This window comes from Antarctobacter albus (assembly GCF_900101505.1).
GTDB lineage: Bacteria > Pseudomonadota > Alphaproteobacteria > Rhodobacterales > Rhodobacteraceae > Antarctobacter > Antarctobacter albus.
In genome coordinates, this window is sequence record NZ_FMZI01000001.1 from 389808 (window position 1) to 444716 (window position 54909).

Annotated in this window: 54 protein-coding genes and 1 tRNA gene (2 of these 55 running past the window's edge); 27 read left to right on the forward strand and 28 right to left on the reverse strand. The window is 64.8% G+C overall.

Annotated features, from left to right (window positions below; all coding sequences use genetic code 11):
* Positions 1-103, forward strand: partial view of a hypothetical protein gene (locus tag BLQ71_RS26950; RefSeq protein WP_261394632.1) — the 3' portion only. Its footprint begins 20 nt before the window's first position; 103 of the gene's 123 nt are visible here — the last part of the coding sequence; its start codon lies beyond the left edge, outside the window; it ends in the stop codon at positions 101-103.
* Positions 104-298: 195 nt separating this feature from the next.
* Here the strand turns inward: BLQ71_RS26950 and BLQ71_RS01860 are convergent, their stop codons facing one another.
* Entirely contained in the window at positions 299-751 is a 453-nt protein-coding gene (locus tag BLQ71_RS01860) for an iron-sulfur cluster assembly scaffold protein (protein ID WP_074620509.1), read from the reverse strand.
* 48 nt (positions 752-799) lie between these two features.
* Between BLQ71_RS01860 and hisI the strand changes: the two genes are divergently transcribed.
* Positions 800-1180: a phosphoribosyl-AMP cyclohydrolase gene (hisI, locus tag BLQ71_RS01865; protein ID WP_074620510.1), complete on the forward strand. Its 381-nt coding sequence runs from the start codon at positions 800-802 to the stop codon at positions 1178-1180.
* Between the two features lie 4 nt (positions 1181-1184).
* Here hisI and gluQRS read toward each other — a convergent pair whose 3' ends face one another.
* The 4 genes from gluQRS to BLQ71_RS01885 all read right to left on the reverse strand — a co-directional run bounded on the left by gluQRS (position 1185) and on the right by BLQ71_RS01885 (position 4942).
* On the reverse strand, positions 1185-2063 hold the full coding sequence (gene gluQRS / locus BLQ71_RS01870) for a tRNA glutamyl-Q(34) synthetase GluQRS (protein WP_074620511.1): 879 nt from the start codon (positions 2061-2063) through the stop codon (positions 1185-1187).
* Positions 2060-2665: a class I SAM-dependent DNA methyltransferase gene (locus BLQ71_RS01875; RefSeq protein WP_074620512.1), complete on the reverse strand. Its 606-nt coding sequence runs from the start codon at positions 2663-2665 to the stop codon at positions 2060-2062. Before BLQ71_RS01875 ends, gluQRS begins: the two co-directional genes overlap by 4 nt.
* Before the next feature lie 12 nt (positions 2666-2677).
* On the reverse strand, positions 2678-4042 hold the full coding sequence (trmFO, locus tag BLQ71_RS01880) for a methylenetetrahydrofolate--tRNA-(uracil(54)-C(5))-methyltransferase (FADH(2)-oxidizing) TrmFO (protein ID WP_074620677.1): 1365 nt from the start codon (positions 4040-4042) through the stop codon (positions 2678-2680).
* Between the two features lie 111 nt (positions 4043-4153).
* Entirely contained in the window at positions 4154-4942 is a 789-nt protein-coding gene (locus BLQ71_RS01885; RefSeq protein WP_074620513.1) for an enoyl-CoA hydratase, read from the reverse strand.
* Positions 4943-5065: 123 nt separating this feature from the next.
* Here BLQ71_RS01885 and BLQ71_RS01890 point away from each other — a divergent pair, with 123 nt between their 5' ends.
* Entirely contained in the window at positions 5066-5419 is a 354-nt protein-coding gene (locus BLQ71_RS01890; protein ID WP_373286048.1) for a PaaI family thioesterase, read from the forward strand.
* Between the two features lie 104 nt (positions 5420-5523).
* Here BLQ71_RS01890 and speE read toward each other — a convergent pair whose 3' ends face one another.
* The 4 genes from speE to BLQ71_RS01910 form a co-directional block, all read right to left on the reverse strand.
* Positions 5524-6375, reverse strand: a complete 852-nt coding sequence (gene speE / locus BLQ71_RS01895) for a polyamine aminopropyltransferase (protein WP_074620515.1) — start codon at positions 6373-6375, stop codon at positions 5524-5526.
* Positions 6376-6492: 117 nt separating this feature from the next.
* Positions 6493-7014, reverse strand: a complete 522-nt coding sequence (gene speD / locus BLQ71_RS01900; RefSeq protein ID WP_074620516.1) for an adenosylmethionine decarboxylase — start codon at positions 7012-7014, stop codon at positions 6493-6495.
* 201 nt (positions 7015-7215) lie between these two features.
* Positions 7216-8262: a TFIIB-type zinc ribbon-containing protein gene (locus tag BLQ71_RS01905; RefSeq protein ID WP_133065641.1), complete on the reverse strand. Its 1047-nt coding sequence runs from the start codon at positions 8260-8262 to the stop codon at positions 7216-7218.
* A complete protein-coding gene (locus tag BLQ71_RS01910; RefSeq protein WP_074620518.1) occupies positions 8259-8582 on the reverse strand; it encodes a hypothetical protein in 324 nt (107 codons plus the stop codon). The genes BLQ71_RS01905 and BLQ71_RS01910 overlap by 4 nt, the downstream gene beginning before the upstream one ends.
* A 258-nt stretch (positions 8583-8840) precedes the next feature.
* Here BLQ71_RS01910 and rplM point away from each other — a divergent pair, with 258 nt between their 5' ends.
* From rplM to BLQ71_RS01925, 3 genes are all read left to right on the forward strand, one after another.
* Complete coding sequence (rplM, locus tag BLQ71_RS01915; RefSeq protein WP_043139095.1) at positions 8841-9305, forward strand: 50S ribosomal protein L13; 465 nt, start codon at positions 8841-8843, stop codon at positions 9303-9305.
* Positions 9305-9793, forward strand: a complete 489-nt coding sequence (gene rpsI, locus BLQ71_RS01920) for a 30S ribosomal protein S9 (RefSeq protein WP_043139093.1) — start codon at positions 9305-9307, stop codon at positions 9791-9793. Before rplM ends, rpsI begins: the two co-directional genes overlap by 1 nt.
* Before the next feature lie 133 nt (positions 9794-9926).
* Positions 9927-10967 carry a glycosyltransferase family 2 protein gene (locus BLQ71_RS01925; protein ID WP_074620519.1) on the forward strand — a complete coding sequence of 347 codons (1041 nt, stop codon included), beginning with the start codon at positions 9927-9929 and terminating at the stop codon, positions 10965-10967.
* On the opposite strand, the gene BLQ71_RS01930 is transcribed toward BLQ71_RS01925, so the two are convergent.
* From BLQ71_RS01930 to BLQ71_RS01970, 9 genes are all read right to left on the reverse strand, one after another.
* Positions 10954-11817, reverse strand: coding sequence for a hypothetical protein (locus tag BLQ71_RS01930; RefSeq protein ID WP_074620520.1), 864 nt, complete (start codon positions 11815-11817; stop codon positions 10954-10956). The genes BLQ71_RS01925 and BLQ71_RS01930 overlap by 14 nt on opposite strands.
* A gap of 110 nt (positions 11818-11927) precedes the next feature.
* On the reverse strand, positions 11928-12548 hold the full coding sequence (locus tag BLQ71_RS01935) for a TetR/AcrR family transcriptional regulator (RefSeq protein ID WP_074620521.1): 621 nt from the start codon (positions 12546-12548) through the stop codon (positions 11928-11930).
* A 10-nt stretch (positions 12549-12558) separates the two neighbouring features.
* Positions 12559-13428, reverse strand: coding sequence for a polyphosphate kinase 2 (gene ppk2 / locus BLQ71_RS01940; RefSeq protein WP_043139087.1), 870 nt, complete (start codon positions 13426-13428; stop codon positions 12559-12561).
* A 99-nt stretch (positions 13429-13527) separates the two neighbouring features.
* A complete protein-coding gene (locus BLQ71_RS01945) occupies positions 13528-14496 on the reverse strand; it encodes an alpha/beta fold hydrolase (RefSeq protein ID WP_074620522.1) in 969 nt (322 codons plus the stop codon).
* 29 nt (positions 14497-14525) lie between these two features.
* Positions 14526-15461 carry a homoserine O-succinyltransferase gene (locus tag BLQ71_RS01950; protein WP_074620523.1) on the reverse strand — a complete coding sequence of 312 codons (936 nt, stop codon included), beginning with the start codon at positions 15459-15461 and terminating at the stop codon, positions 14526-14528.
* Positions 15462-15869: 408 nt separating this feature from the next.
* On the reverse strand, positions 15870-16730 hold the full coding sequence (locus BLQ71_RS01955) for a hypothetical protein (protein ID WP_043139076.1): 861 nt from the start codon (positions 16728-16730) through the stop codon (positions 15870-15872).
* 58 nt (positions 16731-16788) lie between these two features.
* Positions 16789-17694, reverse strand: coding sequence for a DMT family transporter (locus BLQ71_RS01960; protein ID WP_074620524.1), 906 nt, complete (start codon positions 17692-17694; stop codon positions 16789-16791).
* Positions 17695-17815: 121 nt separating this feature from the next.
* Positions 17816-18985: an OmpP1/FadL family transporter gene (locus BLQ71_RS01965; protein ID WP_043139071.1), complete on the reverse strand. Its 1170-nt coding sequence runs from the start codon at positions 18983-18985 to the stop codon at positions 17816-17818.
* A 166-nt stretch (positions 18986-19151) separates the two neighbouring features.
* Positions 19152-20015 (reverse strand): DMT family transporter, encoded by an 864-nt coding sequence (locus BLQ71_RS01970; protein ID WP_074620525.1) that lies wholly within the window; start codon positions 20013-20015, stop codon positions 19152-19154.
* 174 nt (positions 20016-20189) lie between these two features.
* Between BLQ71_RS01970 and BLQ71_RS01975 the strand changes: the two genes are divergently transcribed.
* Positions 20190-20606 (forward strand): VOC family protein, encoded by a 417-nt coding sequence (locus tag BLQ71_RS01975; protein ID WP_069208362.1) that lies wholly within the window; start codon positions 20190-20192, stop codon positions 20604-20606.
* Positions 20607-20704: 98 nt separating this feature from the next.
* Here the strand turns inward: BLQ71_RS01975 and BLQ71_RS01980 are convergent, their stop codons facing one another.
* Positions 20705-21019 (reverse strand): DUF1476 domain-containing protein, encoded by a 315-nt coding sequence (locus BLQ71_RS01980; protein ID WP_043139064.1) that lies wholly within the window; start codon positions 21017-21019, stop codon positions 20705-20707.
* Positions 21020-21199: 180 nt separating this feature from the next.
* Here BLQ71_RS01980 and purC point away from each other — a divergent pair, with 180 nt between their 5' ends.
* The 13 genes from purC (at position 21200) to BLQ71_RS26255 (ending at position 38605) form a co-directional block, all read left to right on the forward strand.
* Positions 21200-21961 carry a phosphoribosylaminoimidazolesuccinocarboxamide synthase gene (gene purC, locus BLQ71_RS01985; RefSeq protein ID WP_043139061.1) on the forward strand — a complete coding sequence of 254 codons (762 nt, stop codon included), beginning with the start codon at positions 21200-21202 and terminating at the stop codon, positions 21959-21961.
* Positions 21961-22296, forward strand: coding sequence for a hypothetical protein (locus tag BLQ71_RS01990; RefSeq protein WP_074620526.1), 336 nt, complete (start codon positions 21961-21963; stop codon positions 22294-22296). Before purC ends, BLQ71_RS01990 begins: the two co-directional genes overlap by 1 nt.
* 61 nt (positions 22297-22357) lie before the next feature.
* Positions 22358-23224, forward strand: a complete 867-nt coding sequence (locus tag BLQ71_RS01995) for a trypsin-like serine peptidase (protein ID WP_133066104.1) — start codon at positions 22358-22360, stop codon at positions 23222-23224.
* Between the two features lie 89 nt (positions 23225-23313).
* Positions 23314-25560, forward strand: coding sequence for a trypsin-like peptidase domain-containing protein (locus BLQ71_RS02000; RefSeq protein ID WP_074620528.1), 2247 nt, complete (start codon positions 23314-23316; stop codon positions 25558-25560).
* 78 nt (positions 25561-25638) lie between these two features.
* Positions 25639-28224, forward strand: coding sequence for a trypsin-like peptidase domain-containing protein (locus BLQ71_RS02005; protein ID WP_074620529.1), 2586 nt, complete (start codon positions 25639-25641; stop codon positions 28222-28224).
* Positions 28225-28417: 193 nt separating this feature from the next.
* Positions 28418-31699 (forward strand): right-handed parallel beta-helix repeat-containing protein, encoded by a 3282-nt coding sequence (locus BLQ71_RS02010; protein ID WP_083342119.1) that lies wholly within the window; start codon positions 28418-28420, stop codon positions 31697-31699.
* Between the two features lie 114 nt (positions 31700-31813).
* The gene (gene purS, locus BLQ71_RS02015; RefSeq protein WP_043139176.1) at positions 31814-32044 is read left to right on the forward strand and encodes a phosphoribosylformylglycinamidine synthase subunit PurS; all 231 of its coding nucleotides are present in this window, start codon (positions 31814-31816) and stop codon (positions 32042-32044) included.
* Positions 32044-33081: a zinc-binding dehydrogenase gene (locus BLQ71_RS02020; RefSeq protein ID WP_069208357.1), complete on the forward strand. Its 1038-nt coding sequence runs from the start codon at positions 32044-32046 to the stop codon at positions 33079-33081. The genes purS and BLQ71_RS02020 overlap by 1 nt, the downstream gene beginning before the upstream one ends.
* 28 nt (positions 33082-33109) lie before the next feature.
* Entirely contained in the window at positions 33110-33775 is a 666-nt protein-coding gene (gene purQ / locus BLQ71_RS02025; protein ID WP_043139042.1) for a phosphoribosylformylglycinamidine synthase subunit PurQ, read from the forward strand.
* A 37-nt stretch (positions 33776-33812) separates the two neighbouring features.
* Positions 33813-35573, forward strand: coding sequence for a sensor histidine kinase (locus BLQ71_RS02030; RefSeq protein ID WP_052244339.1), 1761 nt, complete (start codon positions 33813-33815; stop codon positions 35571-35573).
* A gap of 7 nt (positions 35574-35580) precedes the next feature.
* The gene (locus BLQ71_RS02035) at positions 35581-36915 is read left to right on the forward strand and encodes a sigma-54-dependent transcriptional regulator (protein WP_043139039.1); all 1335 of its coding nucleotides are present in this window, start codon (positions 35581-35583) and stop codon (positions 36913-36915) included.
* An 8-nt stretch (positions 36916-36923) separates the two neighbouring features.
* Positions 36924-37505, forward strand: a complete 582-nt coding sequence (locus tag BLQ71_RS02040) for a YdeI/OmpD-associated family protein (RefSeq protein ID WP_074620531.1) — start codon at positions 36924-36926, stop codon at positions 37503-37505.
* A gap of 149 nt (positions 37506-37654) precedes the next feature.
* Positions 37655-38605 carry a leishmanolysin-related zinc metalloendopeptidase gene (locus BLQ71_RS26255; protein ID WP_074620532.1) on the forward strand — a complete coding sequence of 317 codons (951 nt, stop codon included), beginning with the start codon at positions 37655-37657 and terminating at the stop codon, positions 38603-38605.
* 105 nt (positions 38606-38710) lie between these two features.
* Here the strand turns inward: BLQ71_RS26255 and gap are convergent, their stop codons facing one another.
* Positions 38711-39715, reverse strand: coding sequence for a type I glyceraldehyde-3-phosphate dehydrogenase (gap, locus tag BLQ71_RS02050; RefSeq protein ID WP_069208355.1), 1005 nt, complete (start codon positions 39713-39715; stop codon positions 38711-38713).
* A 179-nt stretch (positions 39716-39894) separates the two neighbouring features.
* On the opposite strand from gap, the gene BLQ71_RS02055 reads away from it, so the two are divergent.
* A complete protein-coding gene (locus BLQ71_RS02055; protein WP_074620533.1) occupies positions 39895-40272 on the forward strand; it encodes a DoxX family protein in 378 nt (125 codons plus the stop codon).
* 40 nt (positions 40273-40312) lie between these two features.
* Entirely contained in the window at positions 40313-41281 is a 969-nt protein-coding gene (locus BLQ71_RS02060; RefSeq protein WP_074620534.1) for a DUF808 domain-containing protein, read from the forward strand.
* 72 nt (positions 41282-41353) lie between these two features.
* Here the strand turns inward: BLQ71_RS02060 and BLQ71_RS02065 are convergent, their stop codons facing one another.
* Positions 41354-41938: an invasion associated locus B family protein gene (locus BLQ71_RS02065; RefSeq protein ID WP_074620535.1), complete on the reverse strand. Its 585-nt coding sequence runs from the start codon at positions 41936-41938 to the stop codon at positions 41354-41356.
* 461 nt (positions 41939-42399) lie between these two features.
* On the opposite strand from BLQ71_RS02065, the gene BLQ71_RS02070 reads away from it, so the two are divergent.
* Positions 42400-43935 (forward strand): helicase HerA-like domain-containing protein, encoded by a 1536-nt coding sequence (locus BLQ71_RS02070; RefSeq protein WP_074620536.1) that lies wholly within the window; start codon positions 42400-42402, stop codon positions 43933-43935.
* Positions 43936-43941: 6 nt separating this feature from the next.
* Here the strand turns inward: BLQ71_RS02070 and BLQ71_RS02075 are convergent, their stop codons facing one another.
* The 3 genes from BLQ71_RS02075 to BLQ71_RS02085 form a co-directional block, all read right to left on the reverse strand.
* Complete coding sequence (locus BLQ71_RS02075; protein WP_074620537.1) at positions 43942-45405, reverse strand: calcium-binding protein; 1464 nt, start codon at positions 45403-45405, stop codon at positions 43942-43944.
* A 129-nt stretch (positions 45406-45534) separates the two neighbouring features.
* The gene (locus BLQ71_RS02080; protein ID WP_074620538.1) at positions 45535-46932 is read right to left on the reverse strand and encodes a calcium-binding protein; all 1398 of its coding nucleotides are present in this window, start codon (positions 46930-46932) and stop codon (positions 45535-45537) included.
* Positions 46933-47097: 165 nt separating this feature from the next.
* A tRNA-Ile gene (locus tag BLQ71_RS02085) sits at positions 47098-47174 on the reverse strand.
* A 115-nt stretch (positions 47175-47289) separates the two neighbouring features.
* Between BLQ71_RS02085 and purM the strand changes: the two genes are divergently transcribed.
* Both purM and purN read left to right on the forward strand, forming a co-directional pair.
* Positions 47290-48336 carry a phosphoribosylformylglycinamidine cyclo-ligase gene (purM, locus tag BLQ71_RS02090; protein ID WP_043139020.1) on the forward strand — a complete coding sequence of 349 codons (1047 nt, stop codon included), beginning with the start codon at positions 47290-47292 and terminating at the stop codon, positions 48334-48336.
* Positions 48333-48923 carry a phosphoribosylglycinamide formyltransferase gene (gene purN / locus BLQ71_RS02095; RefSeq protein WP_074620539.1) on the forward strand — a complete coding sequence of 197 codons (591 nt, stop codon included), beginning with the start codon at positions 48333-48335 and terminating at the stop codon, positions 48921-48923. Before purM ends, purN begins: the two co-directional genes overlap by 4 nt.
* 6 nt (positions 48924-48929) lie before the next feature.
* Here the strand turns inward: purN and BLQ71_RS02100 are convergent, their stop codons facing one another.
* Positions 48930-49127, reverse strand: a complete 198-nt coding sequence (locus BLQ71_RS02100) for a hypothetical protein (protein ID WP_069208347.1) — start codon at positions 49125-49127, stop codon at positions 48930-48932.
* Between the two features lie 252 nt (positions 49128-49379).
* On the opposite strand from BLQ71_RS02100, the gene rnd reads away from it, so the two are divergent.
* Positions 49380-50537, forward strand: a complete 1158-nt coding sequence (gene rnd, locus BLQ71_RS02105; RefSeq protein ID WP_074620540.1) for a ribonuclease D — start codon at positions 49380-49382, stop codon at positions 50535-50537.
* A 28-nt stretch (positions 50538-50565) separates the two neighbouring features.
* Here the strand turns inward: rnd and BLQ71_RS02110 are convergent, their stop codons facing one another.
* On the reverse strand, positions 50566-51072 hold the full coding sequence (locus tag BLQ71_RS02110) for a hypothetical protein (protein ID WP_043139010.1): 507 nt from the start codon (positions 51070-51072) through the stop codon (positions 50566-50568).
* Positions 51073-51199: 127 nt separating this feature from the next.
* On the opposite strand from BLQ71_RS02110, the gene BLQ71_RS02115 reads away from it, so the two are divergent.
* Complete coding sequence (locus BLQ71_RS02115) at positions 51200-51604, forward strand: SufE family protein (RefSeq protein WP_043139007.1); 405 nt, start codon at positions 51200-51202, stop codon at positions 51602-51604.
* Between the two features lie 276 nt (positions 51605-51880).
* On the opposite strand, the gene trpE is transcribed toward BLQ71_RS02115, so the two are convergent.
* Together trpE and BLQ71_RS02125 are read right to left on the reverse strand one after the other, a co-directional pair.
* Positions 51881-53395 carry an anthranilate synthase component I gene (gene trpE / locus BLQ71_RS02120; RefSeq protein ID WP_074620541.1) on the reverse strand — a complete coding sequence of 505 codons (1515 nt, stop codon included), beginning with the start codon at positions 53393-53395 and terminating at the stop codon, positions 51881-51883.
* A 5-nt stretch (positions 53396-53400) separates the two neighbouring features.
* Positions 53401-54909, reverse strand: partial view of a peptidyl-prolyl cis-trans isomerase gene (locus tag BLQ71_RS02125; protein ID WP_074620542.1) — the 3' portion only. Its footprint extends 336 nt past the window's final position; the window shows 1509 of its 1845 coding nt (coding positions 337-1845); its start codon lies off the right edge, out of view; it ends in the stop codon at positions 53401-53403.

A 54909-nucleotide genomic window follows, 5' to 3' on the forward strand; every position in this document is an offset into this window, starting at 1 on the left:
CGTCCTGACCCGCCAGCACGATACGCTCTGGCAGGATGCGCTCGGCGCCGTTGCGCTGGCGGTGATCTTCATCGGTGCGCTGCACCTTCCGTCCGTTTTCTGAGTTTCTGCCTGCGTGTCTGTAGCCTTGGTCTTTCGCACATCTCCTGTCCCGATGTGCCGCCTGTCCCCAGATCGGTTCGCCTGCCTGTAACCGGTCACGACCACGGGTTCCTATGGATCAACACGCTCCTTGCCGCCGCCTCCTTGTCCCGGAGTGCGGCGGCTTTTTTCGTTCAGGGATAAGGGAATGAGCCGCTCAGGCGGACTGCGAGTCGCGCGCTTCCTCGACCGCCTGGCTGGCCGCGTCCAGCGCCAGCATGATCGAGGCATGGCGGTTCTTGTAGGCCGCGGCAGGGCGCAGGACCTCAAGCCCGTCGAAGGGGGCGGGCGGGGTGGGGCCGTCCTCTTTCAACATGGCGCGCAGGGCATCGCGGGCGGCCTGAATTTCCTCGGGGGTGCGTCCGATTATGGCGCCACCCACGACGGACGCCGCTGCCTGGCCCAGGGCGCAGGCCTTCACGTCCTGGCCAAAGTCGGCAACCTTGCCGTCCTTCATGGTGAGGTCCACCGTCACGGTCGACCCGCACAGAGGCGAGCGTTTCTTGACACTGACCTGCGGATCCTCGAGCCGGGCATTATGCGGAATATCCGCCGCCAGTTCGAGGATGCGACCGGAATAGAGCTTGATCAGGTCGGTTTCGCCGCTCATGGCTTTCTCCTGCTGCAGGTCTCCCATACATAGGCGGCACCGTCCCCGATGCAAAAGGTTTTTCCAATGGGTTTCGACACCTCCACACTAAAGTATGATGAGCGCGGCCTGATCCCCTGTATCGCGCAGGACGCCGAGGGGGGCGAGGTGCTGATGATGGCCTGGATGAATGCCGAGGCCGTGGCCAAAACGCTGGAATCGGGCCGCGTCACCTATTGGTCGCGGTCGCGGCAGTCCTTCTGGATCAAGGGCGAGAGCTCCGGACACGTTCAGGAACTGGTCGACTTGCGGGTGGATTGTGACCGGGATTGCCTGTTGGCGCTGGTGCGACAGACCGGCCCGGCGTGCCACACCAACCGGCGCAGCTGTTTCTACACGGCACTGCGCGATGGCGACGAGGTCGAACTCATGAAGCCGATGACCGAGTAGTGGCTCAGGTCGTCAGGCCCACCATCTCGCGGATGTCCTGTGGGCTGCGGCCTTCGGCGCGATAGGTGGCTATTGCGCGGGCGTCGTCACGTTTGGCCAGGCGTCGGCCGTTTTCATCGCGGATCAGGCGGTGATGCAAGTAGACAGGCGTTTGCAGTCCCAGGAGCGCCTGCAAAAGGACGTGGATCTGCGTGGCATCGAAAAGATCTTCTCCGCGGATCACGTGGGTGATGGCCTGCGCGGCGTCATCCAGTACGACCGAAAGATGGTATGATCCGAGAAAATCTTTCCGGGACAGAACGATATCGCCAACCCCTGATGTCAGGTCAGTGCTAGAGACGGTGATCCTGCGACCGGGTGTGCGACCGTCCGGACCGGTTTCAACGAAACCGGCCAGCGGTGCTGGCAAGGCCGCCTGCGCGGCGGCCATGTCCAGTCGCAGCGCCATTCCTTTGGGTGGCTTGGCCGTGTCGCGTGGATGGCGATGCCGGCAGGTGCCCGGGTAGATCACGCCATCCGGACCATAAGGCACCTCCACGCCCTCCTGCGGGGCGGAAACAGCGGCGGCAATGTCGCGGCGCGTGCAACTGCACCCATAGAGCAGGCCACGAGACCACAGATCCTGAAGCGCCGCGCTGTAGGCCTGCGTGCGGTCGGACTGCCGCATTGGCGGGGCATCCCATGTCACGCCGAGCCACGTCAGGTCCTCGAGGATCTGGCGGTCCCATTCGGGGCGCGAACGGGTATGGTCGATGTCCTCGATCCGCAGCAGGAAACGGCCTGAGGCAGCGCGCGCCAAATCATGTGCCAGAAGCGCCGAATAGGCATGCCCCAGATGCAGAGGGCCGGTTGGCGAAGGCGCAAAGCGCGTTGTGAACGTCACTTTTTTTCAACGACATAAACGGTTGAGGCGATGTTCTTTCCGGGAAGGTGGGGGCCGTGTTCCTGAAAGAGTCGTGTCAGGCTGCCGTCTGCGATACGGCGATCCACTAGCGCTTCGAATTCCGGATCCTCCAGCGTGTGATCGTTGAAGGAAAAGACGCACATCGCGCCTGCGTCCAGCGCGTCGAAGATCCGCTCCAGTGCATTCAAAGGGGCTGCCCCTGCGCCGATCACACCGATGGCCGCGATGGCGGCATAGCCCTCGGGCAACGGATCATCCGTGCCGATCCGGGACAGGTTACGGTATGTCTGGCGCTCTCGCGCCAGCTCCAACATGCCGGGCGACAGGTCGACACCGTCGATGGTCGTGAAGCCTGCCAGGCGCAGAGCCAGCCCCGACAAACCCGTGCCGCAGCCGAAATCGAGGATCGGCGCGGTCGTGTCCGGCATGAAAGCGTGCAGGGCTTCGGCGCAGCGGCGTGGCGTGGCATAGCCCTCGCCTTCGACCGCTGCGTCATAAGTCTTTGCCCAGGCGTCATAAAGATCGCGGGTCTCTTCGTCTGTGCGGGCCTTGTAGACCTTGTCGAAATAGGGATCGCTCATAGGCGCAGGGTTCTACTCCGCGGCTTGGCCGTCAACCCCCTGTTCGGCGAGCCAGGCGCTCCAAACTTCCTTGGCGCGGTCGGTGTAGCCCTTGTAGCGTTCCCGGCGTCCCTTGCGGCCACCGCGCAGCCCTTCGAGCGGGCGGAACAGGCCGAAGTTGACGTTCATCGGCTGGAAGGTCTTGGCTTCGGCGCCGCCGGTGATGTGGTGGATCAGGGCGCCGTGGGCGCTGTCCTGCGGCACGGAAGGCATTGTCTTTCCAAGGATTTCCGAGGCGGCCATGCGTCCGGAGATCAACCCCATTGCCGCGGACTCGACGTAGCCCTCGACCCCTGTGACTTGACCTGCGAAGCGAATATTCGGCTTGGACCGCAGGCGCATTTGATCGTCCAGAAGCGTCGGGCTGTTCAGGAAGGTGTTGCGATGGATGCCGCCAAGGCGCGCGAAACTGGCATTTTCCAGCCCGGGAATCATCTTGAAAACAGAGGTTTGCGCGCCGTACTTCATCTTGGTCTGGAAGCCGACGATATTGTAGAGCGTGCCCAGGGCGTTGTCGCGGCGCAACTGCACCACGGCATAGGCTTTCTCCTCGGGCTTGTGCGCATTGGTCAGGCCGATGGGTTTCATCGGGCCGTGGCGCAGGGTCTCGCGTCCGCGCTCGGCCATGACCTCGATCGGCAGGCAGCCGTCGAAGTAACCTGCTGTTTCGCCTTCGTGAAATTCGGTCTTGTCCGCTGCCAGCAGGGCGTCGATGAAAGCCTCGTACTGCTCCTTGGTCATCGGGCAGTTGAGATAGGCCTTGCGCTCTTCCTCTGTCTCGCCCTTGTCATAGCGAGATTGCCGCCAAGCCACTGACATATCTATGCTTTCCGCGTAGACAATCGGCGCGATCGCATCGAAAAAAGCCAGCCGGTCAGAGCCGGTCTCACGCTGGATCGCCTCGCCCAGGCCGGGGGAGGTCAGCGGGCCGGTGGCAAAGATCCACTGGCCATCGTCCGGGAGTGTGTCGATTTCCTCGTATGAAATCAGGATGTTGGGGTGGGCCTGCAAGGCGTCGGTGACGCTCTGTGCAAAGCCTTCGCGGTCCACGGCCAGGGCTCCGCCCGCGGGCAGACGCCGGTCATAGGCGGTGGCCATGATCAGCCCGCCGGCCTGCAGCATTTCCCAATGCAGCAACCCCACGGCATTCTGTTCGTGATCATCCGACCGGAAAGAGTTGGAGCAAACCATTTCTCCAAGATTTCCAGTCTGATGCGCGAAGGTCTTCACCTTGGGGCGCATTTCGTGAAGCACCACTTTCACGCCCATGTTGGCGGCCTGCCAGGCCGCCTCGGATCCGGCCATTCCGCCGCCGACGATATGCAATTCCTGTGTCATGGCGCGCATCTAGGCCAGGACAGCGCCGCTGCCAAGACCCCTCCGAAGTTTGTACGTTTTGTACGAAACGTACGCCATTTCCGACGTTTTGTACAAACCGCTCAGAAAGCCTTAACCCTTTTGCCAGTCGGGCGGGCGTTTCTCCAAAAAGGCAGAGATCCCCTCGTTGGTATCGCGCCACAGCATGTTCTCGACCATGACCTGCCCGGCGTGGGCATAGGCCGCGTCCAGGTCCATCGTGATCTGTTCGTAGAAGGTGCCCTTGCCGATCTTCACTGCCGCCGTCAGCTTGGCGGCCACGGTTTCGGCCAGGGCGCGCGTCGCATCCTCGAGCTGGTCATGGGGCACGACCTTGTTGACCAGGCCCGCGGCCTCGGCCTCTTCGGCCGAGAGGAAGCGACCGGTGGTCAGCATCTCGAAGGCCTTCTTGCGGTGGATGTTGCGCGTCAGCGCCACCATCGGCGTCGAACAGAACAGACCGATGTTCACACCGTTCACGCCAAAGCGCGTGCCCTCGGCCGCCACGGCCATGTCGCAGGAGGCGACCAGCTGGCAACCGGCGGCGGTGGCGATGCCATGTGCCTGGGCAATCACCGGCTGGGGCAGGCGGGTCAGCCCGCTCATCACGCTGGCGCAGCGGGTGAACAGATCGGCGAAATAGGCGCGGCCGCCGTCCTCGGCCTGGCGGCCGGCCTGCATCTGTTTCAGGTCATGCCCGGCGCAGAATGCCTTGCCCGCGCCCGAGATCACGACGACACGCGTTTCGCGGTCTTTGACCAGGGCGTCGATCTGGTCCTGCAGCGCGGCCAGCATCTCGTCCGAGAGCGCGTTCAGCCGCTCGGGCGCGTTCATGTGCAGATGGGCGATGCCATCCGTGTCGCGACGTTCCAGGATTTGCATCTTGTCCTCCTCGTTTGGGCCAGATTAGCTGCCGCCAGATCGGGAGGAAAGACGGTGACGCTGAAACTGAATGCCGCAGAGGTGAGTGAGTACCTGGAAGAGGTTTTTCCCCAGGTGGATGGCATGTTCGGGATCGACAGGCTGGACGAGGACCTGCTGGTCATGCGGCTTTACAACAATGAGCGGCACCTGCGGCCCGGCGGCACGGTGTCGGGCCCGGCGATGTTCAGCCTGGCGGATGTGGCGGCCTATGTGGCGACGCTGGCGCGAATCGGCAAACAGGCGCTGACGGTCACCACGCATTGCTCGATCGATTTCATGCGCAAACCTGCCGCCGGGGTCGACCTTCTGGCAGAGGCGCGGGTGCTGAAGCTGGGCCGCACGCTGTCGGTGACGGATGTGCTGCTTTACAGCGAGGGCGAGGCCAAGCCGCTGGCCCATGCCTCGCTGACCTATTCGATCCCGCCGCGGGGATAGGGGCGTCCGCGGCTTCTTTGGTTTTGCAAATACCTCGGGGGGAGTCGCCCGCAGGGCGCGGGGGGCAGCGCCCCCCAACGATTTTTCTCAAAAATCGTTTCCCCTCAGGGCATCAGCTTCAGCACATAGCCGGGCAGGGCAAAGGCGGCCTTATGCACCTCGGGCGTGTAGTAGTCGCAGGCGATGCCGGCGCTGGCGAAACGCTCTGTCAGGTCCTTGACCGTCACGCTGCGCGCCGCGCCATCGGTGCCCCAGCCAAAGGCCATCGGTCCGCCCGCGTAGGTGGGCACCGTCGCCATGTAACAGGTGGCATCCGCAAAGAGCGCCTGGAAGGCGCGCATGGTGTTGGTGAGTTCCTCGCCCTGCAGAAAGGGTACGCCATTCTGCGTGACAAGAACTCCGCCCGGGGCCAGTGCGCGTTTCGCATGGCCGTAGAAGGTATCGGTGAAAAGGACTTCTCCGGGACCGATGGGGTCGGTGCTGTCGACGATGATCACGTCATAGCCGCCCTGGGTGACCTTCATGAACTCGGCCCCGTCCGCGATCACCAGGTCCAGCCTTTCATCTTCGAAGGCGCCCTGGGACAGCATCGGCAGGTATTGCTTGGAGAATTCGACCACGCCGGCGTCGATCTCGACCATCGTGACCTGTTCGACGCCGGCGTGTTTCAGCACCTCGCGCGCCATGCCGCCATCGCCGCCGCCGACGATGCAGACCCGTTTCGCCGCGCCGTGGGCGAGGATCGGGACATGTGTCAGCATCTCGTGGTAGATGAAATTGTCGCCCTCGGTGGTCTGCACCACGTCGTCCAGCGTCAGCATCCGGCCAAAGGTGCCGTTCTGAAAGACGCGCAGGCGCTGGTGGTCGGTTTCGCTGTCGTACAGCAGCTCGTCGACGGTAAAGCTCTGGGCGTAGTGGCCGTGCAGCGCTTCGCGCATCCAGGTCTTGTCGGTCATCGGGTCGGTCTCCTTGCGGCATGCGGGCGGCAGGATAGCCGCGCCGCGTGTCATCTCAACGGGGGACATGAAAAAAGGGCGGCCGGGGCCGCCCTCGTTCGGGAACGGGTCCGGCGTTCAGGCCGCGATACCCGCCTCGGCCACCACGCCTTCGCCGCGCTTGAGCTCCTTGACGCGCACGTCGGCGGTCGAGAAGGCGCGGCCCAGAACGTCGACGGCCTTCCACGGTTCGGCATCGCCGCACATGAAGACGTCGAAGGCGCCGTAGCCGATTTCCGGCCAGGTGTGGACCGAGATATGGCTTTCGGCCAGCACCGCCACGCCGCTCACGCCCTGGGGCGAAAACTTGTGCGTGTGGATGTGCAACAGAGTCGCGCCGCAGGTCTCGACGCAGTCGCGAAAGGCCTGCTGGATGCGGGCCTCGTCGTCCAGGCCCTCGCCGTCGACCACCTCGATGATCAGGTGAGTGCCCGCGAAGACGCTGCCGTCGCGGCGGATGAAGTGATCGTCGCGGCTCTCGTCAAAGACGTCGCGCGGCAACACGGATTGATTAGCGGGGGCCAGACCCCGGGTGGTGTCTTCCTCTTGGGCGCCTGTCTCCAGACCGTACCCCAGTTGGAAGAGGTTGATGTCCTTCATGACATGCCTCCTTCAAGCCAGCAGTGCGTTCCAGTCGGTCCCTTAGCGCCCCCCGAAGACACATGAGCCCAGCACGAGGGCTGGGCGTCCGGGTTGGGATCGGGTCCGAAAGTGAGGCCCACCTAAGAGCCTGCCCCGAGTCGTTCAAGAGGAAATTGCTGCAAGCGCGAGAAAAATCGCCATGCGGTCCGGGCAAGGCGGTCAGGGCGCGGCGCCGATCCCCCAGAGCAGGCCGAAGGCGATCACCGCCAGGCTGGCCAGGGCGGCGTATCCCGTCAGCTTCCAGCGGCAGAAGGGGCGTTCGCCGAAGGTGCGCCCGTCGAGGCCGGAGACGACCACCTTCATCGGCGTGTCGTTCCAGCGGTAGTGCAGGATCCAGACCGGCAGCAGGATGCGGCGATAGCGGATGCCCGAGGTGTCGGCGTTGAAGCCGATATTGGACACGCGGCTCTTGTTGATATGGCCCTTGATCCGGTTGCGGATCAGCAGCCTCTTGTCCGCCTCGTTGGCGGACAGGCCCTCGGCCACGCTTTGATGATGGCGTTCGGCGGCGAACCCGGCGAGATACCCGGCGCGGTAGGGGCGCAGGCGGCGCGGGTCGAAATGGTGCAGGATGCCGTCACGGATCAGCGGCGTCACATGCGGGCTGGCGGGCATCAGGAGATCGTCGAAATCCACCGTCATGCGGCCGCTGGTGCGCCGGGTGCGGCGGTTCTTGCCGCTGCCGGTGGTGTAGCTGGCCCAGTAGTCGACCGCCTCGGTGCTGTCGAAGGTCCAGAACGGGGCGTAAAGCCCCGCAACACGGCCTTTTTCAACGGTTGCGGCCAGGCCATTGGGGGCCGCGAGCCGCCCGCGCACCCAGTCCAGCGCATGTTTCTGTGCATCCTTTTCCGGAACCCGAAAGGGGATCAGCGCGGTGGTGCGATAACCCGTGTCGGCCGAGGACAGCACCACGGCGCCGTCGCAATATGGGCAGCGGTCCGACAGGGCGGCCCCGGTGAACACCACCTCGCCGCCGCAGGTTTCGCAGCGATGCGCACGGCTGTCGGGCAGGTCCGGCGGCAGGGTTTCGGGCGTGTCCGCGTGATAGTCCGTCTCGGCGCTGGCGGCCCCGTCCCAGGGCGTTTCCAGCGTCCGGGTGTCGCCGCAACTGGTGCAGGCCAGCGCCTGCGCGGCGGGATCGTAGAGACACTGGCCGCCGCAGTTCGGGCAGCGCAGTTCTGACTGGTCGGTGTCGATCATGTTCATGAATCGGCGTCCGAGAGCGCGCTGGCGATGTGCAGCAAGATTTCAAGACGCAGCCAGGACCGCGCGATGGCCCCGTCGAGATCGCCCGAGGCGCCCCAGTCACCGATGATCGTGGCGAAAAACCAGGTGGCCATTGCCCAGATCGCAATCCAGGACCATCCCGCGATGGTGCGCAGGAAGCCGGCCGATCCCTGTTTCAGCTCGTGCTTGGCCTCGTAGACGTGGACCAGCTTGCGCATGGCCCCGGCGCCGACGGCGGTCGAGACCGCAAGCAGGGCGAGGCCGGAGAGGATTGGACCGAGGAAAGAGAGTGGTTGCATCGGGGGTCATGTCGTTGTTCGGGCGCAGACTGCATGGCGGTCCGGTGCATCGCAAGGCGGTTTTCCCTGACCTTGTGCAGGGTTGGAGTAGCGTCGAAATTTGGGGTATTTTGATACCGTAATTGTAATGGATTGATTTTACTTGTTTATTTTTGCATCGGTGCGCTTGACTGGGAAAATCGCCTGCGTATAACGGCGCAATCGAATTCAGGGCCGGGGCTTTGCCTCGGCTTTCTCACTCGAAACGGACCGATACATATGAAAACCTACTCTGCAACTCCGGCAGACATCGACAAGAAATGGATCGTGATCGACGCCGAAGGCCTCGTTCTGGGCCGTCTCGCCTCGATCGTCGCCATGCGGCTGCGCGGCAAGCACAAGCCTTCCTTCACCCCGCACATGGACTGTGGTGACAATGTCATCATCGTGAACGCGGACAAGGTGCAGCTGACCGGCAAGAAGCGCGAAGAGAACTTCTACTGGCACACCGGCCACCCCGGCGGGATCAAGTCGCGCACCAAGGCGCAGATCCTTGAAGGCGCCCACCCCGAGCGCGTCGTCTTCCAGGCCGTCAAGCGCATGCTGCCGGGCAACCGCCTGTCGCGCAAGGTGCTGACCAACCTGCGCATCTACGCCGGCGCCGAGCATCCGCACGAAGCCCAGAACCCCGAGGTTCTGGACGTGAAATCGAAGAACTCCAAGAACACCCGGGTGACGAAATAATGGCTGATCAGATCAACTCTCTGGAAGAGCTGGGCGCAGCAGCCGGCGTCGAGGACGTCGTCGTCGCCGAGGAAGCCCCGCGTGAGCCGGTCCGTGATGAACTGGGCCGCTCCTATGCTACCGGCAAGCGGAAGGACGCGGTTGCCCGCGTCTGGATCAAGCCGGGCTCCGGCAAAGTCACCGTCAACGGCAAGGAAATGGACAAGTACTTTGCCCGTCCGGTGCTGCAGCTGATCCTGCGCCAGCCGTTCCAGGTGGCCGGTGTCGAAGGCGAATTCGATGTCTATGCCACCGTCAAGGGCGGCGGCCTGACCGGCCAGGCCGGCGCGGTCAAGCACGGTGTCTCGAAGGCGCTGCAGCTTTACGACCCCTCGCTGCGCGGCCCGCTCAAGGCGGCCGGTTTCCTGACCCGCGACAGCCGTGTCGTCGAGCGTAAGAAGTTCGGTAAGCGCAAGGCGCGTCGTTCGTTCCAGTTCTCGAAGCGCTGATCGTATCGATATCGCGATTGCAGGGGCCCTTCGGGGTCCCTTCTTTTTTTTTGGTGGGTGGGGGTTCCACCCCCATGCTTGCCTGTGGCAAGCCCCCCGAGGTATTTGGAAACCAAAGAAGCAGGGTAAGCGCATGGAGACGGTGGGGATCGAGGACGCAGGTCGGCTGGCCCGGGTGGTGTCGGGCGAGGTGGACCCTGCGAAGCTCTCGCTGTTTTCGGTGATGAAGGACGAGATCGGCTTTCTGCCCGCCTGGCTGGCGCATCACCGGGCGATCGGCTACGAGCAGTTCCTGATCTGGGACGATGCCTCGTCCGACGGGTCGTTCGAGTTCCTGTGCGCACAAGGCGACGTCGTCGTGATGCGGTCCGACGGCATGGGCTATGGCAGCCCGATCCGCTACCGCGATCCCGAAGGGGTCGTGCGCGACGAGCGGCTGGGCGTTTATTTCAAGATCGCGCTGCCGGCGCTGTTCTTCGACGGTGCCTACGTTAGCTACCTTGATGCGGATGAGTTCCTGATCCTGCCGCCGGGTGTCGGTTCGATCCGCGAGGTTGCGGACCGGCTGCGGGCGGAGGGCGGGCCTTCGGCGGTGGCCTCGGTGGTGGAGTTCTTTCCGGCCTCTGCATCCGGGCTGTCGGGGCGCTTGCCGGAAAGCTTTGACGGGCTGATGGCGGCCTATCCGCATTTCCAGTGCGAGCAACTGGTGGCCCTTCGGGAGGGGGCCCAGCCCGAGTTGATGGGCAAGTCCAAGACGGCCCGCCTGTTCGAGCGGTACGGGGTCGCGCCGCAGGTGGTGCGGCGGGGGTGGCAGCGGATCTGGATGTCGTCGCGTGCGAAAAAGGCGCAGCAGTTCCAGAAATCGCCCCGGCACAAGACGCCATTGGTGCGGCGCGATTCGCACAGCCGCCTGACCGGCTCGCACTATGGCAACCTGCCGCCCTCGTCCGAGGTGCTGCTGACGGTCGCGCATTTCGTCTTTACGGCGCAATTCGCCGACAAGATCGACCGGGCGACCGCCTGGGGCGCCCATGCCAATGCTGCCGCCAAGTATCGCTATTACGCCCAGTTGCTGGAAAGGATGCGGGGTGTCGAGGATGGGTTCCTCGACGCGGATTCGGTGGCCTACGAGGGGCCCGAGCAACTGCTGCGCTGCGGGCTCATGCGCTGGTAGGCGCCAGCACGAAGCGGGCCGAGGGCCAGGCCTCGGCGACCTGGGGCAGGCGGCGGGCCGCCGCCTCGTAGACGGGGGCATAGTGGCGGGCGATCTCGCCTTCCAGTTCCTCCGAGAGGCCGGACCCCTTGGCCCGGCTGTTGACCGCGCGCATTCCGGCCTGGGCGTCCACGGCCACACCCGCGAAGCGCGACAGGTCGGCGATTCCATTGGCCGTGAACAGCGTCTCGAACGGGGTCAGAAAGACGTCGCCGTCGTCAAAGACAGCCTCGATGGCGGACAGGGTCCGGTCGTAGCGGCTGCGCGCCTCGGCCTCCGGGGTGGCGTAGAAGGCGCGCAGGGGGGCCTCGTTCTCGGGGGCCTCGGGGAGGCGGCCCTTTTCCATCTCCATGCGCAGGTGAGAGCGCAGGCGGTCGACCGGGTCACGCATGGAAAACAGCAGTTTGACGGCGACGCCCCGGCTGGCGAACCCGTCCCGGATGCGCGCCAGAAGTTCGACGGGAAGCGCTGCGTAGGACGGGGTGATGTCGCCGGTGCGGGTGATCCCTTGCTGTGACAGCAGCCCGGCGAAATAGTCGAAATAGGCGTCTTCGTCCCGTTGCAGGCGCCAGCGCAGGTGCGCTGCCGGTTCCAGAGCGCCAAGCGCGACCTTGGCATGGGCGCGCAGCTTGCCCAGGGCAGTGGGTTCCGGCGCGCGGTAACGGGCAAAGACGCCGCCCAGGCGGTGCTCCCAGGCCTGGTATTCGCCCAGGCGGCCGAAATCCGATCCGGGCTGGCGCGCCAGGTAGGCCTGGATCCAGGAGGATCCGCATTTCTGGCCCCCGAGGCCGAGAAAGAAGGTCTTGGTCATCCTGGCTCCCTGGCGGCGGTCACGGCGCGCGCCTCTTGCTTCTTTGTGCCGGAAATACCTCGGGGGACTTGCCCCTGGCAAGCGGGGGCGGTGCCCCCGCCCGGTCCCTTCTACTGGTCCGGCGGCAATAACCCCAGCCCGCGCAGGTAGACGCCGATGCCCGATTCCAGCAGGTCCTCGGGCGGGAAGGGGGCCTGGCTGCCGGGCGAGTTGCGGGCGAACAGCTCGACCACCCCGTGGCTGAGCGCCCAGATATGGGCCGAAAACATCGCCGGAGGCGGACGTTTTTCGGGCGGGATATGCTGTGACAGTTTCTCGGCCGCGGTTTCCAGCACCGCGCGGGCCCGGGCCGAGGCCATCGCCAGTTCCGGCGAGTGGTTGACCGACACCCCGGATTCGAACATCGCGATGTAATGGCCGGGGTACTTGCGGGCGAAGGCCAGGTAGGCGCGGCCCGTTGCCTCGAAGGCGGCCAGCGCCGATGGCTGCCCCTTGTCATAGGCGTATTGCATGACATCGGCGAAAATCTCATAGCCCTGGCGCGCGGCCTCGGCGATCAGGTCCTCGCGCCCGGAAAAATGCCGGTAGACCGCCGCCGGGGTGACACCCGCCTGTTTCGCCGCCTCCGAGAGCGTGAAGCCCGAGGGGCCTTTCTCCTCGATCAGCTTCAGCGCGGCCTCGACCAGCGCCTGGCGCAGGTTGCCGTGATGGTATCCGCGTTTCTTGACCATGTCCGGCCCGTCAGGCCTCCCAGATCTCCGGCCCGCCGAGAATCCTGGAATCCGTCGCGCCGAGGGCTTTCACGTCCTTGCGCGCATAGTCCAGGTGAGTCAGCACATGCCGGATCGCGGCCAGCCGGGCGCGTTTCTTGTCGTCCGAGCGCACCACCGTCCAGGGCGCGGTGGCGGTGTGGCTGCGGGTCAGGGTTTCCTGGATGGCGGCGGAATAGGCGTCCCAGCGGGCCAGCCCCTCGACGTCGATGCGGCTGAGCTTCCACTGTTTCAGGGGGTCGTTCTCGCGTTTCATGAAGCGGCGCAGCTGTTCGGCGCGGCCCACGTTCAGCCAGAACTTGAAAACATGGATGCCCTCGTCCACCAGCATCTTTTCGAAGGCGGGGACCTGGGTGAAGAAGTGCTCGCGCTGTGCGTTGTTGCAGAAGCCGAAGACATGTTCGACCACGCCCCGGTTGTACCAGGACCGGTCGAAGAAGACGATTTCGCCCGCCGCAGGAAGATGGTCGATGTAGCGCTGGAAATACCATTGGGTCTGTTCGCGGTCGGACGGCGTGCCAAGCGCCACGACACGGGCGCCGCGCGGGTTGAGGTTCATCCGGAAGCGTTTGATCGTGCCGCCCTTGCCGGCGGCATCGCGCCCCTCGAAGACCAGCGCAAGGCGGGCACCGGTTTCCTTGGCCCAGGCCTGCATCTTGACCAGCTCGATCTGCAGGCGCTCCATCTCCTTGTCGTAGGCCTTGCGCTTCATCTCCTCGGAATAGGGATAGCCGGTGTCGAGGATGTCGTCCTTGTCGGCGCGGCTGATCGCCTCGCGCACGGGCTTGGGGGCGTCATGCTCGAAGTAGCTGGAAATGGCGCCGTCGAAGGGGAGCGTCATGGAGGGCCTCGCGCGTCTAAGTGACCGGCACTATGGGATGTTAAGAGGATTAACGCAAACCATTGTCGGGCCTGTGACAGGGCGGACGACGACCCGGGGTCAGCGCAGGCCGGCGCGGGCCGTGGCGCGGCGCACGGCCTCGATCACGGCGCCGGGGCGGGCGTGCTGGGGCATGTGGCCGACACCTTCCAAGGGGGTGACGCGGGCATCGGGCAAGAGCTTGTCGGCGGCGACGCTGTGGATTTCATAGCCCACGGTGGTGTCGGCGGTGCCATGCACCAGCTCGACGGGAATCGTCATCTGCGGATAACGTCTGGACATCTCGACAAGGGCGGGGCGCAGGGCGGCGACCTGGCGGCCATTGGCGCGGATCGTCTCTCGCCGCAGGCTGAGGCCGGGTCCGATGTGGTCGAGGTAGCCCTCTGGCACACCCTGGGGCGCAAAAATGCCCGCCACCGCCTGCCGGGCGCGGTCTTCGGAGTAGTAGGCGGTCACGAATTGCGGCACGACGGCGCCCCCCAGCGGGTTTCCCAGCACCTGGTACTGGCTGTCGAGCGATCCGGGCCAAGGCATGATCGCGCCGCCCAGGCTGACGACGGCGGCGGCATCCTGGTCCAGCCCCCAGGCCATCGCCACCGCCCCGCCAAAGGAATGGCCGACCACCACGGGCCGCCTGATCCCCAGCTTTGCCGCCGCCGCCGCCAGCGCGGCAGCCTGGTCCTGCGGGGTTTCCGCGCGGGCATTGAAGGCGCCCTGAAAGCGCGCCTCGCGCGTGGTGTAGCCCAGCCCGGGACGGTCGAAGGCGGTCACGCGATAGTCGCGCGCCAGCCGGTCGACCAGTTGAAAGGTGAAATCGCGCAGGTTGCCGCTGGCGCCATGCAGCAGCACCACGTCCGGGCCGCGGCCTTTCTGGACGTAGTGGACCCGCAGGCCATCGACCTCGACGAACCGGCCCACGGGGGGCCAGCGTGTCTCTGCCTCGCGCTCCATGCGGTCGGCGCGCATCTGCGTGACGGCGCAGCCGCCCAGCAGGGAAAGAAGAAGAACGGCACCCAGGATACGTAACACCTTTTACTCCGTGACGGACCGGACCCCTGTCAGGCTTCGACAGGGGCCTTTCCGATTAAGGATAGGTCGAAAGGCGTCGACTGGTAGATCTGGTTGATCCAGTTTCCGTAAAGAAGATGCGCATGGCTGCGCCAGCGGTTCTGCGGCGGTTTCGACGGATCGTCGTCCGGGTAGTAGTTGGCCGGCACGTTGATCGGGTTCCCCGCCGCGAAATCGCGGTCGTATTCTTCCTTGAGAGTGCCGCTGTCGTATTCGAGATGGTTGAAGATATAGAGCGCCCGGTGGCACGGGTCCTCGACCAGGCAGGGGCCGGTTTCCTCGGAGTCGATCAGGATCGGCAGGCCGGCGGCCGTCACCTCGTCACGGTGAATTTCCGTCCAGCGCGACACCGGGATCACCATGTCGTCGGAGAACCCGCGCAAGTAGGGCGAGGCCGGTTCCAGGTTGCGGTGCCGCACCGCGCCAAAGGCCTTGGCCTCGAGCATGTGTTTCTTCACGCCGTGGAAATGATTGATCATCGCCATCCCGCCCCAGCAGACGCCGAAGGTGGAATGCACATGGGTCTGGGTCCAGTCGAAGACCTGGCGCAGCTCGTCCCAGTAGGTGACCTCGTCGAAGGGCAGATGCTCGATCGGCGCACCGGTGATGATCAGCCCGTCGAACTTCTCGCCGGAGGCGGCCACCTCGGTGAAGGGGCGATAGAAGGTCTCCATGTGCTCGGCGGCGGTGTTCTTGGTCTGGTGCTCGGACATGCGGATCAGGCTGAACTCGATCTGCAGCGGCGTGGCCCCGATCAGGCGGGCAAACTGGTTTTCCGTCTGGATCTTCTTGGGCATCAGGTTGAGCAGACCGATGCGCAGCGGGCGGATGTCCTGCCGGGCTGCCTGTTCCTCGGTCATGACCATGACACCCTCACGCGTGAGCACATCGAAGGCGGGCAGGTCGGAGGGCAGCTTGATGGGCATCGGTCGGGTCCTTTCACGGCGCGGAGGCCTAGATAGGGGATCGGCTGTCATGGGGCAAGCAGGAGAAACGGGCCACCCGCACGGTTCCGGGCCAATTGGCCGGGGCGGAGCCGGGGCAGCGGTGAAAACCGGGGATGAGGCGGGGGGGAAGGGTCGCGTCAGGGCGGCCCTGTGCCGGCCGCATGCGTCCCTGCCCGGATCTCGGGTCCGCCCCTGCGGGCACCGGCGCGACGATGGGGCCGCGCCCCGGTTTGCCCGCCGGTCTTTCCGAATGTGAACCACGATGTTCGCATATGCGCCCGACACTATGTGTCGGGGCCAGGCCTAGCAACAGCCCGGGGCGGATCGGGCAAAGATAATACCGGTGACGTCCATTTCTTGTGCAGGAGACCGTTCCGGGGCCGCGCGTCAGCCCTGCGGCAGGGCGGCGGCGATCAGCTCGATGAAATCGGCCTGGTCGCGGACCTGAGCCATATCCGTGGCCTCGACCGTCACGCCCCATTTTTCGGCCATCGCCTCGTAGAGCGGCTGGCGGTGGGCCAGCGCCTGGGCATAGGTCCAGCGGATGAAGGTGTCGGGGTCGACCTGCTGTTCGGTCAGGCCGAATTCGTCCAGGTAGCGCGCCCAGGCATCTTCGAGGAAGGCAGGCTGGTAGGCCATCGGCTTGGGCGCCCGGTCGAAGCGGCGGATCAGTTCCTCGGTATGGGCCTCGCTGCCCTTGATCCAGACCATCAGGGCCTGCTGGCTGAGCGCGGTCAGGATCTCGTCCTCGGGGTCGGCGGGATCGACCCATTCGCAGATGCTGCCGCCGGTGTCGCAGATGAAATGCGGGTAGCCATAGAGATCCTCGGCCCGCCAGATGAAATACTCGGTGTCCAGCAGGGCCTGGCGTTCGGCGCGTTCGAATTGCGACTGGCGCAGGCGGTAGGTGTCCATCGTCAGGCCGCCAAGTTCCGGGTTGCCGGGCTTGCCGAGGTAGGTCGAGACGGGCGTGAGGTTGTCGAAGGAGATGTTGGAGCCGATGTAGATCGAATCCGTCAGCAGCAGCTTGCGCAGGAAGGGCACCTGCATGGCGTGACGCTTGGCGTTGTCGGCGATGTATTCACCCATGTAGCGGGTGCCGATGCGGTAATCGATGGAATAGTGGAACCAGCCGCCTTCCTCGCGCAGCAGGTTCGACACATGGGTCTTGCCGAGGCCCGACATGGCATAAAGCACAACGCGTTTGCGGGGCGCATCGCGCCAGGCCTGGGCAGTGGGGTAGAGCATCGCGGATCGCATCCCGTTAAGTCGGTTTGGACCGGATTACGCGGGCCGTGCGCCCGCGTCAAACCCTGACCGCCGTCCGGAACAACCGCCCATCCAGAACGCACAGGCCAAGGGCAAGCAGCGCCAGCCCCGCGTAGGCGCCCGGGTGCAGGTCCTCGGCGCGGACGAGGGCGCCAAGTGCGATGGCCGTGGGCGGGATCAGCAGCGTGACCAGCATCAGGTTGCCCGCACCCGCCATCGCAAGCACACGGTAATACAACAGATAAGCCAGCGCGGTGGCGATCAGCGCGTAGTAGAGAATGCCGATCCAGGTGGCAGAAGACAGCGCGAGGCTGGGCAGCCCCTCGGTCATCAGGGTCAGCGGCGCCATGACCAGAGTCGAGGAGGTCAACATGCCGGCGGCGGCGGCCAGGGGTGCCAGCCCGCGCAGATGGACGCGCGCCCAGGCCCCCGCACAGGCATAGGAGAAGGTCCCGGCAATCACCGCAAGCTGTGCGGTCGAGGTCAGGTCGAGGCTCAGCAGCGCCGCCGGGCCGATCGCCGTCACCACGCCCGCGAACCCCAGTGTGACACCCAGCGCCTTGCGCGTGGTCAGCCGCTCGTCGGCAAAGACCGCCGCGGCCACCAGCACCCCGAAGATCGCCGTCGTTGCGTTGAGGATCGAGGTCAGGCCCGAGGGGATGTGCAACTGGCCCCAGGCCATCAGGGTGAAGGGGATCACGTTGTTGAGCACCCCCATGACCAGCAGGCCGCGCCAGATGCGCCAGCCGCGCGGCAGGGCGATCCCGCGCCAGAGGATCACCGGCCAGAGCACAAGCGCCGCAATGCCGGTGCGAAAGAGGACGGAGGTCAGCGGCCCGATCTCGTCCAGCGCGGTGCGGATCGCAAGAAAGGAACAGCCCCAGATCAGGCCCAGCAGGATCAGCTCGGCCCAGGCGCGGGGGGAAAGGGAGGTCTGTGTCATGGTTCCGGAGTAGCCCCGAGAGGCCCGCCGCGCGATCCGGAACCTGCGCATTGGACCGCGCCATACGAAAAACCCGGGGCCGCTGGCAGCCCCGGGTCACTCCGTCCGGTCAGGTGCAGGATCAGAAGTTGACCGCGATCTTCATGCCGACGCCGATGGCGTGGTTGTCGTCAAAGGAGGTCGCGGGCGAGAAGGGGCCGACCTCGGTTTCCGCTTCGCCGATGCGGACATAGCGCACGCCGCCGGAAATCTCGTACTTGCCCTGGGTATAGGCGGCGCCGAGTCCGACGCTCCAGTTGCCGTTGGTCGGTCCCAGGTTCGAGGCGAAATTGCTGTTTGCCGGCTCGTAGCCGACCGAGACGGAGCCGGCCCAGTTCTCGTTGAAGCGGCGGCCGACGCCGAGGTTATAGGTGATCGTGTCATCCTGGTAGGAGACAAGCGCAACCCCCGGGCCGCCGGCCAGCGCGCCGGTCAGGGCGTCGTAATCGGTGGGACGGATTTCGAACTCGCTCCAGTCGACCCAGCGGACAGAACCGAAGAGCAGCGTGTCCGGGGCGATGCCGGTCTGGAATTCCAGGTTCACCGATTGCGGCGTCTTGATTCCGGTGGTCGAGCTGTTGGCGAGGCCGATGGCCGAGCTTTCGACCGTCGGCAGATCGTGCTGGATCCCCGAGTTGTAGGTCAGCGCGACGCGCAGGGCGATGTCGGGCCGTTCATAGGCGGCCCCCAGCAGGTAACCCCACCCCGCGTCGCGCTGGGTATCCGCGCTATAGGGGGTGCCGGCCAGCGGTCCGACGGGCAGCGTGATGTAGGGAATGAAGGCCTCGGCGGTGAGGCGCTGGTAGCGGACGCCGCCATGCACGCTGAAGTTCTCGTTGAACTTGTACCGCGCGACGGCGGTCAGGCCTTCGGACTGCAGCTTGGCTGTGGCGCTAGAGGCGAAGTAGCCGGTGCCGGTGTCGTATTCCACGTCGGCGCCGAAGGGCTGTTCAAGGATCAGGGCGACCGAGAACTTGTCGTTGTAGTCGTGTTTCAGCGCGGCGCCGAACTGCAGGTAGCTGTTCGTCATGTCGCCGGACTTGCTGCCCGCCGTCGAGCCGCCCAGTGCCGGGGGAAAGGTGACGACCTGCATGCCGGACACGTTCGGCGAAACCGAGCCAAAGCTGAACTCGGCATAAGTGCCTTTTTCGAAGATCACGCCGATCGATTGGCCCGAACGGTCGATGCCGCCGGCTTGCGCCGCCAGCGGTGCCAGCGCCAGCGCGCCCACCCCTATAAGTCGATTTATCATTTTGTCCCTCTATCCCTGAGTGTGGGAAGTCTCCTGTGGATAAGCTATTGAGGGGTTAACGAAACGGTCAATCTGTGACGAAACGTCAGCAACCGTGTCCGCAACGCAACGTCACGAAATTGTAACACCTTGCGCGGGGCGGCGTTGGTCCCGGAAAAGGCCCTGTTTACCGGGTCTTGCGCGTTTCGAACCAGATGTTCGCATAGTTGGCGCCGAAGATGACCAGCGCGCCCAGCAGGACCAGCGGGTCCAGCGCCTCGGCGTAGACCAGCATGCCGACCAGCGCGATCACCGGCAGGCGGGCAAAGTCGATGGGCATGACCACCGTCGCAGGCGCCAGCGAGAGCGCCGTGGTCAGGCAGAAATGCGCAACCAGCCCGGCGAAGGCGATCAGCACCACCCAGGGCAGGCTGTCGGCGGCGGGCAGGGCGATGTCGCCGTCGATGCCCGCGCAGACGAGACCGAAAGCCGCCTGCATGACGGTCAGCCAGAAGAGGATGCAGGTGATCCGCTCGGTTCGGGTCAGCAGCCGGGTAAAGACCGCAGAGCCGGCAAAGCCGATGGCCGCCAGCGCGGCGGTGAGCTGGCCGATATCGGCTGTCTCGGGCGAGGGGCGGGTGACGATCAGGATGCCGATAAAGCCCAGGATCGCCGCGCCCACGCGGTTCGGCGTCAGCCTTTCGCCCAGGATCAGCGCGCTCAGCAGCATGACCCAGAAGGGCGAAGTGAACTCGATTGCGAAGACCTGGGCCAGCGGGATCGCGGTGATCGAGAAGAACCACAGGTTCTGGCCGGAAAAGTGGAAGAGGTTGCGCAGCAGGTGGGTGCGCATGTTGCGGGTCGTTATGTGGGACAGGGTGCCCGCCATGCCGGCCACGGACAGCACGATCGCGATGCCGATGAGCGACCGGTACAGCATGATCTCGAAGGTATCGAGATCGAGGCTGACCGCGCGCCCGGCGATGGCCATGACGGTGAAAGAGGCGATGGCCCCTGTCATCCAGAGGCAGCCGCGCAAGGTGTCGTGCATTAAGGGAGGTCCCGTTCCGTATCTGCCGCGCATCTGTGCAGAGCGGCGCGGAAATGTCCAGACCGGCGGGGTGGTGCGGACGGAACGGGGTATATTGTCCCGCCCCCGACCCTGACCTACAACAAGACGGACAGCGACGGCGAATGACCAAATGTCCGGAAAGAAGAGCCAGTAATGATTGCCTATGTCACGGTGGGGACGGATAATATCGCGCGTTCCAAACGGTTTTATTCCGCCTTCCTGCCCGCCCTGGGCTATGACCTGGCCGAGGGGCCGGAAGGGTTGAGCTATTGCCTGCCCGTGCAGGCGGGCCAGCCTGTCGCCTTGCCTGATTTCTACGTCAAGCCGACCTTCGATGGGGGGCCGGCAACGGCCGGAAACGGATCCATGATCGCCTTCGAGGCGCGCAGTCAAAAACAGGTGCGGGACCTCCATGCCGCCGCGCTTGACGCGGGCGGGACCGACGAAGGCCAGCCCGGCTTTCGGGCGTCATATGGGCCGAACTTCTATGTGGGCTACCTGCGCGACCCTCAGGGCAACAAGATTGCCCTGTTCTCCAGCGACCCGAAAGAACCGGGCCGGGACGGCTAGAAACGGGACGGCTGGAACGAGTGGGGCGCGGCGACGCTTGCCCACAAAAAAGGCCAGCCGCGTGGCGGCTGGCCTGGCAATGTCCCTGCAAGAAACCCTCAGGCCTCTTTCATGATCTGGTCCTTGGCCATGACCAGCAGCGCCGCGCGTTTGGAGCGGATCTCGTCCGCGGTGGCCTTGTCGCCCAGGTCGCCCGCGACCTTGCGCACCACGTCCTCGTGGCCGGCTTCCTCGAAATCGGCCTTGATGACCTCGACGGCATAGGCATCGGCGTCAGAGCCGGTCTTGCCCAGCAGTTCGGCCGCCCAGAGCCCCAGAAGCTTGTTGGCGCGGGCCTCGGCCTTGAACTTCATTTCCTCGTCGTGGGCATACTTGTTCTCGAACGCGTTTTCGCGATCGTCGAAGGTGGTCATGAGCGCGGCTCCCTCGGCAACGTGACTTTCCCTTGGATATGCCGCTCCGGGGCGCGCGGTGCAAGGGGCAGAAGCGCCGCAGCCCGCGCCCGACTTGCAGCATGACGGGCTCTGTAATAAGGAAAACGCCACCGCGCCCGGATTCTCCTTGCGCGGTCTATCCGTTTGGAAAGGGCCCCGATGGCACGGCGCAAGAAAATCTACGAAGGCAAGGCGAAGATCCTGTATGAAGGCCCCGAACCGGGCACCATCGTGCAATATTTCAAGGATGACGCCACCGCTTTCAACGCCGAGAAGAAGGACGTGATCGAGGGCAAGGGGGTGCTGAACAACCGCCTGTCCGAGTTCTTCATGACCGGGCTGAACGGCATCGGTGTCCCGACCCATTTCATCAAGCGGCTGAACATGCGCGAACAACTGGTCCGTGCCTGCGAGATCGTGCCGCTGGAAATAATCGTGCGCAACTATGCCGCCGGGTCGATGTCCAAGCGACTGGGGATCGAGGAGGGCACAGCCCTGCCGCGTCCGATCGTCGAATACTGCTACAAGGACGACAAGCTGGGCGATCCGCTTGTGACAGAGGAACATATTGCCGCCTTCGGCTGGGCCAGCCAGCAGGACATGGACGATATCGTGGCGCTGGCGCTGCGCGTGAACGATTACCTGTCGGGCCTGATGTACGGCGTCGGCATCCGGCTGGTGGACTTCAAGATCGAGGTCGGCCGGGTCTATGACGGCGATTACCAGCGCCTGATCGTGGCGGACGAGATCTCGCCCGACAGCTGCCGGCTGTGGGACATAGAGTCCGGCCAGAAGCTGGACAAGGACGTGTTCCGGCATGACCTGGGCAACCTCGCGGATGCCTATACCGAGGTGGCGCGCCGCCTGGGCGTGATGCCGAAATCCGCGACGCATATGGCAAAGCCCAAGCTCATCAACTGATGTTCGGCCTGTTCCGCAAGCGAAAGGCCCCCAACCAGGCGCGCAACGACGCATTGAGGGCAGAGCTTGCGGCGCGGGGCGATGACGGCACCGGGGTGCGGCGCGTGGTGCATCGCGCCACGCCCAGCCCGGCGGGCGACATCAACGCCACGGTGGTTCAGGATTTCCTGGCCATCAAGGGATTCCAACTCACCGAAGCCGAGGGCGGTGGTTTTGCCTTTGCCGAGGACCGTGCCGTGGCGGGTGAGGACTTCGATGCCCATACTGACGAGCTGGACAAGGCGCTGGCCGGGTGGCGATGGCGCTATGAGGGCTGGAGCTGTCCGGGGGCGTGACGTCGTCCTTGACGGATGGTGTTTCCCGCAGCACATCTGCCTGGCCAATGTGTACGGATCAATGATGTTCAGAACGGTTGCAGTTGTTTTCGCCCTGGCGGTCCTGATGCTTGGTCTGCCGGTGCCTGCGGCGCAGGCGCAGCCGTTCGAAGGCGATCCCCTGGCCTTTGGCCGCATTGTCCAGCCGGTTCCGGTCCGGTCGGTCAGGGTCGGTGCCGCGGGGACGCGGGACATGAACGAGCCGCTGTCGGCCTTTGCCGATACAAGCCCGATGCGCATGGCCGCCCGGTCCGTCGGGCGGCTGGATGTCCTATACGCCAGCAATGGCAACAAGGTCCGTCACTGCACCGCCGTCATCGTGGACGAGGCGTTTGTGCTGACCTCCGACCTCTGCCTGCCCGTCGAGGGAGGCATCGTGGCCATGACGCTGGTGATGGGCTTTGATGACGGTGAGATGCCCTCCGTGGCGCAGGTCTACACTGTCGATCACCGTCCGATCGAGATCGACCGAGAGACGGGTTACGCGCTCTTGCAGGTCTTTGGCGCGCCGTCGCTGCGTTTTGGCGCTGTCCGGTTCGCGTTGCGCCCGGTTCTGGGCGCGCAGCCGATGTGGATGATCGGCCATCCGGTGGCAGGCCCGCTGCGGATCGCACGCCTTGGATGTGCGGCGACCGACCCCGCCGTGACCCCGGACGGCCGGCTGGGCCATCGCTGCGATACCCTGCCGGGCACCTCGGGCGCGCCGCTCTTCGATATTTCGGGGCCGATCGCGGTTTCTGCCTTGCACCGTTCGGGGAACGGGCCCGAGGGAGACGCCGTGGCGGTGCCCGTCGCGCGGATCATCGAGGCCAGCCCGCGGATCGCTCGGATCGCCCGGGAACAGCTAAGGACCTGCCGGCCGGGGCCGGGCGACGACTGCCTGCCCTAGGTATGCAACGGGGTGGTGGAAAACCCACCCTTGGTCTTTGACCCGTGTCGGCCTAGCCTAGGGGAAACCTCAATCTAAGCGAGGTCCCCGTGATCCGACGCTGTGCCTTTGTTCTTTCCCTGCTCTGTGCCGCGCCGCTCGCGGCCCAGCCCGTCGAATTCGACCCTGCCGATTTCGGCAAGGTCATCCTGGCGCCGAGGCAATCCGCCGGTGGCGGCGGCCTGACCTTTGAACAGGCCTTTGGCGACTACCAGAACGAGCCGATCCTGACCTATGGCGAAAACAGCCTGCCGCGTCGTCTGGGCCGACCCGTGGGGCGGCTGGATGTCCTGTATGACAACGGCAAGACCGGTGTCTGCACCGCCTTCATCGTGGATGCGCAACATATCCTGACCAACAACCACTGCATCCCCGGCGTCGGGGGTGCGGGGGTCGAGGCGGCGCAGTTCGTCGCCGGTTTCGTGGACGGGGCACAGGCGCGCGGGGCGGAAAAATTCCAGGTCTCGACCAGGCCGGTCGAGACCAGCGTGCCGCTGGACTATTCCGTTCTGCGCGTCTTTGGCGATCCCTCGGCCCGCTTTGGCAAGGTCGACCTGGCCGTTGAGGCGCCCGAGGACGCGGAGCTGCTCTGGATCATCGGCCATCCGCAGGGGCAGGCGCAGCATATCAGCCGCGAGGGCTGTGCCGCCGACGATCCGGCCGTGTCGCCAGAAGGCAAGCTGGTGCACAGTTGTGACACGCTGGGCGGCAACTCCGGCTCGCCGGTCTTTCGGATCACCGACCGCAAGGTCGTGGCGCTGCATCATGCGGGCGACAATCGGACGGGCTATAATTTTGCCATCCCGATGGCGCGTATCCTCGCCGAAAGCGCGGTGCTGAAGGCGGCGGTGCCGGTGGCGCCCGTTCCAAAGGCGCCGCAGGTGGATGCCCGTTGCGAAGCGATGCTGGAGGCCGCACCGGACTATGGCTGCGCGGGCTACGAGACCTTTCTTGAAACCTGCGAGGCGCATCCGCTGGCGGCAATGGTGTCGCGTCACGCGGAGCGGGTCTGCGAGCTGGAGGCGGCAGAGGACGCGCGCCGTCTTGCCGCCGTGCCGGAAGAAAAGGCGCCCGACGCCCCTGCGGTGGCCAAACCGCCGATTGAAGAAACCGCGCGCGACGATGCACCGCCTGCCGAAGCAGATGCGATTGCGCCGGAAGCCCCGGCAGAGGACATCGTCGACCTCGACGCGCTGTCGCGGGATGAGTTGGAAGACTGGGCCAGAAAGACGGCCCGCGACATCGAAGAGGTGCTTGACGATACCGGATGGGCCCGGGCCGACGCGATCAACGCGAGAATCCTGACCGAGATGTTCGCCGAGGCGATGGACGAAAACCCCCTTGCTGCGCCCGCGCGCGCGGCCGTCGCGCCCCATGTGGCGAAGATCCTGGAGATCCATGCCAAGGTCGAGGAGATCTACGGGGCGCGTGACCTGGAGGACAAGAGGATCCTGGCGCGTGTGCGGGGCGACCTTGCCGTCATTCGCGAAGGCACAGAGGCCGCCGCGCGCGAGGCGGCGGCGGACTTGCTGGCGAAACTCCAGCTTTACAAGACTGAGAGAGACCGGCTGTCGCCGCTGGCGACGGAAGCAAAAGAACAGCGGGAAGCGGCGATGAAAGCCTTGTCCGCCACGCTGATCGAACCCGATCCCGGCCCGCTGGCCGGGTTGCAGTTTGTGATGCGCGAGCGCACCACGTTTTTCACCGAGGACGAGTTGGATGACTCCAGCGCCCTGGATGTCGCCTATCACTTTCTGCCCGCACCAGATGGGCATGTGGCCTATTTGTGGTGCGAGGAGGGCAACAGCAAATGCCAGGGTTTTGTGCAACGCGATGGGTTCAAGTTCGTCGCAGCCGACTATTCCGCGCGTGTTTTGGAACCGGGAAAGGGCGCAACCGCGGCGGACATCCTGAATGACCGCGCCGCCTCGAAAGTTGAAACTACGGAAGAGACGGGCGGTCCGTTCTACCCGATGCGCAACGGCAAGCGCATGACATGGACCGAAAACTGGGACTGGGACACCGATCCCGAACCAGAGGCTATCTATCGCATGTCCCTCGTGCAGCGGTGCTGCGAAATCTATGCCACGTCGAACTCCGGGCGGCGGTTGGTCTGGGAAATCGAATACACTTTTGAAACCGACAACCTGCAGGCAAGCTATACCGATTGGTTTGATCCGGGTCTGGGCTGGGTCATCAGTTCAAGAGGCAGGCAGGTCCAGACAGGCACGAGCAAGGGCGAACGCAGCAGAACGATCAACAAGACCCTGAGGCGGGTGATTTCGCGCCCGGATTGAGGCCAGAGATTCCGGACTTGGCGGAATGGGGTGACGGAGCGTAACCTTTGCGCACCCTTTTTCCGACGAGGCCACAAAATGCGCCATTCCGTCTTGAGTGTCTTTCTGACCGCCATGCTCGCCGCGCCGCTCGCCGCGCAGCCGGTGGAATTCGATCCCGCCGATTTCGGCAAGATCGTCGTGGCCAAACGCCAGTCGGCGGGCACGGGGTTCGTGTTGGAACAGGCCTTTGGCGACTACCAGAACGAGCCTGTCATCTCTTACGGCGAGAAAAGCATCGCGCGCAGGCTCGGGCGCCCTGTGGGGCGGCTGGATGTGCTCTACAAGAACGGCAAGACCGGCTATTGCACCGCCTTCATCGTCGACACGCAGCACCTTGTGACCAACAATCACTGTATCCCGGGCATTGACGGCACGGGCGTGCAGGCGGCGCAGTTCGTCGCGGGCTATGTCGATGCCGCCAAGCCCGACACGGCCGAGAAATTCCAGGTGGGGCTGGAGCCGCTTGAGACCAGCGCCGCGCTGGATTACTCGGTCCTGCGTGTCTTCGGGGATCCCTCGGCGCGCTATGGCACCGTCGAACTGGCCGATGCCGATCCCGATCCGTCGGAATTCCTCTGGATCATCGGCCACCCGCAGGGGCAGGCCCAGCACATCAGCCGCGAGGGCTGTGCCGCGGGCGATCCGCCGGTCTCGACCGAGGGCAAGGTGGTCCATACCTGCGACACGCTGGGGGGCAACTCGGGCTCTCCCGTGTTCCGGATTTCCGACCGGCAGGTCGTGGCGCTGCACCACGCGGGCGACAACCGCACCGGGTTCAACTTTGCCATCCCGATGACCCGCATTCTCAAGGAAAGTGCGATCCTCAAGGCCGCCGCCCCGGCCCGTCCGCCGGAAGTGCCCAAGGGGCAGGGCGCCTGCGAGGTTCTCTGGACAGCGGCGGAACAGCATGGATGCCTCGGCTACCAGACCTTCCTGGCCCAGTGTGGGGAGCACCCGCTTGCGCCGCTGGCGCAGGGGCTGGCAGACCGGACTTGCAAGCTGGCCGAGGAAACAGACCCCGACCCGGTCGACACCGACAAGGCCGATGTCCTGAAGGCCCGCATCGACGAGGCCCTGCGTACCGCCGAATTGCAGCGGGCCGAAATCTCGCGCGAGGTCAGCGCCGCCGAACGCGCGGTGCTGAGCCTTGAAGGCACGGTCAACCGGGCCCGGGCCCGTGCCGGTGACGCCGAGTCCTCCTTCGATCCGGGCAGCGCCGAGGTGTCGGCGCTTTGGGACCGGATCACGCAGCGCCTGCGCACCCCGCTGACCGAGGCGCAGGAACGCGCCCGCGTGATGCCGACGCTGCTCAGCTCGATCGACCGGGAACTTGACGTGCTGCGCGGCGCCACGACCGAGGCCGAGATCGAGTCCGTCCTGAAACGCACCGCCACCCTGGCAGAGTCCAGCCGCGAGCGCCTGGCCTTTGTCTCTTCGCGCAAGAGCGAGGCCGAAACCCTGTTCAAGGATGGAGAGTTGCGCGCCGTGGCCATGCTGAAGGACGCGGTGCAGGATCAACGCTCTGCCGCGTTGCGCCGCACGATCGACCGGGCGCTGATCAAGGCCAACGATGCCCGCCGGGCGATGACCGTGGATCATGAAGAGGCCAAGGAATTGCTGGCGCTCTACGAGGCCCTCGTGAACCGGGCCAGGACGCAGGCCGCCACCGCCCGCCGGTCCGGCGGTCCCGGCGATGCCGAGGCGGCCGATGTCTGGGAAAGCCTTGGGCGCGGGCTGGCCGGTGAAACGCTACGGGTGAAAGCCCGCGTCGAGGGCATGGAGCGATTTGGCCGCGCCATCGGCAGCGGGCTGGAGACCATCCGCAAGGCCGGCACCGAGGCCGAGGTCCTCCAGGCGCTGGCGCGTATCGAAAGCACGGCAGGGCTGGCTGACGACTGGCTTTCGGTGGTCGAGGCGCATCTCGCGGACGCCCGCGAACAGTTCGCCGTGACCGAGGTCCGTGTCGCGGCACTGCGGCTGGAGGCCGAAGAGGCCGCCGCCCGCCCGCCGATCGTCGTCCGCTGCCTGGAGGTTTCCATGCCCGTGTTCGCGGTCGAGGGGATCACCGGCGTGTCGCGCGAGGATTTCGACGCCGATGCGGCGGAACTGGCCTGCAGCGCGGCGCGCAAGGTCAGCGACGATCCTGCGGTGCACTACGGCTATGCTCGGGCGATGATCACAAAGAAGCGCTATGGCGAGGCGCTTCCGATCCTGCAGAACCCGCGCATGTCCGGCTTCATGCCTGCGCGCTATTCGCTGGGGGTGGCCTATAACAGCGGGCTGGGTGTCCGGAAGGATTTTGACCGGGCGCTGGCCATCTACCGCGAGACCGCGGCGGCGGGGCTGCCGCAGGGCAAGTTCTCGCTGGGGGTTTACTACAGCCTTGGCCGTGCGGTGCGTGCGGACCACGTCCAGGCGGCGCGCTACCTGGTCGAGTCCATCGCCGACGGCTATGCCCATCCGATCACCCAGTTGCACAAGCTGCCCAATGCCACCACGCGAGAGATCCAGCGAGAGCTGGTGCGGCGCGGCTACCTGGGGGCAGGGCAGGTGGATGGCGCCTTTGGCCCGACCACGCGCGGCGCGCTGGAGCGGCTTCAGCAGGCGTCCGGGCGCGGGTGATCACGCAGGCGTGACCGGGACGATTGCAGCGGCGCGATGCGCCGCTGTTTCGTCTTTTGAAACACAGTGATCGTTGCCCGAATCCCCCTGATAGAGGGCGCTGGCGCCACGTCAGGCAAGGAATTCTTTACTTGGCGGCAGGGTCGCGATCAAAGTAGTTTCAAACAGTATTCTTTCCAACGGGGACATTATCATGCGTCAACTCATGTCAGCACTCGCACTTTGTGCAGGGGCGGCGGCCGCATTCGGCCCAGCCGTTGCGCAGCAGGCTCCCGCCGAATTCGATCCCGCAGACTTTGGCAAGATCGTCATCCAGCCGCGTCAGTCGGCGGGCGGAGACGGGCTTGTCTTCGAGCAGGCCTTCGGCGACTACCAGAACGAGCCGATCATCAAGTACGGCGAGAACAGCCCGATCATCAAGCTGGGCCGCCCGATCGGCCGCCTGGACATGTTGTTCAAGAACGGCAAGACGGGCTTCTGCACCGCCTTCATCGTCGACGATCAGCACATCCTGACAAACCACCACTGCATTCCGGGCATGGACGGCGATCCCACCGGTCGTGACAGCGGCGTGCAGGCGGCGCAGTTCGTCGCCGGTTTCATCAAGCCGGGAAGCTCGGAAGGGGTGGACCGCTATACCGTCAGCCCGCAGATCATCGAGACCAACCGCGAGTTGGACTACACGGTGCTGCGCGTCTTCGGAAACCCGTCGACCAAGTACGGCAAGCTGAAACTGGCCGAGGCCGACCCGCAGGACAGCGAATTCCTCTGGATCATCGGCCACCCGCAGGGCCAGGCCCAGCACATCAGCCGCGAAGGCTGTGCCGCCGCGATCCCGGCGATCTCCGCCGAGGGCAAGCTTATGCACAGCTGTGACACGCTGGGCGGCAACTCCGGCTCGCCTGTCATCCGCCTGAGCGACCATGCCGTGATCGGCCTGCACCACGCGGGCGACAGCCGCACCGGCTTCAACATGGCGATCCCCATGACCCGCATCCTGCCGCAAAGCCGCGTGCTCAAGGCGACTGCGGGCGGTGGCACTGTCGTCGATCCCGATCCGGACAAGACCGTGCGGATCGATCCGGGCCGCGACCATGCGCAGGCCTGTTCTGCCATGTGGGCCGAGGCCAAGATCCTGGGCTGTGCTGGCTACGAAGTCTACGCCTCCGAATGTGGCGATCACACCTTTGCCCCGATGGCGCAGCGCATCATCGAGCGTGAGTGTTCCATCCCCGACCGGACAGTCGACACCACCAAGAAGCCCGTCGAGCACGGTGGCCCGGTCCTGACGGTCCGTCCCTCGGGTGGCGATTATTCCGACCTGTCCGCAGCGGTTGCCGCGGCAGAGCCGGGCACGCGCATCGAGGTCTACCCGGGCACCTACACCCGTGGCATCGACGTCTCGAAGTCGCTGGAAATCGTCGGTGTCGGCAACAAGCGTGACATCGTCCTGAAGGTCGCCGACGACAACGCGATCCGCTGGACCGCGGAATCCGGCCTGGTCTCGAACCTCTCGATCCACCAGGACGGCGGCAAGTTCTTCAACTTCCACGTCGCGGCGGGGTCTGTCATCATCGAGAACAACGACATGACCTCCAAGGGCCTGGCGGTTCTGGCGATCCGTGCCAACAATGGTGCCACTGTCCGCAACAACACCATCCGCGACGGTGCGCAGGGCGGTATCTTCATGTTCGAGGCCGGCAAGGCGACGCTCGAAGGCAACACGATCTTCGGCAACTCGCTGGCAGGCCTGGAGCTGAAAGAGGGCGCCGATCCGGTCGTCAAGGGCAACACCTTCCGCGATGGCGGCGGGTCGGGCATCTTCATCAACGAAGGTGGCAAGGGCCGGTTCGAAGGCAACACGATCTTCAACAACTCGCTGTCGGGGATCGAGGTGAAGGCCGCCGACAACCCGATGATCTCGGGCAACACCATCCGTGACGGTCAGCAGGGCGGCATCATGGCCTCCGACGGCGCCGTGGCGCGCATCACCGGCAACGAGATCTACGGCAACGCCTATGCCGGGATCGAGATCAAGACCGATGCAAACCCGCAGGTCTACAACAACAAGGTGCGTGACGGTCAGCAGTCGGGGATCTACGTCCACGACGGTGGCCGCGGTGTGATCGAGAACAACGAGATCTTCCGCAACGGCTTCTACGGTGTGTCGGTCAAGGGCGACTCGAACCCGACGGTCCGCGACAACAAGATCTTCGGCAACATCTACGAGGCGATCCGCATCCGTGAAGGCGGCGGCGGCACCTACGAGCGCAACGACCTGTCGGGCAACACCGCCGGCACGTTCCGCATCGAACCCGATGCCGGCAAGGTCATCCGCATCGGCAACATCGAGGGCCCCGGCCAGGTCACCCGTGACCCGGATCCGGTCAGCACCAACGTCGTGACGGTCAAGGCCTCGGGTGGCGGTGACTACTCCAGCCTGGCGGATGCTGTCCGCGCGGCAGAGCCGAACGCCCGCATCGAGGTCTATCCCGGCGTCTACACCCAGGGCATCGACGTGTCGAAGCCGCTGGAAATCGTCGGGGTCGGTCCGGTCCAGGACATCATCCTGCGGGTGGCCGATGACAACGCGATCCGCTGGACCGCAGAGTCGGGCCGTGTGGCGCGTCTCTCGATCCACCAGGACGGCGGCAAGTTCTTCAACTTCCACGTCGCGGCGGGGTCGGTCATCATCGAGGACAACGACATGACCTCGAAGGGCCTGGCGGTTCTGGCGATCCGTGACAACAAGGATGCCACGGTGCGTCGCAACACCATCCACGACGGTGCGCAGGGCGGTATCTTCATGTTCGAGGCCGGCAAGGCGACGATCGAGGGCAACACGATCTTCGGCAACTCGCTGGCAGGCCTGGAGCTGAAAGAAGGCGCCGACCCGATCGTCAAGGGCAACACCTTCCGCGATGGCGGCGGTTCGGGCATCTTCATCAACGAAGGTGGCAAGGGCCGGTTCGAAGGCAACACGATCTTCAACAACTCGCTGTCGGGGATCGAGGTGAAGGCTGCGGACGATCCGCTGATCACGGGCAACACCATCCGTGACGGTCAGCAGGGCGGCATCATGGCCTCCGACGGCACAATTGCCCGGATCTTCAACAACGAGATCTACGGCAACGCCTATGCCGGGATCGAGATCAAGACCAATGCCAACCCGACGGTCAATGACAACATCCTGCGCGATGGTCAGCAGTCGGCGATCTACGTCCATGACGGTGGCCGCGGCGTGATCGAGAACAACGAGATCTTCCGCAACGGCTTCTACGGTGTGTCCGTCAAGGGCAAGTCGACCCCGCTGGTGCGTGGCAACAAGATCTTCGGCAATGTCTACGAGGCGATCCGTGTCCGCGAAGGCGGTGGCGGCACCTACGAGAACAACGATCTGACCGGCAACACAGCCGGGGCCTTCCGGATCGAGGCGGACGCGGGCAACGTCATCCGCCGCGGTAACAAGGAATAAGCGGTCCTCACGGACTGTCACGGCGCCGCCCCTTCGGGGGCGGCGTTTTTCTTTGCCCTTGCATTCCCGCGCGTGATGCGGTTCCTGCCCAACAAGACAAGCAAGGGGATGATCATGAAAGTGCGCGTGCATGTGATGCTCAAGGACGGTGTTCTGGATCCGCAGGGTGAGGCGGTGCGCCATGCGCTTGGCGCCCTCGGCTTTGACGGGGTCGGATCGGTGCGCCAGGGCAAGGTGATCGAGATGGATCTCGCCGATGGCACCTCCGAGGCGACCGTGGGTGAGATGTGCGAAAAGCTGCTCGCCAATACCGTGATCGAAAGCTACCGCATCGAGGTCCTGTGATGCGCGCGGCCGTCCTGAGCGAGTACCAGGCGCCGCTGAGTATCGAGACCCGCCCCGATCCCTCCTGTCCGGAGGACGGCGTCGTGCTCAAGGTCCTGGCCTGCGGTGTCTGCCGCTCGGACTGGCATGGCTGGATGGGCGAGCACCCGCGTGTGAAACCGGGCGCCATCGGCGGGCATGAATTCTGCGGCGAGGTGGTCGAGGCCGGCCCGCGCGCGCAATTCGCGGTGGGCGACGTCCTTGTCGCGCCCTTCCTCCTGGGGTGCGGGACCTGCAACGACTGCCGGGCAGGGGCCCAGCATACTTGCAACGACATGGTCTACCCCGGCATCGGCTCTGACGGGGCCTTTGCCGAATACGTCGCCGTGCCGCGCGATTTCAACCTGTCGCGCCTGCCCGAGTTCATGACGCCGCGCACCGCCGCCGGGCTGGGCTGCCGCGTGATGACCTCTTGGCACGCGCTGACCGACCGCGCGGCGCTGCAGCCGGGCGAATGGCTGGCGGTTCACGGAACCGGGGGCATCGGGCTGGCGGCTTTGCTGATCGGCAAGGCGATGGGCGCGCGGGTGATCGCCGTGGACGTGGTGCGCGAAAAGCTGGACCACGCGCTGGCACATGGGGCTGACGCGGTTGTCGATGCCTCTGACGGCAAGGCGCACCGGGCCATCAAGGAACTGACCGGCGGCGGCGCCCATGTTTCGATCGAGGCGGTGGGCATCGCGGCCACGACCAATGCTTCGATCAAGTGCCTGCGCCCGCTTGGGCGCCATGTTCAGGTTGGTATGCCCATCGGCCATACGGCGACGATGGAGATCGACATGAACGGCATCTTCATGAAGAATCTCGCCGTTTACGGGTCGCGCGGAATGCCGCCCTGGCGTTACGAACAACTGTTCAGCCTGATCCAGTCCGGTGCCGTCGACATGGCACCGATGATCGGACGCGAGATCGGCCTGGGCCAGGTCTCGGACGAGCTTGCCGCCTTCAACGGGCCGACGCCGCCGGGCGTGGCCGTCGTCACCGATTTCACCGCCTGACACTCACCGCCTGACAAGGAGCGTGCTGATGAAAGCTGCCGTCATCGTCTTCCCCGGGTCCAACTGCGACCGTGATCTTGCCGTTGCCTTCGAAAAGGCGGGCCTGCAGGTGCAGATGGTCTGGCACAAGGACACCGAACTGCCGGCAGGTATCGACCTGGTTGGCATCCCCGGCGGGTTCTCCTTTGGTGATTACCTGCGCTGCGGGGCCATCGCGGCCAATGCGCCCATCGTGAACGCGGTCAAGGCTCACGCGGACCGGGGCGGATACGCTCTTGGGATCTGCAATGGCTTCCAGGTGCTGACGGAAACCGGCCTGCTGCCGGGGGCGCTTCTGCGCAATGCGGGCCTGAAATACATCTGCCGCACCGTCGGCCTGCGCGCCGAGGGTGCCAGCATCTTTACCGAGGGCTATGGCCGTGGCACCGAGATCGCGCTGCCCATCGCGCATCATGACGGCAATTATTTCGCCGACGAGGCGACGCTGGACATGCTGGAAGCGGATGACCGCGTAGCCTTTCGGTATACCGACAACCCGAACGGGTCGGCGCGGGATATCGCGGGTGTGCTGTCGGCCAACCGGCGGGTGCTGGGCATGATGCCGCACCCCGAACGCGCAAGCGACGCGGCGCATGGCAACGAGGATGGTGCGCGCCTTTTCGCCCATCTGGCAGGGGCCCTGACCGCCGCCTGACTTGAGGGTGCGGCCCGCGCAGCCTATTCTGGGCGGCATGGCATCGAATGGCACCAGAACCGGACTGCGTCGCGCCGGCCCGTTCTCGGGCCGTGCGCGCATTGCGCTTGTCCTGCTGTTGCTGGCGGCCGTGGGAACGGTCTGGGTCACGAACTGGCTGCTGACCGACCGCTTTACCGAGTCCGTGCGCAACCGGGCCGAACTGCGCCTTGCGCTCTATTCGGGCAACCTGATTTCGGAACTGCGCCGCAATGCCATCGTGCCGCAACTCCTGGCCCGTGACCCGGCACTGATCGCCGCGCTGAACGCGCAGGACTACCGGCAAAGCTCGCAGCGGTTGATTTCCTTCGTGGACGAGATCGGCGCCGCCTCGCTGATGCTGCTGGACCGCGACGGGCGCACCGTGGCCGCGACAGACCGCAACCGCCTGGCCGAGTCGCACCGCGAGGCGGCCTATTTCGTCGATGCTCTGCGCTCGAACACCACGGTCTTTACCGCGCTCCCGCAAGAGACGGGAAATTTCAGCTTTACCTACGCCCGGCGCATGGAAAGCGGCGGTGAAACGGTCGGTGTCATAATGGTCGAGGTCGACCTGGCCAAGTTCGAGCGTGCCTGGGCCGGGATCACCGATGCTGTCATGGTGACAAACTCAGAGGGGCTGATCATCCTTGCGACGGAACCGCGCTGGCGCGGGCTGACGCCGACGGATGCATTGCAGCGCCAGCCCGCCGAGGGCGCGATCGAACGCGCCATCCGGGCCACCGCCGACTGGACCGCGCAGCAGGCCGACGCCTACCTGCGCGGCGAGGCGGTGATGCGGATCGACGGGCGCATCCCGTTCCGGGGCTGGACGCTTGTGACCTTCACCACCTATGCCAGCGTGCGCGAGCGGGTGAACGCCGTTTTGGCTCTGGAAATCATGGGGTTCGCTCTGTTGGCTGCCCTGGTCTTTTATGCGCTGTCGCGCAAGACCGCGATCCGGATGGCGCTGTTCCAGCGCGACGCCACCGAACTGCGCGCCCTGAACGCCCGCCTCAGCCGGGAAATCGCCGAACGTGAGCGGGTACAGAAAAACCTTGCCGTTGCGGAGCAATCTCTGGCCCAGTCCTCGAAACTGGCGGCCCTGGGCGAAATGTCCGCTGCCGTCAGCCACGAGTTGAACCAGCCGCTGGCCGCGATGAAGACCTACCTGGCCGGCGCGCGCCTTCTGCTGCGCCGCAACCGCCCGGACGAGGCGTTGAGCGCCTTTCACCGTATCGACGACCTGATCGAACGCATGGGGGCGATCACCCGCCAGCTCAAGAGTTTTGCGCGGAAAGGCCAGGAACAGCTCAGCCCCGTCGACATGGGAGAGGCGCTGGCCTCGTCCCTGGCGATGATGGAACCGCAGCTGAAATCGCGCCGTGTTAAGATCACCAAGATCCTGCCGGAAGCGCCCGTGCGCGTCATGGGGGACCGGATGCGGATCGAGCAGGTTCTGGTCAACCTCTTGCGGAACGCGCTGGACGCCACCAAGTCCGTTGATGACCCGCAGGTGGACATCATCCTGGCTGCGGGCGAAACCGCGACACTGACGGTGCGCGACAACGGAACTGGGATCGAGGACCTCGATGCGCTCTTCGAGCCCTTCTACACAACCAAGCAGCCGGGCGATGGCGTGGGCCTCGGTCTGGCGATTTCCTCGGGCATCGTCTCGGAACTGGGCGGGCGTCTGACCGCCCGCAACGGAGAGGACGGCGGTGCCGTCTTCGAGATGCAACTGCCCGTCTTGAACGAATCCACAGAAGCAGCGGAGTAAACTGCCAATGGCCAACGCAATGAAAATCGCCATCGTGGATGACGAACAGGACATGCGCCAGTCGATCAGCCAATGGCTGGCCTTGTCCGGTTACGACACCGAAACCTTTGCCAGTGCCGAAGAGGCGCTGGGGCGGCTCAACGCGGATTTTCCGGGCATCGTGATTTCCGACATCAAGATGCCGGGCATGGACGGGATCCAGTTCCTCAAGAAGTTGATGGGCACGGACAGCGCGCTGCCGGTCATCATGATCACCGGTCACGGCGACGTGCCGATGGCGGTTGAGGCGATGCGCATCGGGGCCTTCGATTTTCTAGAAAAGCCGTTCAACCCGGATCGCATGTCGGAACTGGCGAAAAAGGCCACCAATGCCCGCCGCCTGACGCTGGACACGCGCGCGCTGCGCCGGGAACTGGCAGACGGCAGCCAGATCATGTCCAAGCTGATCGGCGCCAGCCCCGCGATGGAACGCCTGCGCGAAGACATCCTGGACCTGGGCCAGGCAGATGGCCACGTCCTGATCGAAGGCGAGACCGGCACCGGCAAGACGCTGGTGGCCCATGCGCTGCACGCGGTCGGCGCCCGCGCTGGCAAGAAATTCACCCTGGTGCGCTGTGCCGCGATGGACGAGGACGCCCTGACCCGGCGCCTGTTCGGTCCGATGCAGCCCGAGGATACACGCCTGCCTGCCATGGAAGAGGCGCGCGGCGGTACGCTGGTGCTGGAAGACATCGAGGTCCTGTCGGACGCGGCCCAGGCGCGCCTGCTGAACGCGATCAACGACGAGGGCACGCCGCCCGAAACCCGCATCGTCGCCATTTCCAACCTGCAGGAAGAGGGGCGCACCTGCGAACAGGCGCTGCGTGCGGACCTCTATTACCGGCTGGCAGCGCTCAAGATCACCGTGCCACCGCTGCGCGCGCGGGGCGAAGATATCCTGACGCTCTTCACCCGGCTGTCCGAAAGCTATGCAGAGGAATACGGGTGCGACGCCCCCAAGGTGTCGGCACAGGAGGCCGCCCAGCTGTTGCAGGCGCCCTGGCCGGGCAATGTGCGCCAGCTGATCAACCTGGCCGAACGCGCGGTGCTGCAATCGCGGCGGGGGCAGGGGACCATTGCCTCGCTCTTGATGAGCGACCATGACGACATGCAGCCGGTCATGACGACCGAGGGCAAGCCGCTCAAGGAATATGTCGAGGCCTTCGAACGGATGCTGATCGACAATACCATGCGGCGGCACAAGGGGTCGATCTCGGCGGTCATGGACGAATTGTGCCTGCCGCGCCGGACCCTGAACGAGAAGATGGCCAAGTACGGACTGGCCCGCGCCGACTATCTCTGAGGCCCGCGATGGACCGCGCCCCGGATCTCGACAGCTTTTTTGCCGACGCGACCTGGGGCGAGGTTCTGTCCGCGCTCCGCGCCGTGCTTGCCGGGACAGAACTGGGCGAGACCCTGAAATGGGGCGCGGCCTGTTATACCTTTGGCTGGTCCAACGTGGCGATCCTGGGCGGCTATTCCGATGGCTGCCGGCTGGCCTTTTTCAAGGGCACTTTGATCTCGGATCCGGAAGGTGCGTTGATCCTGACCGGTCCGCGATCCCGGGCGTCGAAGTACCTGCGGTTCCAGACACCAGAGGAGGTGGCCGACCGCGCCGATCAGGTCCGCGACTATGTCGCGCGGGCCATCGCCGTGGAGAAAAGCGGCGCCAAGGTCGATTTTGCCAAGGATGACCTCGACTATCCCGAGGAATTGACCGAGCGCCTGGAGGAAGACGAGGCGTTTCGCGCGGCTTTCGAGGCGCTGACACCGGGACGGCGGCGCGGCTATGTCCTGCACTTCTCGGATGCCAAACAGTCCCGCACCCGCGCGGCCCGGATCGAGAAGCATCGAGAGCGGATCCTTGACGGCAAGGGAATGCACGACAGGTGACGCGCAGGCGGATGCGAGTCCGCCAGTGAACAGTCGGTTTCCATATTGGGTCTCGCAGCCTGTTCAAATAGCCGTTACTCTACTTTTACGAGTGTGGTGCGTCTGGGCCCCGGTTCGCCCGTAACCGAACTGGCAAACGGGAACATCATATGTCTTCCAATCAATCGACCTCTCTGGGCCGTTTCCTTGACTCTGACACCTTCGACTTCGGTCGATCCGTTGAAGTGATCGGCATGAATGGCCTGACATTTCTTGATGCCCTTGGTGCTGCCAAGGGTGGCAACGGAGGCGGAGGCGGAGGTGGCGGGGGGAAACCCGACAAGCCTGGAGACGGTGGGGATGGCGGTGACGGAGGCACGCTCCTTGGCAGCTACACCTCCGGCTCTCAGGACGGGACGGGCTTTAATGTCACCATCTATTTCAGCGGAACATGGACGGAGGCGCTGCAACAGGCCTTTATCGATGCTGCGGAACTGATCTCGGACATCGTCACAGGCGATATTACGGACGTTCGGTACCGCGGCGAAACGATCGACGATATCGTGATCGAAGCGACGCTGACCGATATCGACGGTCCGGGCTTGACGCTGGGACAGGCCGGACCGACCGTCATCCGTACAGCGACCTACCTGCCCGCGATGGGTATCATGGAATTCGATATCGCCGACGCTGCAAACTACGATGCGCAGGGTCTGTTCAATGACATCGTCTTTCACGAGATGATGCATGTCATCGGATTCGGCACCATGTGGGAGCTGATGGGGCTGGTCGATGTCGGACAGGACGGCAGCCAGACTTTCAACGGGGTCAACGCCAACCTGACATTCGACCTGGAATTCAGTGCCTCCGCGCTTCTGTCTATCGAGACGGAAGGAGGGCCGGGCACGGCGGGCGGTCACTGGAACGAGGACGGCGCCGACGGTTTTGCCTTCGAGAATGAGATCATGACGGGCTATATCGATGGCACCAACTACCTGTCCAACACCTCTGTCGCCGCGTTGGAGGATATGGGATACGAGACGATCTGGGACGCCAGCGATCCGACCGGAGCCACTGACCTGATCGACACGACCATATTCACCGACGGATTGTTTGCCTGAACGGCTGTCGGTCCTGCGCTGATGAACTGCATGACCTGCACATGAAAACCCCCGGAAAGCCGATGCTTTCCGGGGGCTTTTTCAGGCCGAGCGCGGTGCCGGGTCTCAGTGCAGCAGGCGGCCCATCGCGGCGGCGACGTCGGCCATGCGCGCGGAAAAGCCCCATTCGTTGTCGTACCAGGCCAGCACACGCACCATGCGCTTGCCGACGACTTTGGTCTGGTCGGGGGCGAAGATCGACGAATGCGTGGTGTGGTTGAAGTCGATCGAAACCTTCTGTTCCGGATCGTAGGACAGCACGGCACCCATGCGGCCTGCGGCGGCCTCTGCCACCACCTCGTTGACGTCTTCGACGGTCACGTCGCGCGAGGCATAGAAGGTCAGGTCAACGGCCGAGACATTTGGCGTCGGCACCCGGACGGCGGACCCGTCGAGCTTGCCCTTGAGGTTCGGCAGCACCTCGCCCAGGGCCTTGGCGGCGCCGGTCGAGGTCGGGATCATCGCCATTGCCGCGGCGCGGGCGCGGTAGAGGTCGGCGTGGCGGCGGTCCAGCGTCGGCTGGTCGCCGGTGTAGCTGTGGATCGTCGTCATGATGCCGGATTCGATGCCGATGCCCTCGTCCAGCACCTTGGCCAGCGGTGCGAGGCAGTTGGTGGTGCAGGACCCGTTCGAGATCATGGTCTCGCCCTTGACGAGGTCACGATGGTTTACGCCGTAGACGACCGTGCGCTGCACGTTCTTGGCCGGCGCCGAGATCAGAACCGATTTCGCGCCACGGTCGAGGTGGGCGTTGGCCTTCGTGCCGTCGTTGAATTTGCCGGTGCATTCGAGCACGACGTCGCAGCCGCTCCAGTCGAGGTCACCCATCTCGTAGGAGGACATCACGTCGATGGGGCCGCGGCCCAGGTCCAGCGCCTGGTCCTTGACCGTCACGTCGCCGGGAAAGCGGCCGTGGATGCTGTCGTAGCGCAGCAGGTGGGCATGTGTCTCGATCGGCCCGGGGGCGTTGATCTTGACGACCTGGACGTCGTTGCGTGCGGACTCCGCGATATGTGCCAGAGTGCAGCGGCCAATGCGGCCAAATCCGTTGATCCCGATCGTGACGGTCATGCTCGCCTCCTGAAAATTCCTGTCGGCTTCCGTATACGGAGGCCTTCTGCATCTGCAAAGTCCATTAACCGTTGAGGAACAGCATGTTAGCGGTAAACGTGGCAAGGATTCGCGTGGTGGCGCTAACCCTCCGATCTCGTTTGCGTTAACCTGGGCGGGAACAACAGGGGATATCGGCCGTGCAGAGATGGAACAACCTTGCCAGCTTTGCCGGACGCGTGCTGATCGCGGCGCTTTTCCTTGCGGGGGCGGTGCAAAAGGCCATCGATTCGGCCCCGGCGGGAGAGATGCTGGTGAATTGGGGGCTGCCCTTTGGGCTGGTCTGGGTCGCGATGGTTTACAACCTCGGGGCGGCGGTGGCGCTGATCCTGGGGATTGCCCTGCGGCCCGTGGCCCTTTCCCTGGCGCTGTATTGCATGGTGACGTCCTTCTTTCACCTGATCCCGGACGATCCCTGGCAGATGAGCATCTTCGTCAAGAACTGGGCCATTGCGGGCGGCTGCCTGGTGCTGGCCGGGCAGGGCGGTGGGGCCTGGCGCTTGCGGTTTGCGCCCTAGGGGCTAGGGTCGCGATGAACAGGTTGAGTGGGGGCGCGGTATGAGCGGACTTCTGGCACTTCTCGATGACGTTTCGGCGATCGCCAAGGTGGCGGCGGCCTCGGTCGACGATATCGGCGCGGCGGCGATGAAAGCCGGGTCGAAGACTGCGGGCGTCATCATCGACGATGCGGCGGTAACGCCGAAATATGTGCAGGGGTTCGAACCGGCGCGCGAATTGCCGATCATCTGGCGGATCGCGCGGGGCTCACTGGTCAACAAGCTGGTGTTCCTGATGCCGGCGGCGCTGTTGATGGCGGCCTTTGCGCCCTGGCTGGTCTGGCCCTTGCTGATCCTGGGCGGTTGCTATCTGTGTTTCGAGGGGGCCGAGAAGATCGTGCATGTGCTGATGCCCCACGACGACCATTCCGGCGGGCCTGACGGCAGTCATGACGTAGGTGATCCCACGCACCTGGAAGAGGCCAAGGTCAAGGGCGCAATCAAGACCGATTTCATCCTGTCGGCGGAGATCATGGTGATCTCGCTCTCGGCCATTGAGGCGCCGAATTTTGCCATGCAGGCGGCGACGCTGGCGGTGGTTGCTGTGCTGATCACCTTTGCCGTCTACGGTGCGGTCGCCATCATCGTAAAGATGGACGACGTGGGCCTGTGGCTGAGCCAGCGGGGCCGCCTGGGCGCGACGCGGGGCTTTGGCCGCGCCATCGTCAAGTTCATGCCCTGGCTGCTGAAGGCGCTGGCGATCATCGGCACGGCGGCGATGCTCTGGGTCGGCGGGCACATCCTCACCAATTCACTGAAGGAAATGGGATGGGACGTGCCTTATCAGACCGTGCACGACATCGCGCATTCCATCGGCCAGGGCGATGCGCTGCTGGAATGGGGGGTAACGGCGGCGATCGACTTCGTGATCGGGTTCCTGGCCGGGCTGATCCTGATTCCGATCGGCACCAAGCTGGTTGCGCCGATCTGGGGCCGGTTCTTTGGGGAAGGTGACGCCAAGGCGCACTGAACGAATATCCGGGCAAACAAAAAAAGGCGCGCCCGAGGGCGCGCCGTTTGTCGTTTCCCCGTAGTCGTCGGATCAGGGCTGCATCGCCGTGGTCTCGTCGAAGGCGGCGGTAAAGCCCTTCAACGAGGTCGCCAGCGGAATCGACTGATTGCGGTAGAAATAGGGGACGATGTTGATCACGGCTTCCTTGCCGGCCTTGAACTGCGAGACGACCTCTTCGGTGAAGCCGACCTGCGCGGTACAGCCCAGTCGCGTGCAGACCGTGAAGTCATACTCTTTGGATTCGCGGCCATCGACCGAGATCCGCAGCCGGTGGCGCAGCGACGTTTCCAGCGGCACGGTGATTTCCCCGACCGCAACGATCTGGCCACTGTTCTCGACGCGGTTGATGACGACCTGGGCGATTTCGTTGCCTTCTCCGTCGTCCAGCATCTGGATCATCCGGCAGACTTCCGCGTCTTGGGCGTTCTTAATGCAGTTCAGCGTCCAGTCGTCGTAGACTTCCTTGACGTAGGGGACGTTCTGGGCCGGTTTGCCGGTGTCGATGCCGGGATCGGCGGGCGGGGTCGCCGGATCGCCGCCGTCGGCGGATTGGGCATAACCCGCGCCTGCGCCCAGCGAGGCGATCAACGACAGTAGGATAAGCGGTTTCTTCATGATGTCCTCTAAAATCCGGTCATTTGCCTGACTTGTCGATTAGCACGCACCGGACCGACTGTCAGGGAAGAAATCCGCCGTTCCGCCGCGGCAATGCGCGAAATGCCGCGCGCACCGGGCAGGGCCCGTTCGGGGGTAGCCCCGGGCAGGGCACTTGCAATCAAAAGGAAAGGGGCCCGTGGGCCCCTTTCCATTTCACTCCCTGTCGGACCGGCCGACTTTGTCATTGGTCGTGACGCTACGAGAAGACTTGCGCTTGGTCAACAGTGATTTCCACCTTCTTTTCGCGTCAGTAGATGCATTTTTGCAGGAACAAAAAAGCCGCGCCCTAGGGCGCGGCCAGTCTGACAGGGAGGAAGTCTGCCCGGGACAGGAGAGGACATGTCGTCCCGGACCAGAAACACACTGGCATCAAATGGTTAAGGATGTATGTTCATGCCGTGCGAGCTGGGGGATCAAGCATGAACAAGTCGGTATTCGTGGGTGGCGCGGGCGAGGGCTATGGCGTCAGGCAGGTCCTGGACCTCGGTTATGCCAACCGGCACGGCCTGGTGGCGGGCGCCACGGGCACCGGCAAGACCGTCACTCTGCAGATCCTGGCCGAGGGGTTTTCCGCCGCCGGTGTGCCGGTTTTCCTCGCGGACGTGAAAGGAGACCTGTCGGGCCTGGCGGTCGCGGGCAGCGAAACCCACAAGCTGCACGGCGCCTTCATGGAGCGCTGCGCCAGGATGGGCTTTGACGACTTCGCCTATGACGCCTTTCCGGTCAGGTTCTGGGATCTCTTCGGGGCGCAGGGCCATCCGGTGCGCACGACCGTGACGGAGATGGGGCCGCTGATGCTGTCGCGCCTGCTGGATCTCAGCGAGGCGCAGGAGGGCATCCTGAACATCGCCTTCCGCCTCAGCGACGAGGAAGGGCTGGCGCTGCTGGATCTCGATGACCTGCGGTCGATGCTGGTCTGGCTGGGGGAGAACCGCAAGGACCTGTCGCTGCGTTACGGCAATATCTCTGTCGCTTCCATCGGGGCGATCCAGCGGCGGCTGCTGGTGCTGGAGAACGAGGGTGGCGCGGCGTTCTTCGGCGAACCGGCGCTGGAACTGGGCGACCTGATGCAGGTGGCGCCGGACGGGCGCGGCACGGTCAACGTGCTGGCCGCCGATCAGCTGATGGCGCGACCGCGCCTTTATGCGACCTTCCTGCTGTGGCTCTTGTCCGAACTCTTCGAGGAACTGCCAGAGGTGGGCGACCCCGAGAAACCCCGGCTGGTCTTTTTCTTCGATGAGGCGCACCTGCTGTTCGACGACGCGCCCAAGGCGCTGGTGGACAAGGTCGAACAGGTTGCGCGCCTGATCCGGTCCAAGGGGGTTGGCGTCTATTTCGTCACCCAGTCGCCGGACGACATCCCAGAGGATGTGCTGGGCCAGCTTGGCAACCGGGTCCAGCACGCGCTGCGGGCCTTCACCGCGCGTGACAAGCGGGCGCTGCGGCTGGCCGCTGAGACCTACCGCGAGAACCCGGATTTCGACATCGAGGAGGCGATCCGCACGGTCGGCGTCGGAGAGGCCGTAACATCGTTCCTCGAGGCGAAAGGAGCGCCGGGGATTGCGCAACGCACTTTGATACGCCCGCCGTCCTCGCAACTGGGCCCGATCACCGATGCCGAACGCAGCGCCGTTCTGGCCGGGTCGGAGATGGCCGGGAAATACGACACGCCGGTCGATCGGGAATCCGCCCATGAAATCCTGCGCGCCCGTGCAGAGGCCGCCGCCAAAGCCGCCGAAATGGCAGAGCGTGAGGAGGAGGACGCCGAGGCCCGTGAGTATCGTGCGGCCCGGCGGTATTCCGGCACGCGCGTCAGCCGGTCGACCTCGCGCCCGGTACGACGGGGCAAGAGCTTTGGCCAGGCGATGGGCGACATGGTGATGAAGGAACTGACCGGCACCACGGGACGCCGCATCGTGCGCGGCGTCCTTGGCGGGCTGTTCAAGGGGCGGTGATCCCGGTCAGAGGATGAAGTCCCCGGCGTCCAGCCCATGCACGTCCGCGACTCGCAGCTCTGCCTCGGGCTGCATGTCTGCGTCCATGTTGATCTGCACGATGGTCGAGCCCGTCGGCTGTTCGGCCACCCGGACCTGGCCCGCACCCGTAAAAGGCGCAGTGCCCACGAATGTCAGCGCTCCGGCATAGAGCGCCGACAGGTCGATCAGGTCGAGCCCTTTTTCGAAGTCGAGGATCTGGTCGCGCAGGGCACCGATTCCCATCTCGATCGTCGTGCCAAAGACAAAGACATCCGCATCGCGACCGCCGCTCAGGAAGTCCAGTCCATTCCCGCCCTGCAAGACATCCCGCCCTTCCTGGCCGCGCAGAACGTCATTGGCACCGCCCCCCAGCAGGGTGTCATTGCCGGACCCTCCGTCCAGCGTGTCGTTCTCGGTCCCGCCGTCCAGCAAGTCCGCGCCATCCTGTCCCACCAGGACGTCCTCTCGCGCGCCGCCCAGTAGCGTATCGTTGCCCGCGCCGCCGTTGATCGTGTCGGCGCCGATGTCGCCGGTGGCGCTGTCGTCGCCGTCGCCGGCCAGGATCATGTCGTCGCCGCCTTCGCCGTTCAGGACGTCGTCACCCCCGCGTCCGACCAGGACATCGTTTTCGGTGCCGCCGTAGAATTCGTCGCGGAACGCTCCGCCGACCAGCGTATCGCTGCCGGACTTGCCGTAGACGGCGCCGTGTATGATGCCGTTGCCGATGTTCTCGACCCGGTCGTCGCCCCCCAGGAGGTCGATGCTCCCGAAGATCGTGCCGGAGTTGGCGATCTGGTCCGGCTCATAGCGGCTGGTGGTGATATAGACATCTCCGTCGGTGTCCGTCAGGGTGCCGTGATTGACGAACAGAAAGGCGCTTTGCGCCTGCACGTCCAGCCACCTGACAACCATGTCTCCGGTGTTCACAAGCGTTGAGTTTCCCCAGCCGGACATCACCAGGAGGGCGGCGTGGACCGTGCCGGAATTGATGAACGTGTTGTCATCGCTGCCAAAGGACCCGACGAGAATGCTGCCCCGTTCCGCATCCAGCGTCCCCGTATTGAGCAGCCGTACCTCTACCCGGTAGTCGTACGGCATCTGTAGCAGGTAGCCGCTGCTGCCGCCCAGGCTTATCGTGCCGTGGTTGTTGATCTGGACCAGGCTGTTCTGGGTCTGGGTCATTTGAATGACCGTGTTGTTGTAGGGGGCGAAACTGGTCATCGTTCCATAGTTGGTGATGACAGCCTGGGGGGCCTGAACCACGACACCGGTCTGGTCGGCCGAGATGGACCCCATGTTGACCAGTTGCGGTGCAGTCGGCGCATCGGCCAGGACAACGCCATCCCCGCCGGACACAGCGATGAACTGCGATCCGGACACCACGTAGCGGTCCCCATTGGAGACGGTGACCGTGGAAGTGACATTCCCGGTTTGAAAGATCGTTGCCATGTGAACACTCCTGGAGATCGCGACCGACGGGGCCAGCCTAGCAAACCGCTTGGGCGGACGGCTTGTTTCAGGTCAAGCCGTCGTCGCTTTAATCCGGTGGTTGGACTTCATAAGCCGGGGGCAGGGGCCCTAGAGCACGAAATCATCCGCTGTCAGCCCGGTGACACCGGCCACCCGGATCTCGGCATCCTGCGTGCCGTCGCCATCGGCATCGATCTGCACGATGGTCGACCCTGTCGCCGTCTCCAGAACGCGAAGTTCGGGATTGCCCGAGGGCGCGAACCCTGCGGTTCCGCGGAACTCGAAGACGCCCGGCGACAGGCCGGCGACGACGATCAGGTCGATGCCCTGTTCAAAGTCCAGGATCTGGTCGCGGTTCGCGCCCACGACCGTTTCCGCCAGCGAGCGGAACACGAAAATATCCGCGTCCTGGCCGCCGGTCAGGAAATCGCGGCCAAGGCCGCCGGCCAATTCGTCTTCTCCCGCGCGACCGCGCAGGATGTCGTTGCCCGCGTCGCCTTCCAGGACGTCGTCCCCATTGCCGCCGTCCATCGTGTCGTTTTCGGATCCACCTTCGAGAAGGTCGGCCCCGTCACGGCCAACCAGCAAGTCGTTGCCCGTATCGCCGGTCATGGTATCCGACCCGGCGCCTCCGTTCATCGTGTCGTCGGAGTTTCCACCGATCAAAGAGTCGTTTCCATCCCCGCCCATGATCGTGTCGGAGCCAGTGCCCCCGTCCAACGTGTCATCACCGTCGTGGCCCACGATCAGGTCGTCGTCGTTGCCGCCGACAAAGTTGTCGTCCGCGGCGCTACCGATCAGCGTGTCATTTCCGTTTGAGCCAAAAACCTGGCCATCGACGAACCCGTCTATCAGACCGCGGTAAAGATCGGCGCCTTCGCCAAGGGATACGTGGCCGAAGATCTTGCCGCTGTTGGAGACCTTGTCGTCTCCGCCAGTGGTGACAATCGCCTCGGCATTGACTGCATCGATGGTGCCGTCGTTCCGGATCGTCTCGGCGTCATTGCCCGTGGTGATGGCTGGCGCTGAATTCGACTGAAGCAGGCCGGAGTTGAAAATGTAATTGGCGTGCGATCCGCTTTCGAACCCCGACGTAATCTGAATCGCATTGTCGGAGCGGGACGTGATCGTCCCGTAATTGTAGAGAAAGTTTCCGCCGGACGCCAGCAGGAGACCATCGGAAAATGCGCCGCTTCCGACGATGTTTCCATAGTTCAACAACCTCAGGTCGGTCAGGGCGAGGGATGAGCCTGCCTCGATGACGGCCGGGAAGTTGCTGGTTTCCATAGTCCCGAAATTGGTAATGCTACTGCCGCCGACGGAGTCGGAGAATGCGTTGCCCTCCGTGTATATGAGTCCGTAGTTGGTCAACTTGGCGTCCCCGGATGGGGCCGAAACAGCGTCAGCTGACAAGACGATGCCGCCGGTGGACAGGATCAGAAGATCGTCATCGGACGCGATGGACTGCGTGGTGCCAACAATTGTCGCAAGTGTTGTGATCGCCATTGAGCCGTCTCCGTGGAAATTTTGAAAAGGAAAGATGGGAGGAGCCTAACAAGGTGTGGCCGTCATCGACAAGGGATGAGCCAGCCCGCATCCTCCCGCGGCCCGAGGCGATGCGGAACGACCAGATCGCGGAGGCGTCCGCGACTCGCAAGGCGGGGGGGGTGTTGGTAGGCCCGGAGGGACTCGAACCCCCAACCAAGGCGTTATGAGCGCCCTGCTCTAACCAATTGAGCTACAGGCCCACCGTGTCGTTCTCAGTACCACGGCGCCTTGCCGCGTCAAGCGTCCACGTTGCAGGGCGCCCTGCGATGCGCTAAGCGCGGGCGAAAATCGGGCGTGGGCCTGAAGGAGATCCCTATGAGCGATGGCAAGAACGGGCTGACCTATGCCCAGGCAGGCGTGGATATCGACGCGGGCAACGCGTTGGTCGAACGGATCAAGCCGGCCGCGAAACGGACCACGCGTCCGGGCGTGATGAGCGGGCTGGGCGGCTTCGGCGCGCTCTTTGACCTCAAGGCCGCGGGCTTCGAGGACCCGGTGCTTGTGGCGGCGACCGATGGCGTCGGCACCAAGCTGCGCATCGCGATCGACACCGGCCATGTGGACGGCGTCGGCATCGATCTTGTCGCCATGTGCGTGAACGATCTGGTCTGCCAGGGGGCGGAGCCGCTTTTCTTCCTCGACTATTTCGCCACCGGCAAGCTGGAGACGGAAACCGCAGCGCGGGTGGTCGAAGGCATCGCAGAGGGCTGCGTGCGGTCTGGCTGCGCCCTGATCGGGGGCGAGACGGCCGAGATGCCGGGCATGTACCCGGCGGGCGATTTCGACCTTGCGGGTTTTGCCGTGGGTGCGATGGAACGGGGCGCGGCGTTGCCCGAAGGGGTCAAGGAGGGCGACGTCCTGTTGGGCCTGGCCTCGGACGGGGTGCATTCCAATGGCTACAGCCTCGTGCGCAAACTGGTCGAGATGTCGGGCCTTGGCTGGGACGCTGCCTGCCCCTGGGGGGACGCGACGCTGGGTGAGGCGCTGCTGGCGCCGACCCGGCTTTACGTCAAACCGGCATTGGCGGCTATCGGGGTCGGGGGCGTACGCGCGCTGGCCCATATCACCGGCGGCGGCCTGACCGAGAACCTGCCGCGCGTTCTGCCCGAGGGACTGGGCGCCGAGATCGACCTGGACGCATGGGATCTGCCCGACCTCTTCAAGTGGATGCGCGGCATCGGCGGCATTGAAGAGGGCGAAATGCTCAAGACCTTCAACTGTGGCATCGGCATGATCCTGGTCGTCGACCCCGAAAGTGAACATGCCGTCGATGCGTTGCTGAGCGAACATGGCGAGCGAGTGCACCGGCTGGGCCGCGTCACCGCCGGTGAAGGCGTGACATATAGCGGATCACTGGGGTGAAACGGGTCGCCATCTTCATCTCTGGCGGCGGGTCCAACATGGTCACGCTGGTCGACAGCATGACCGGCGACCATCCCGCGCGACCGGTGCTGGTCTTGTCCAACCGTGCAGATGCCGGTGGGCTGTGGAAGGCGGCGGAGCGCGGCGTGCCGACGGCTGTCGTCGATCACCGTCCCTTTGGCGGCGACCGGACAGCCTTCGAAGAGGCGCTGCAAGAGGCACTGGCCCCGCATGAGCCGGACATCCTGTGCCTTGCGGGGTTCATGCGCGTCCTGACGGCAGGATTCGTGACGCCCTGGGAAGGGCGGATGCTGAACATCCACCCATCGCTCTTGCCGAAATACCGGGGGCTGAACACTCACGCCCGGGCCATTGAGGCAGGCGACACGGAGGCCGGCTGTACCGTGCACGAGGTCACGCCGGAACTGGACGACGGCCCGATCCTGGGGCAGGCCCGGGTGCCGATCCTGCCCGGCGAGAGTGCCGAGGCGTTGGCCGCGCGGGTGCTCGAGATGGAACACCGGTTGTACCCGGCGGTCTTGCGCCGCTTTGCCGCCGGGGACCGGACGCGCGTCGATCTGCCCTAAAGGCGCCTAGCCGTCGAGGCGCTGCATGGACGCGGAATTGCCGTGCCATCCTTGCGGGTCGGGGGCAGAGGCGGGCGCGGTCAATGCCGCCAGCCCCATGAAGGTCAGGGCGGCCAGGGTGACGATCATCGCGATCAGGCGCGAGGTTTCGGCGTTTGCGGACCGGGGAGCGGCCTGGTGGATGTGGTGGTCGAGGGTTGTCATGTCTGCGGTCTCCTGTGTGCGATGACAGGCAGATAGGCGCTTCAGATACATTCTTGAAATGAATGTTTGGATCGTTTGGAATCACGGTTTGTTATGTGCTGCCATCCGAATTCCGGCGCGCCAGACGGGCTTTGAATGTCCCCGGGGATTGCTCTATGGTGGCTGGACGCAAGGGGGCCAACGGCGCCACGACCTTGCCTGACCTTTCACGGAGCGGGCCTTTCCTGGCCCGTGCATCCAGCCGGAGCCCGCATGAAAACCTTGACGACGACGGAAGAGCTGGCGGCCTTCTGCGAGGCAGCTGCCTCTGTTCCCTACGTGACCGTGGATACGGAATTCCTGCGGGAACGCACCTATTACTCCAAACTCTGCCTGATCCAGCTGGCTTTGCCGGGCCGGGACGATGCGGATGCGGTGCTGGTCGATCCGCTCGAGGGGGATCTTTCGCTGGAGCCGCTGATGGCGCTGTTCCGGAACAAGGATGTGGTCAAGGTCTTCCACGCCGCGCGGCAGGATCTGGAGATCTTCCACGTCGATCACGGCGTGATTCCGGAACCGCTTTTCGACACGCAGGTCGCGGCGATGGTCTGCGGTTTCGGAGAGCAGGTCGGCTATGAAACGCTGGTCAAGCGGATCGCCAAGCAGCAGCTCGACAAGAGCTCGCGTTTTACCGACTGGTCGCGGCGCCCGCTGACCGATGCGCAAAAGACCTACGCGCTGGCGGATGTCACGCACCTGCGCCAGATCTACGAATTCCTGAACGCCAAGCTGGAAGAGACCGGGCGCGCCCGCTGGGTGGCCGAGGAACTGGCGGTGCTGACGGATCCGCAAACCTACGTCACGCACCCGGAGGATGCCTGGAAACGGGTCAAGACCCGGTCGAACTCGCCACGTTTCCTGGCGATCGTGCGCGAACTGGCGGCCTTCCGAGAGGCCCATGCACAGGAACGCAACATCCCGCGCAACCGGGTGTTCAAGGACGATGCCCTGGTCGAGCTTGCCTCGACCAAGCCGCAGAACATGAACGACCTCAGCCGGTCGCGCCTGCTGCTGCGCGAGGCGCGCAAGGGCGCGATCGCCGACGGGATCCTTGCGGCCGTTGCCGCCGGGCAGGAGTGCCCCAAGGACAACCTGCCCAAGGTCGAGAACGACCGCGAGAAACTGCAAGTGAACCCGGCGCTCTCGGATCTTCTGCGTGTGCTGTTGAAGGCCAAGACCGAAAGCTACGGCGTCGCGTCCAAGCTGATTGCGCCGGCCTCTGAGCTGGATGCCATTGCGGCAGGCCAGCGCGACGTGGCGGCGCTGACCGGCTGGCGACGCGAGGTCTTCGGTGAGGATGCGTTGCGTCTGTGTGACGGTCAGATCGCGCTGGGGGCCAAGGGCAAGGCGGTCACGGTCATCGACCTCTGACCGCCATCGTGCGACCGGGCTGCGCCGTTCAGCGGCGCACGCTGCGCACGTTATGGCGACCCTTGACCTGGATCAGGCGCACGTCCAGCAGCTCGTTGTCGGTCAGCCAGATGGCTGCCGTATGGGTGCGCGACTGGGCCGGTCCCGTGGCCGCGCGCGGTTGCAATCCGCGAAAGGCATAGGTCAGGGTGCCCTGGCCGCTTTCCGCGTCGATCTTGACCAGCTTGACGTCGAAGGCACCCTGGTAGTCGGCGACCGTGGTGGCCCGGACGATGGCGCCACCGGGGCGGCGTTCGATCACCAGCTCGGTGATCTCGCCCATGTCGGTCCCGCGATAGCTGGTGTCCTTTTCCTGGCGGAAGATCGACTCGCGCCCGCGCGGGATCAAGGTGTTCACGTCGCCGTTGACGGCGGCCACGGGACGCGACTCGCTGCGCCCGAACCAGTTCACCGGGTTCAGGCGGCTGTCGCGCACTGCGCCGCAGCTGGTCAGCAGGATCGCCGCGAGCACGAGGCTGGATACCGGTTTGAACATGTTACGCCCCCAAGCAGATTTCCCGGAGGGTTAGCGCAGAACGGCGCCGTTGAAAAGAACCTCCCGCCGGTTGGGGGCTGGACCTTTGCCGCGGCTCTGCCTAGGTCTGCGGCAAATGGAGGGCAGAATGGCGCAGGCAGCATTCGAAGACGTCGTCGAGGATTTCGAGTTCCTGGAAGATTGGGAAGACCGCTACCGCATGGTGATCGAGATGGGCAAGGACATGGAGCCGATGCCCGAGGCGCTGAAAGTGCCGGCCACCAAGGTCGAGGGCTGTGCCAGCCAGGTCTGGCTGCACATGACGCCCGATGCCGGTGTGTTCCGGTTCCAGGGCGACAGCGACGCGCTAATCGTCAAGGGGCTGATCGCGCTGCTGCATCGGCTGTACGACGGGCTTCCCCTGTCGGATGTGTCGGCCGTGGATGCGCGCGCGGAACTGGGGCGCCTTGGCCTGCACGAGCACCTGTCGGCACAGCGTTCAAATGGGCTGCGTGCCATGATCGAACGGATTCGCCAGGAGGCGGCGGGGTAGAAGGGGCTCTGCCCCCGGCTCCCTTCGGCCAATTCACCCCGAGGTATTTTGCAAACCAAAGAACCTTAATCTCTTGCTAACCAATCCATCTTAAAGTGATGGAGCGGTACAGGCTGAGGAGCCGATGACCGCAAACCGAAGAAGCCCCCTGTCTATACCGGCAGGGGGTTATTCATTCGCGCGGCGAGGGAGTACGCGACTGCGCTTCTTTGGTTTGCAAAATACCTCGGGGGAGGTGACCGAAGGGAGCCGGGGGCAGAGCCCCCATGCCCGGTTTCAGCCATTTCCGTCTCCGGTGAAACGCGCCGCATCCGCCGCCGCGCGCCGGATCGCGTTGGACTTGTGAACCGTCTCCTGGTACTCTGCCTCGGGATTGCTGTCATAGACCACGCCGCCGCCGGCCTGGATGTAGAGCTTGCGGTCCTTTACCAGCGCGGTGCGCAGGGCGATGCACATGTCCATGTCGCCGCCGGCGCTGAAATAGCCGACACCACCGCCGTAGACGCCACGCTTTTCCGGTTCCAGTTCGTCGATGATCTCCATCGCGCGGACCTTTGGCGCTCCGCTGACGGTGCCCGCCGGAAGTCCGGCCAGCAGGGCCGACAGCGCGTCCTGATCCTCGGAGAGTTCACCGACCACGTTGGACACGATGTGCATGACGTGGCTGTAGCGTTCGATGATGAATTTCTCTGTCGGTCGGACGGTTCCGATCCTGGACACCTTGCCGGTGTCGTTGCGCCCGAGGTCCAGCAGCATCAGGTGTTCGGCCAGTTCCTTCTGGTCGGCCAGCAGATCCTCCTCCAGCGCCTTGTCCTCGGCCGGGGTCGCGCCACGGGGGCGGGTGCCCGCGATGGGACGGATCGTGACCTCTTTGCCGAAGACCCGAACGAGGATCTCGGGCGAGGCGCCGATCACCTGGAAGCCGCCGAAGTTGAAGTAGAACATGAAGGGCGACGGGTTGGTGCGTCTCAGCGAGCGATAAAGCGCAAACGGCGGCAGGGGGAAATCCTGCGTCCAGCGCTGCGAAGGCACCACCTGAAAGATGTCGCCCGCCTTGATGTACTCCTTGGCCTTCTCGACCGCTGACAGATAGGCGTCATGGGCAAAGTTGGAGACCGGTTCGCCCAGCTCTGCCGCGTCGCCCAGGTCGCGGCTGGCCTGCGGCAGGGCACGTTCCAGGTCGCGCACCGCGTCCATCACCCGTTCGGCGGCCTGCGCATAGGCGGCGCGGGCCGACAGCCCGTCCTGCACCCAGGCAGGAGAGACCACCGTTACCTCGCCCTTGACGCCGTCCAGAACAGCCACGACGGAGGGCCGCATCAGCAGCGCGTCGGGCAGGCCCAGCGGATCTGGGTTCACATCCGGAAGGTGTTCGACCAGGCGGATCATGTCGTAGCCCAGGTAGCCGAAAAGCCCCGCCGCCGCCTGCGGCAGGTCGTCCGGAAGGTCGATCCGGCTCTCGGCCAGCAGCGCGCGCAGCGCCGTTAGCGGGTCGTCCTGCTGGGGCTCGAAGGCATCGGGATCAAAGCGCGCCATGCGGTTCAGGCGGCTCTGGTCCCCGTGGCATTGCCAGATCAGGTCCGGCTTCATCCCGATGATCGAATAGCGCCCGCGCACCTCTCCGCCGGTCACGGATTCGAGCATGAAGGCATCGCGTGCCGCGCCGGTCAGTTTCAGCATCAGCGACACCGGTGTGTCGAGATCGGCGGCCAGGCGGGCATAGACCACCTGGTTGCGGCCCGCCTCATAGGCAGCGGCGAAGCCGTCGAAGGAAGGGATAAGCTGTACCATCGTCTCTACTGGAAGTTCGCGTGAACGGCGTTGATCGCCGCCTGGTCCAGGTCCACGCCGGCGCGGTCCTGGATGTCCGAGGCGAGGGCGCGGAACAGGTCCTGTGCCACCGCCTGCGCGGCCTGGTCGCGGAACAGCTGTGCCAGTTGCTTGGCCTGTTCGTCATCGGGGTCAACATCCAGGATCTCATCCAGCCGGACCACGATGGCCGAGTCGCCGGTGCTGACGGCCCGGACCTGGTTCGGCTCCATGTCAAAGACAGCCTCCAGCACTGCACGCGGCACAGCGCCGAAAGAGGTCCGGGTCAGGGCCTCTTCGGTCTGGGCCGTCAGGTTCAGCCCTTCGAAGGTGACGCCTTCGCTCAGTTGGCCCGCCAGTGCTTCGGCCTGTTTCAACAACGCATCCGCCTTTTGCGCCTCGCGCCAGTCAGCCTCGACCCGCACGCGCACCTCGTCGAAGGGGTAGGGGGCGGGGGGCTCGATCGCGTCCAGACGCAGGGCAAAGACACCGCCGTCTCCCAGCGTGGCGATGGCCGGGTAGTCGCCGTCCTTCACCGCCTCTGCCGCGTCGCGGAAGGCAGGGTAACCCGCGATGCCCTCGTCGTTGTCGCCGGTCCAGCCGATCTGTCCCAGGTCAAGATCGGTGGTTGCCGCCAGTTCCTCGAGCGTGAGGCCCGCGGCCAGTTCATCGTCATAGCCTTGTGCCTGCGCGTCGATCACGCGGCGGGCCCGGTCCAGCGCCAGTTCGCCGCGCAATCCGGGAACCGCATCCTCGAATGAGGTCAGCTGCGCCGGCAAGACGGCGTTGATCCGGAACAGGGCCGGGCCAAGAGGCGTCGGTGCGGGGCCGACGACCTGGCCGACGGAACCGTCAAAGACCGCGTCCGCCGCGTCGCGCAGGTCGGCGCGTGTGACATCGCCCATGTCGGTGTCTTCCAGCGCAAGACCACGTTCATCCACGAGGTCGCCAAAACCGATCTCACCCGAGGTGATGCGGGCCAGGGCGGCCTCTGCGGCGGCAGTGTCGTTGAAGACGAGACGCTCCACGAGACGCCGCTCGGGCAGGTCGAACTCGTCCTTGCGCTCGTCATAGGCGGCGCGCAGGCTGTCCTCGTCCACCTCGACGCTGTCGACCAGCATCTCGGGCGTCACCCAGGCGTAGGTCAGGCGCTTGGTCTCGGGGCGGGTGAACTTGTCGATGTTGTCATCGTAGTGCGCGCGCAGGATCTCTTCGGTCGGCGTGGTGACGCCGAGGTCCAGCTGGCTTTCACCGACGACGGCCCAGGTGATGCTGCGGCGTTCGGCGGTATAGCCGATCAGAGTGTCGACATAGGCATCGGGCAGGCGGATGCCGGCCAGAACGGCGCTCTGCAGCAGCGAACTGGCGCTTTCGTTGCGCAGCTTTTCCTCGAACTCGCGTTCCTTGAGGCCCGCGTTTTCCAGCGTCAACTTGTAGGCTTCGCGGTTGAAACTGCCGTCCACGGCCTGAAAGGCGCGGATCTGGCGCAGGTCCTC

What these genes read in the sequence shown, in the direction of transcription:
- BLQ71_RS01860 (WP_074620509.1), bottom strand. Translation starts at nt 751, where the DNA reads ATGAGCGGCGAAACCGACCTGATCAAGCTCTATTCCGGTCGCATCCTC.
- hisI (WP_074620510.1), top strand. Translation starts at nt 800, where the DNA reads ATGCAAAAGGTTTTTCCAATGGGTTTCGACACCTCCACACTAAAGTAT.
- BLQ71_RS01875 (WP_074620512.1), bottom strand. Translation starts at nt 2,665, where the DNA reads ATGAGCGATCCCTATTTCGACAAGGTCTACAAGGCCCGCACAGACGAA.
- trmFO (WP_074620677.1), bottom strand. Translation starts at nt 4,042, where the DNA reads ATGACACAGGAATTGCATATCGTCGGCGGCGGAATGGCCGGATCCGAG.
- BLQ71_RS01885 (WP_074620513.1), bottom strand. Translation starts at nt 4,942, where the DNA reads ATGCAAATCCTGGAACGTCGCGACACGGATGGCATCGCCCATCTGCAC.
- BLQ71_RS01890 (WP_373286048.1), top strand. Translation starts at nt 5,066, where the DNA reads ATGTTCGGGATCGACAGGCTGGACGAGGACCTGCTGGTCATGCGGCTT.
- speE (WP_074620515.1), bottom strand. Translation starts at nt 6,375, where the DNA reads ATGACCGACAAGACCTGGATGCGCGAAGCGCTGCACGGCCACTACGCC.
- speD (WP_074620516.1), bottom strand. Translation starts at nt 7,014, where the DNA reads ATGAAGGACATCAACCTCTTCCAACTGGGGTACGGTCTGGAGACAGGC.
- BLQ71_RS01905 (WP_133065641.1), bottom strand. Translation starts at nt 8,262, where the DNA reads ATGAACATGATCGACACCGACCAGTCAGAACTGCGCTGCCCGAACTGC.
- BLQ71_RS01910 (WP_074620518.1), bottom strand. Translation starts at nt 8,582, where the DNA reads ATGCAACCACTCTCTTTCCTCGGTCCAATCCTCTCCGGCCTCGCCCTG.
- rplM (WP_043139095.1), top strand. Translation starts at nt 8,841, where the DNA reads ATGAAAACCTACTCTGCAACTCCGGCAGACATCGACAAGAAATGGATC.
- rpsI (WP_043139093.1), top strand. Translation starts at nt 9,305, where the DNA reads ATGGCTGATCAGATCAACTCTCTGGAAGAGCTGGGCGCAGCAGCCGGC.
- BLQ71_RS01925 (WP_074620519.1), top strand. Translation starts at nt 9,927, where the DNA reads ATGGAGACGGTGGGGATCGAGGACGCAGGTCGGCTGGCCCGGGTGGTG.
- BLQ71_RS01930 (WP_074620520.1), bottom strand. Translation starts at nt 11,817, where the DNA reads ATGACCAAGACCTTCTTTCTCGGCCTCGGGGGCCAGAAATGCGGATCC.
- BLQ71_RS01935 (WP_074620521.1), bottom strand. Translation starts at nt 12,548, where the DNA reads ATGGTCAAGAAACGCGGATACCATCACGGCAACCTGCGCCAGGCGCTG.
- ppk2 (WP_043139087.1), bottom strand. Translation starts at nt 13,428, where the DNA reads ATGACGCTCCCCTTCGACGGCGCCATTTCCAGCTACTTCGAGCATGAC.
- BLQ71_RS01950 (WP_074620523.1), bottom strand. Translation starts at nt 15,461, where the DNA reads ATGCCCATCAAGCTGCCCTCCGACCTGCCCGCCTTCGATGTGCTCACG.
- BLQ71_RS01955 (WP_043139076.1), bottom strand. Translation starts at nt 16,730, where the DNA reads ATGCTCTACCCCACTGCCCAGGCCTGGCGCGATGCGCCCCGCAAACGC.
- BLQ71_RS01960 (WP_074620524.1), bottom strand. Translation starts at nt 17,694, where the DNA reads ATGACACAGACCTCCCTTTCCCCCCGCGCCTGGGCCGAGCTGATCCTG.
- BLQ71_RS01965 (WP_043139071.1), bottom strand. Translation starts at nt 18,985, where the DNA reads ATGATAAATCGACTTATAGGGGTGGGCGCGCTGGCGCTGGCACCGCTG.
- BLQ71_RS01970 (WP_074620525.1), bottom strand. Translation starts at nt 20,015, where the DNA reads ATGCACGACACCTTGCGCGGCTGCCTCTGGATGACAGGGGCCATCGCC.
- BLQ71_RS01975 (WP_069208362.1), top strand. Translation starts at nt 20,190, where the DNA reads ATGATTGCCTATGTCACGGTGGGGACGGATAATATCGCGCGTTCCAAA.
- BLQ71_RS01980 (WP_043139064.1), bottom strand. Translation starts at nt 21,019, where the DNA reads ATGACCACCTTCGACGATCGCGAAAACGCGTTCGAGAACAAGTATGCC.
- purC (WP_043139061.1), top strand. Translation starts at nt 21,200, where the DNA reads ATGGCACGGCGCAAGAAAATCTACGAAGGCAAGGCGAAGATCCTGTAT.
- BLQ71_RS01990 (WP_074620526.1), top strand. Translation starts at nt 21,961, where the DNA reads ATGTTCGGCCTGTTCCGCAAGCGAAAGGCCCCCAACCAGGCGCGCAAC.
- BLQ71_RS01995 (WP_133066104.1), top strand. Translation starts at nt 22,358, where the DNA reads ATGATGTTCAGAACGGTTGCAGTTGTTTTCGCCCTGGCGGTCCTGATG.
- BLQ71_RS02005 (WP_074620529.1), top strand. Translation starts at nt 25,639, where the DNA reads ATGCGCCATTCCGTCTTGAGTGTCTTTCTGACCGCCATGCTCGCCGCG.
- BLQ71_RS02010 (WP_083342119.1), top strand. Translation starts at nt 28,418, where the DNA reads ATGCGTCAACTCATGTCAGCACTCGCACTTTGTGCAGGGGCGGCGGCC.
- purS (WP_043139176.1), top strand. Translation starts at nt 31,814, where the DNA reads ATGAAAGTGCGCGTGCATGTGATGCTCAAGGACGGTGTTCTGGATCCG.
- BLQ71_RS02020 (WP_069208357.1), top strand. Translation starts at nt 32,044, where the DNA reads ATGCGCGCGGCCGTCCTGAGCGAGTACCAGGCGCCGCTGAGTATCGAG.
- purQ (WP_043139042.1), top strand. Translation starts at nt 33,110, where the DNA reads ATGAAAGCTGCCGTCATCGTCTTCCCCGGGTCCAACTGCGACCGTGAT.
- BLQ71_RS02030 (WP_052244339.1), top strand. Translation starts at nt 33,813, where the DNA reads ATGGCATCGAATGGCACCAGAACCGGACTGCGTCGCGCCGGCCCGTTC.
- BLQ71_RS02035 (WP_043139039.1), top strand. Translation starts at nt 35,581, where the DNA reads ATGGCCAACGCAATGAAAATCGCCATCGTGGATGACGAACAGGACATG.
- BLQ71_RS02040 (WP_074620531.1), top strand. Translation starts at nt 36,924, where the DNA reads ATGGACCGCGCCCCGGATCTCGACAGCTTTTTTGCCGACGCGACCTGG.
- BLQ71_RS26255 (WP_074620532.1), top strand. Translation starts at nt 37,655, where the DNA reads ATGTCTTCCAATCAATCGACCTCTCTGGGCCGTTTCCTTGACTCTGAC.
- gap (WP_069208355.1), bottom strand. Translation starts at nt 39,715, where the DNA reads ATGACCGTCACGATCGGGATCAACGGATTTGGCCGCATTGGCCGCTGC.
- BLQ71_RS02060 (WP_074620534.1), top strand. Translation starts at nt 40,313, where the DNA reads ATGAGCGGACTTCTGGCACTTCTCGATGACGTTTCGGCGATCGCCAAG.
- BLQ71_RS02065 (WP_074620535.1), bottom strand. Translation starts at nt 41,938, where the DNA reads ATGAAGAAACCGCTTATCCTACTGTCGTTGATCGCCTCGCTGGGCGCA.
- BLQ71_RS02070 (WP_074620536.1), top strand. Translation starts at nt 42,400, where the DNA reads ATGAACAAGTCGGTATTCGTGGGTGGCGCGGGCGAGGGCTATGGCGTC.
- BLQ71_RS02075 (WP_074620537.1), bottom strand. Translation starts at nt 45,405, where the DNA reads ATGGCAACGATCTTTCAAACCGGGAATGTCACTTCCACGGTCACCGTC.
- BLQ71_RS02080 (WP_074620538.1), bottom strand. Translation starts at nt 46,932, where the DNA reads ATGGCGATCACAACACTTGCGACAATTGTTGGCACCACGCAGTCCATC.
- purM (WP_043139020.1), top strand. Translation starts at nt 47,290, where the DNA reads ATGAGCGATGGCAAGAACGGGCTGACCTATGCCCAGGCAGGCGTGGAT.
- BLQ71_RS02100 (WP_069208347.1), bottom strand. Translation starts at nt 49,127, where the DNA reads ATGACAACCCTCGACCACCACATCCACCAGGCCGCTCCCCGGTCCGCA.
- rnd (WP_074620540.1), top strand. Translation starts at nt 49,380, where the DNA reads ATGAAAACCTTGACGACGACGGAAGAGCTGGCGGCCTTCTGCGAGGCA.
- BLQ71_RS02110 (WP_043139010.1), bottom strand. Translation starts at nt 51,072, where the DNA reads ATGTTCAAACCGGTATCCAGCCTCGTGCTCGCGGCGATCCTGCTGACC.
- BLQ71_RS02115 (WP_043139007.1), top strand. Translation starts at nt 51,200, where the DNA reads ATGGCGCAGGCAGCATTCGAAGACGTCGTCGAGGATTTCGAGTTCCTG.
- trpE (WP_074620541.1), bottom strand. Translation starts at nt 53,395, where the DNA reads ATGGTACAGCTTATCCCTTCCTTCGACGGCTTCGCCGCTGCCTATGAG.